Origin of the sequence: Streptomyces sp. NPDC047108, from assembly GCF_040643575.1 — a bacterium.
Classification (GTDB): Bacteria; Actinomycetota; Actinomycetes; order Streptomycetales; family Streptomycetaceae; genus Streptomyces.
Genome location: NZ_JBEYUP010000003.1, coordinates 400,407 through 458,077 on the forward strand (window position 1 = coordinate 400,407; position 57,671 = coordinate 458,077).

A 57,671-nucleotide genomic window follows, 5' to 3' on the forward strand; every position below is an offset into this window, starting at 1 on the left:
TTCGGGTAGTGATCACGAGGAGCATTTGTGACCGATTCCGGCAAAAACCTCCCCTCGACTGCGTCAGGGGCAACTCCGGTCGACTTCTGGTTCGATCCTCTGTGTCCGTGGGCGTGGCTGACGTCGCGCTGGATGCTCGAGGTCGAGAAGGTGCGACCGGTCGAGGTGCGCTGGCATGTGATGAGCCTGGCGGTCCTCAACGAGAACAAGACCGAGGAGCTGCCCGAGGCGTACCGCGAGATGATGGCCACCCACGCGTGGGGCCCGGTCCGCGTCGCCATCGCCGCCGAGCAGAAGTTCGGCAACGATGTGCTGGGCCCCCTCTACACCGCGCTCGGCACGCGTTTCCACAACCGGGGCGAGGGCCCCACCCCCGAGGCCGTCGCCGGAGCCCTGAAGGACGCGGGCCTCCCGGCCGAGCTGGCCGACTTCGCGACCTCGACGGAGTACGACACCGAGCTGCGCGCCTCCCACCGCGAGGGCATCGAGCTGGTCGGTGAGGACGTGGGCACGCCGGTCATCGCGCTCCCCGGCGCCGACGGCGAGCGGATCGCGTTCTTCGGGCCCGTGGTGACCCCGGCGCCGAAGGGCGAGGCGGCGGCGAAGCTCTGGGACGGCACCCTGATGGTCGCCTCCACGCCCGGCTTCTTCGAGATCAAGCGGACCAGGACGCTCGGCCCGGTCTTCGACTGAGCGGCCACCGCTCGTCACCGGGCCGCCGGGACAGGAGTGCCCCGGGGCAGGCCCGATGCGGAAGAGCCCCCGCGCGTCACGTCCGCGCGGGGGCTCTCCCTCTTTTCTCCGCCCGCAAGGTGAAAGGTGAGAAGACGATCACGCTCGCAGGAGGTCTCCGCGGGCCCGGTGCCAGGGTTCCGGGCCCGACCCGGACCTACGGCACGAGCAGCAGGCCGGTCGCCCGCTCCTTGGCCGCGGCGTAACGGGCCGCCACGTCCTGCCAGTTGACGACCTTCCACATGGCCTCGATGAAGTCCACCTTCTGGTTGCGGTACTGCAGGTAGAAGGCGTGCTCCCAGGCGTCGAAGACGAGGATCGGGATGCTGCCCTGGCCGACGTTCCCCTGGTGGTCGTAGACCTGCTCCACGATGAGGCGGCCGCTCAGCGGCTCGAAGGCGAGCACACCCCAGCCCGAGCCCTGCGTGGTGGCGGACGCCTTGGAGAGCTGGGCCTTGAAGCGGTCGAAGGAGCCGAAGCTCTCGGTGATGGCCTCGGCGAGCTCACCCACGCCGTCCTTGTCCAGAGGCTCGCCGCCGCCGTCGCCGCTCATGTTCTGCCAGTAGATGCTGTGCAGGATGTGGCCCGACAGATGGAACGCCAGGTTCTTCTCGAGCCCGTTGACGGACCCCCACTGGTCCTTGCTGCGCGCCTCCTCGAGCTGCTCCAGCGTGTCGTTGGCGCCCTTGACGTACGCGGCGTGGTGCTTGTCGTGATGCAGCTCGATGATCTCGCCGCTGATGACCGGGGCCAGCGCCGAGTAGTCGTACGGCAGCTCAGGAAGTGTGTAGGTGGCCATGCCCAACGCCCTTCGAACGCTAATTGCAATGCTCTTGCAACTGCACATTACCAACAGCAAGAGAGTTCGCGGCGGAGGGTCGTCGATGGGGGTGTGACGACGCGTCCGAGGCGGACCGACCGCCGAAGGGCAGGGCTGCGTCCGGCGGTTGCTCGTCGCCCGTTCGACCGATGCCGGGGGAATCTGCCGGAGCAGCGCGAAGGGGTGCTCGGTACCGAGCACCCCTTCGTCGTACAGAACCGCGAGCAACTCCGCCACTGGAAGGCGGAGGAACGAGTCAGCGTTCGGCCACCGCCGACGTACGCCGGCGCCCCCGCACATAGCCCACGATCGCCAGCACCACCGCCAGGCCGGTGGTGAAGTAGAGCTGCGTCCGGGTGTCGTCCTCGCGCAGCATCAGCAGCAGTACGGCCACCACGCCCGCCAGCGCCAGCCACGTCAGGTACGGGTACGCCCACATCCGGACCGTCAGCTTCTCGGGGGACTCGCGCTCCAGGCGGCGGCGCATACGGAGTTGTGCGACCGCGATGAAGCCCCAGACCACCAGGACCGCCGCGCCGACCATGTTGAGCAGCCACTTGAAGACCGTCTCCGGCCACCAGTAGCTCAGCAGCACCGCGAAGAAGCCGAAGGCCGAGGAGGCGAGGACCGCGCGGCGCGGGACGCCGCCGCTGACCTTGCCGAGGGCGCGGGGGCCCTCGCCGCGGGACACGAGGGAGTACGCCATGCGCGAGGCGCCGTAGATATTGGCGTTCATCGCGGAGAGCAGGGCGACGAGGACGACCACGTTCATGATCTGCCCGGCGGCGGGGATGTCCAGGAAGTCCAGGACCGCGACGTACGGGCCCTCTTCCACCACGGACTTGTCGTCCCAAGGGATCAGCGTGACGATCACGAGCATCGAGCCGACGTAGAAGAGTGCGATCCGCCACATCGCCGTGCGGACCGCCTTGGCGACGCCCTCGCGCGGGTGCTCGGACTCGGCGGCGGCGATGGTGACCGTCTCCAGGCCGCCGTAGGCGAAGACCGAGGCGAGGAGGCCGACGACGAGACCGTTCACGCCGTTGGGCAGGAAGCCGCCGTCACCGGTGAGGTTGGAGGTGCCGGGCGCCTCGGTGCCGGGGAGGATGCCGAGGATGGCCAGTGTGCCGAGGACGAGGAAGGCGGCGATCGCCGCGATCTTCAGCGCGGCGAACCAGAACTCGAACTCGCCGAAGTTGCTCACCGCGGCCAGGTTCGTACCGCAGAACAGGGCCATGAAGAGGGCGACCCACATCCATGACTCGGTGCCGGGCAGCCAGCTCGTCATGATCTGGGCGGCGCCGATCGCTTCGGCGGCGATGCCGACGCACAGCAGGACCCAGAACATCCAGCCGGCGGTGAAGCCCGCCCAGGGCCCGATGGACCGCTCGGCGTGCACGGAGAAGGAACCGGAGGCCGGGTTGGCCGCCGACATCTCGCCGAGCATCCGCATCACGAGCAGCACCAGCAGCCCGGACGCGGCGTAGGCGAGCACAATGGCGGGGCCGGCGGCGGCTATGCCGGCGCCCGACCCGATGAAGAGGCCCGCGCCGATGACTCCGCCGAGGGCGATCATGGACAGGTGGCGCTGCTTGAGGCCGTGCGAGAGCGGGGTGCCGCTCTGTGAGGACTCATCGGTCGTGCCCTGTGGGGGTGTGGGCCCGGCGGACGTGGGGGTCCGTTCCATTGGCGTGCCGTCCATTGGTTGAGGCGACAGAGAACCGCAACAGTCTGGTGGCGTGTACCGCTCAGTGACAAAAGGATCTCCGATAATGACCGCTATCCGGACACCTTCGTGACCATCCGCGGCGGCTCGACCCCGGTGCGCCAGGCCCGCTCAACCCCCCTGGGAACGGCGGAATTTGGTGGGATCCCACAGCCTCGCTTCGTCCGCGCGCTCCGGTGCCGCCATTCCTGTCCCTTCTCACCTGCGGAGCCCACGAGATGAGCACTGCCGCCGCCACCAGCCGCCCCGGTACGGTCCTCGCCGACCTGTTGCCGGCCACCACAGCCGCCCGCGCCCGCGTCCGTGACGCGGCGCTGGTCGTCGGCGGTGCCGCGCTCACCGGTCTCGCGGCCCAGATCTCCGTTCCCGTGCCCGGCTCCCCGGTGCCCGTCACGGGGCAGACGTTCGCCGCGCTGCTGGTGGGCGCCTCGCTCGGAGCGGGCCGCGGCTTCCTCTCCCTCGCGCTCTACACGCTCGCGGGAATGGCCGGAATGCCGTGGTTCGCGGGCGGCGCGGGGTCGGCGTCCTTCGGGTACGTCCTCGGGATGCTGCTGGCCGCCACCGTCGTGGGCGCGCTCGCGCGGCGCGGGGGCGACCGCGGCGTCCTGCGTACCGCCGGGACGATGGTGCTCGGCTCGGCGATCATCTACGCGGTCGGCGTGCCGTATCTGGCTCTCGCCGCGCACCTGTCGGCGAGCGAGGCGGTCGCCGCGGGCCTCGTCCCCTTCCTCATCGGTGACGCCGTCAAGGCGGCGCTCGCGATGGGCGCGCTGCCCGCAGTCTGGAAGCTCGCGGGACGCGACTGACCGTACGGCGACCTCGCACAGCAACGGGCCGGGGCCCGTACCCGACCGATCGGGTACGGGCCCCGGCCCGTTGTGGCAGGACTGCCCGTTGTCGCCGGGCTGCCCGTGGTGTCAGGACGAGGAGCGGGTGAGCGCCTCGGCGCCGGCGTCCGCGTCCTTACCCTTGCCCCTGCCGCCACCGCGGCGCTCGCGCACCAGCGCGATCGCCACGACGAGCGCCGCCACCAGCAGGGACAGCAGGACCTGCTGGCGCCCGGTGTCGTCGGTGAGCATGTAGACCAGCACGAACGAGATCATCGCGATCGTCGCCCAGGTCAGGTACGGGAAGAGCCACATCTTCACGGTCAGCTTGTCCGGCGTCTCGCGCAGGATGATGCCGCGCATCCGGAGCTGGGTCACGCAGATGACCAGCCAGACGAAGAGGGCCACCGCACCCGAGGAGTTGAGCAGGAACTCGAAGACGGTGTCCGGCCACCAGTAGTTGAAGGCGACCGCGACGAAGCCGAAGATCACCGAGCCGATGATCGCGGCCTGCGGAACGCCCCTGCCGTTCGTCCGCGCGAAGGACTTCGGCGCGTCACCGCGCTTGCCGAGCGAGAACGCCATACGGGAAGCGGTGTAGAGGCCCGAGTTCAGGCACGACAGCACGGCGGTCAGCACGATGAAGTTCATGACCTGGCCGGCGTGCGGGATGCCGATCGAGTCGAGCGCGGCGACGTACGAACCGTGGTCGGCGATGGCCTTGGAGTCCCACGGCAGCAGCGTCACGACGACGAAGATCGAGCCCAGGTAGAAGACCGCGATACGCCAGATCACGCTGTTGGTCGCCTTGGTCACCGCGCGGCGGGGGTCCGCGGACTCACCGGCGGCGAGGGTGACGATCTCGCTGCCCATGAAGGAGAAGACGACCAGCAGTACCCCGGTGAGGATCGCCCCGGGGCCGTTCGGCAGGAAGCCGCCGTGCGAGGTCAGATTGCCGAGCCCGGCCGACTCGTTCTCCGAGCCGGGCAGGACGCCGAAGACCGCGAGCCCGCCGATGAGGATGAACGCGGCGATCGCGACGACCTTGATCCCCGCGAACCAGAACTCGAACTCACCGTACGAGCTGACCGAGGCCAGGTTCGTCGCGGTGAGCACCGTCATCACGATGAGCGCCCACGCCCACTGCGGTACGGACGGGACCCACCCCTCCAGGATCACCGCGCCGGCGGTGGCCTCGACCGCCAGCACCACGACCCAGAAGAACCAGTACAGCCAGCCGATCGAGAATCCGGCCCAGCGGCCGAGCGCGCGGTCCGCGTACTCGGAGAACGACCCGGAGACCGGGTTGGCGGCGGCCATCTCGCCCAGCATGCGCATGACGAAGACGACCATCACGCCGACGAGGGCGTACGACAGGAGGATGCCGGGGCCCGCGGCGGCGATGCCGGAAGCCGAGCCGACGAACAGGCCGGCGCCGATGACGCCGCCGATCGCGATCATGGAGAGGTGTCGGTTCTTGAGGCCGGCCTTCAGACCGTCGGGGGAGTTGCCGCCCTCGGGGTTACCCGAGGCGGCCGACGTCTTCGTGGCCGTGGGTTGCGCGCTCATGTGCAACGATCCTTTGGCTCTGGGGTTACGAGCTCCGCCAGTGAAACGCAGGGGAAGCTGGGGGAAAACCTTTGAATCCAGAACGTTATCTTTGAGCTTCCCTTGAGATTCCTAGAAATGTGCCGCGGAACACCAGCGGGACACCCGAGCGCGCCTGCCCCGTTCCGCTCGTGCCACACTCGGATCATGCGCGTCTATCTCGGCTCCGATCACGCCGGTTACGAACTCAAGAACCACCTCGTCGAGTGGCTGAAGGCCCACGGCCACGACCCCGTCGACTGCGGCCCCCACATCTACGACGCCCAGGACGACTACCCGCCGTTCTGCCTCCGCGCGGCGGAGAGGACCGCCGCCGACCCCGGCAGCCTGGGCATCGTGATCGGCGGCTCCGGTAATGGCGAGCAGATCGCCGCCAACAAGGTCAAGGGCGTCCGCGCCGCACTGGCCTGGAGCGAGCAGACCGCCGCGCTCGGCCGCGAGCACAACGACGCCAACGTGATCAGCGTCGGCGGGCGCATGCACACCCAGGACGAGGCGACCCGGTTCGTCGAGATCTTCCTGAACACCCCGTACTCCGGCGAGGAGCGCCACACGCGGCGTATCGCCATGCTCACGGAGTACGAGACCACCGGCGAGCTGCCGCCCGTCCCCGCTCACCACCCGCAGCAGGGCTGAGCCCCGGATGCCGGAAGGGCACACGATCCACCGGCTGGCCGCCGACCACCTCGGGAGGTTCGGCGGCCGGTCCGTGCGGGCCACCAGTCCGCAGGGCAAGTTCGCGGACGGTGCCGCGCTCGTCGACGGTATGGAGCTGGCGGAGACCGACGCCCACGGGAAGCACCTGTTCCTGGGGTTCGGGCCGGTCGGCTGGATCCACGTGCACCTCGGCCTCTACGGCACCTTCCGCTTCGGCGACGGACCGGCGCCCGCTCCCGTCGGCGCCGTACGGCTGCGGCTGGCCACCGGGGACGCGTACGCGGACCTGCGCGGCCCCACCGCCTGCGAGCTGATCACGGACGGCGAGAAGCGGGCGATCCACGACCGGCTCGGGGACGACCCGCTGCGCGCGGCGGACGACGGAGCGCGTGCGTGGGCCCGGATCGCGCGCAGCCGTACGTCCGTCGCCGCGCTGCTCATGGACCAGAAGGTCGTCGCCGGCGTGGGCAACGTCTACCGCGCCGAGGTCCTCTTCCGGCACGGCATCGACCCGTACCGGGCGGGCCGCGATCTGAGTGCGCCGGAATGGGACGCGATCTGGTCGGACCTGGTCGCGCTCATGCGGGACGGCGTACGGAACAACCGCATCGACACGGTCCGTCCCGAGCACATGCCCGAAGTGATGGGCCGCCCGCCGCGCGTGGACGACCACGGCGGCGAGGTGTACGTCTACCGGCGCGCCCAGCAGCCCTGCCACATCTGTGGCGGCGAGGTCCGCACCGCCGACCTCGCCGCCCGCAACCTCTTCTGGTGCCCGGGATGCCAGCCGCCACGGACGTGAACCTCTCCCGCCCCGGGCAGGGTCAGGACGCCTGAACCGCCCCTGATCCGCCCGGGGTTCGGCAGCGGTTCAGAACCCGTGCGGCAGCCAGGGCGCGATGTCACTCGCGAACGCCACCGACGCCTCCCGCAGCGCGCCCTGCCGCAACTCCCGCACCCGCCCCGCCGCGGCCAGCTCGGACAGCGTGGTCCCACCGAGGTAGGCCGCGCCCAACTCCCGTACGGACAGGGCCAGATCGGCCGGTCCGTCGGTACGCCGGCAGACCGATCCGTCCTTCGCGTCCGCGGTGAGCCGCCAACGCCCCTCGTTCCAGGGGCAGAAGGAGTCCGTCACCTCCAGGACGACATCGGCCCGCGTCGCGTACGACCGCGCCTCGAGCGCCGCGCCGACGTCCACCAGCCGTACGTGCAGGGCGTCGCGGATCCCGATGCGGCAGCGGCGGATGTCGGACACCAGATGCAGCAACGGGTCGTCGACCGGAGCACTCCGGAGCTTCACGGTCGAGGTCAGATCGATCCCGAACAAGAACTGCCACAGCGCGGCGTACACGGCCGGGTCCGGAGCACACATGTCCCGCAGCACGACGGTGCCCTTGGGGCCGGCGGCGTCGAACTCCGGCTTGATCGCGTAGCGGGCGTACCCCACGACCTCGCCGCCGTCCTCCGCCACCACGCACTGCACCGGTGAGGCACCCCCGCGCTCCGACGACGGGTCCAGCAGGGTCAGCCGCCCCCAGCCGGGATTGCGCGCCACCATGCCGGGGCGCAGCGGCACCGCGGCCGCGTACACCGCCTCGCACGCCTCCAGCACCGCCGCGGGATCCGCCAGACGCAGCCGCAGGCTGTCCGTGCCGGGCGGGACCGTCAGCCGGATCCGGTCGGTGTCCACCTCGGCGGTCATCTGCCGGGTCGCGATCCCGTAGCCGAAGCGGCCGTAGATCTCCGGCTCCGAGGCGGTCAGCACGGCGAGCGGCTCTCCCCAGGCCCGTACGTCGTCCAACTGCCGCCGCATCATGGCGCGCAGCACCCCGCGGCGCCGGTGCGTGGGTGCGACGGAGACCATCGTGACGCCGGCCGCCGGGACGAGTGCACCGCCCGGCACCGTCACGCGGAAGCGGAACGCGCCGGCCGTGCCCACGCACGCCCCGCCGTCCCACGCGCCGACCGAGCGCTCGAACTCATTCAGCTCGCGCCACAGCGATCGCTCTTCGGAGGACTCGGCGACCCAGCCGAAGGCGCGGACCAGGACGTCGTACCACTCGTCCCACTCGGCGGATCGCAGCACGCGCAGCTCAGCTGTCACCTCTTTCGTCATACGCCATCCCTATCAGCGCATTCCTGGACGTGCGAACGCATTTTCCGTACCAATCCGGGTCACCCTGCGGACGACAGTGCACAGCGGGGTCGCAGGTGGATAAGGTCCCGGTGCAATGGCACGCGTCGCGGGATCAGAGACCCTGACGGCCCGGATGCGCATGAGGTGGCACCGGGTCCGGGTCGGCGTGCGCCGCGCGGGCGTCGACTACTTCCGCGGCGACGGATCCGACTGGATCGCCCTCGCCGCGCTCGCGCTCACCATCCCGGCGATCGTGGCCGGAACCATCGCCGTACCCGACTGGTGCCCGCCCGCGGCCCTCGTCCTCCCCGTCGTCCTCGGCGGGCTGCTGCTGCGGCCCGCGAGCCTGCTGCTGCTCTACAGCGGCTCGGCGGTGGGACTGATCATCGAGGCCGCGATCCTCGGTCCGTACAGCGAAGGGACCTCTCGCGTCACCCCGGGCACGATCCTGCTCGTCGGCGCCGTCGGATTCGTCGGGCTGATCATCGCCCAGTTCCGCAGCCGCGTCGGTGTGCCCTGGCGGCGCGGCGGCACGATGCTCTTCGACCTGCGCGAGCGCATCCGGGTGCAGAGCAAACTGCCGAAGCTGCCCAGCGGCTGGCACCGTGAGATGGCCCTGCGGCCCGCCGGCGGACAGTCCTTCTCCGGCGACTTCGTCGTCGCCGCCCGTACCAACGGCGGGCGGACCCTCGAAGTCGTCCTCACCGACGTCTCCGGCAAGGGCATGGACGCGGCTTCCCGTGCCCTGCTGCTCTCCGGGGCCTTCGGCGGTCTGCTCGGCTCGCTGCCGCCGCACCAGTTCCTGCGCGCGGCCAACGGTTATCTGCTGCGTCAGGACTGGCAGGAGGGCTTCGCCACCTCCATCCATCTCGTGCTGGACCTCGACAGCGGCGACTACGAACTCCTCTCCGCCGGCCACCTTCCCGCCCTCCAGCGCAGCGCCGGTACGGGCACGTGGGAGGAGAAGGCCGCCGAAGGGCCCCTGCTCGGGGTGTACGACGGTGCGCAGTTCGACCCGATCAAGGGGACGCTGCGCCCCGGTGATGTGCTCATGCTCTTCACCGACGGCCTCGTCGAGGCCGCCGACCGCGACCTGACGGAGGGCATGGACCGCCTGACGGGCGCCGCGGACCGCTACATCACGTCGGGCTTCCAGGGTGCGGCGTGGCACTTGATAGAGGCGGTGGCGAGGGACGTGAACGACGACCGGGCGCTGCTGCTGCTCTGCCGGGCGTAGCGCGGGCGTCGCGGGCACGGGAGCAAGGCGGCCGTGAGTTTCCTCGAGCAGTCGTCGAGCCTCGCATCATGAAGTGTCGAGCCGTGATGTCCCTCGGTGCTCTCCGAGCAGCGGAACGGCCCCGGAGCCGGGCTCCGGGGCCGTTCGTCGGACGTGTGCGGGGACAGGGCCTCAAGCCGCCGTGGTCGTCTTCGTACGGTCGCGTGCCAGCTCGGCGGCGTCCTTCTTGAAGGCCCACTCCATCCGGGGCTCCATCGCGAAACGGAACATCCTCTGGACGGGCCTGGTGCAGAGCACCGTGACCACCGCCGCGGCGATGAAGGTGACGGCTACGGCGCCGAGCGGCGTCTGCAGCCACTCGTACTCGTCGAACCAGCCCCAGAAGCGCGAGCCCTTGGCGAGGAAGCCGTGCAGCAGGTAGCCGTAGAGGGTCCCGGCGCCGAGCGCCGTGAACCACATCTTCCGCCGCGGGATCCAGGCGAAGAAGCAGGCGACGAGCACCATCGAGCAGCCGAACAGCGCGAGCGTCATCACCAGGCCGCTCCACCACGGCGCGGCCAGCTCCTGTGCGCTGTCGCGGTGGTAGAACCAGGCCGAGGACATGCGCGGGGCCGCCCAGTACGCGACGACGGTGGCGACGGCCATGACCGGCACGGAGAGGATCCTGACCTCACGACGCCGCATCATCTGGAAGTGCTCGGGCTTCATGAAGAGGCCGACCACGAAGAACGGCAGGAACTGCAGCACCCGCTGGAGGTCGAGGTCGTCGCCGATGTCCGGCGAGACCGAGGCCAGACCGGCGATGGCCAGCGCGAGCGCGACCGGCCAGCGCACCATCTTCCACAGCGGGGTCGTCAGCCGCCAGACGAAGAGGGCCGCCAGGAACCACGTCAGGTACCAGGGGTCCAGCAGGCTGATCGGCTGCGTCGGGTCGTCGTCCGCCCAGCGCTTGAAGAAGGTGTACGCGACCTCGAAGAGGATGTACGGCACGACGATCCCGGTCACCAGGCGCTTGAGCCGGTCCGGCCGCATGTCGAAACTGCGGGAGAAATAGCCGGAGATGATGATGAAGGCCGGCATGTGGAACCCGTAGACGACCATGTACAGGGCCTCGGCGGCGCGGCTGCCGTCGGTCAGCGGCTCCCAGGCGTGCCCGCAGGCCACCAGAACAATGGCCAGATACTTCGCGTTGTCGAAGAACGCGTCGCGCTGCCTCACGGCGCCGGACCGCTTCGAAGTGTCCGGCTTGTCGCGTGCGGGTGGAGATGTGGCGGTTTCCTGCTTGATGTCCGCCGGTTCCCTGGCCGGAGGGAGGGGCGTCCGCCGATAGCCGTGCGGGCTCAGTGAGTTGGTCACAGGCCCTCCCACCAAGAACTGGGGGAGACGATTCGCGACCTCACTGCACATGCGGGGGTCAGAGCAGCGTGGAACATCTGAGGCACGATAGCGCCGGGTGCGGAATCCGTAAAACCTTCCCGGCTATGCCGGTCAAGTGACCGTTCTATCACGGCTAGTCCTACTTAAAACGGTCAAATCCACCGACGTTCGGACGGCGTCACGAGGCGGGAACAGTTGGCCGACGAAGTGTCACCGGGGAGCATTACTGGCCGTGTTGATGGCACGATGGTGAAAACGGGGGGTGGCCGGGCATGCTCCCCGGGCCGGTATGACGATCCGGCCGAGCCGGTGTGGCGTTCCGACCAAGGGTGTGATCCGTTGTGGCCATTTCGCTGTCCGTGGTGGTGCTGTTGGCGATCGTCCTGGTGGTCATGATCCGCTCAGGTTCGATCAAGGCGGGGCCCGCCATCGTGGCGGCACTGTTCGGATTCTTCCTGGCGTCGACTGACATGGCCCCGTCGATCAACCGCTTCCTGAACTCCATATCGGAGACGATCAGCCAGATCAATCTCTGAACGTTCCGGCTGCTCTCCGGCCCCGCGCCCGACGCCGCGCACCATGGAATCCGTGTCCGAGGTGCGCGGCGGAACTGTCTGCGGCCGGCGCCGGTGCGGGGCGCGTACATGACGGATGGGCGTACGCCGCGTGAGCCTCGCGTACGCGGCGTGCACCGCGTGATCGTGCACCGCGCACCCCGGAGCGGACGTACGGAGGGGCCCGACGCAGAAAGACCTCCGGCCCGGTCCGGCGCGCTCCCTGAGGGAGTGGACGCCGGGCCGGGCCGGAGGTCGCTGAGCGGGCGACGGGAATCGAACCCGCGTAGCCAGTTTGGAAGACTGGGGCTCTACCATTGAGCTACGCCCGCGTGCGCCGGACGATCACCTCGAGTCGGCGGCACGGACTGCATGTTAGCGGGTCCCGAGGGTCCCGCGCACACTTCATCCCGCCCCTCGTAATGCGGCGGCCGCACCTTGGCTGGGCATGTACCCTACGTGTCGCACCAGCGGGGTGTGGCGCAGCTTGGTAGCGCGTCCGCTTTGGGAGCGGAAGGTCGTCGGTTCGAATCCGGCCACCCCGACCATCAAGATCACCTTGTGGGGCGCGTCCCGCTTGCGGTTACTATGCAAGCTACGTGCCCGTGTGTCTCTCTCCGGGTGCGATCCGTCGAACTCGGCCGTGCCGAGGCGGCAGAACCCCAGAAATCAGCCCCCAAGGAGACCGAACCGTGAAGAGCGCCGTGGAGACCCTGAACCCGACCCGGGTTCGGCTCACTGTCGAGGTGCCCTTCGAGGAGCTCAAGCCCAGCCTCGACGCGGCGTACAAGAAGATCAACCAGCAGGTCACGGTGCCCGGTTTCCGCAAGGGCAAGGTGCCCGCGCGCGTCATCGACCAGCGCTTCGGTCGCGGTGCGGTCCTCGAGGAGGCCGTCAACGACGCCCTTCCGAAGTTCTACACCGAGGCGGTCAACGAGGGTGAGCTGAACCCGCTGGGCCAGCCCGAGGTCGACATCACCGAGCTCAAGGACAACGAGCTCCTCGCCTTCACCGCCGAGGTCGACATCCGCCCGGCCATCGAGATCCCGGACTACTCCGGCATCGAGGTCGAGGTCGACGCCATCGAGGTCTCCGACGAGGAGATCGAGAAGTCCGTCGAGCAGCTCCGTGAGCGCTTCGCCTCCACCAGCCCGGTCGAGCGCGCCGCCGCCGAGGGCGACGTCGTGACGATCGACCTCGAGGCCAGTGTCGAGGGCGAGGTCCTGGAGGACGGCGTCGCGAAGGGCGTCACCTACACCATCGGTTCCGGCGAGCTCCTCGACGGCATCGACGAGGCCCTCACCGGCGTCGAGGCGGGCTCCACCGCCACCTTCACCTCCGAGCTCAAGGGCGGCTCCGCCGCGGGCAAGGAGGCCGAGGTCAAGGTCGAGGTCTCCACCGTCGCCGCACGCGAACTGCCCGAGCTGGACGACGAGTTCGCCCAGATGGCCAGCGAGTTCGACACCCTCGAGGAGCTGCGCGCGGACAGCCGCAAGCGCCTACAGCAGATGAAGAAGTACGACCAGGCCACCCAGGCCCAGGAGAAGGTCCTGGACGCCCTCATCCAGCTCGTCGAGGTGCCGATCCCCGAGAAGCTCCTCGAGGACGAGATCCGCACCCGCAAGCACAACCTGGAGCACCACCAGCTCGGTCAGATGGGCCTGGACCTCGAGGGATACCTCAAGATCCAGGAGAAGACCGCCGAGGAGTTCGACGCCGAGCTGAAGGAGCAGGCGGAGAAGGGCATCAAGACCCAGTTCGTCCTGGACGAGCTGGTCAACAAGGAGCAGCTCAACGTCGGCCAGGAGGAGCTCACCGAGCACCTCATGCGCCGCGCCCAGTCCTCCGGCATGAGCCCCGACCAGTTCGCGCAGGCGGTCGTCGAGGGCGGCCAGGTGCCGATGCTCGTCGGTGAGGTCGCCCGGGGCAAGGCCCTCGCGGTGGTCGTCGAGGCCGCCACGGTCAAGGACACCAACGGCGAGGTCGTGGACCTCGACGACGAGGACGAGACCGGCGAGACCGTCGAGGCCGCCGCCGAGGGCGAGAGCGGCGCCGCCGAGGCCGCGGAGGACAAGTCCGAGGCCTGAGCCTCGGTCGCCTGACCCGTCGACGGGCCCGGACGCGTACACCGCGTACCGGGCCCGTCCCGGCTCACCGCGCGCCGCGCGGGCCGTCCCGCCGACTTCCACGGCGCCGCGGGACGGGACGGCGGGGGTGCGGGCGCCCGCCCGGACCGGCCTGGACCCGCCCCGTCCGGGGGCCTGCGCTCACAGCGAACAGTTCCCTGTGCGGGATGGCCGCCGCCGACCAGCGCGTTAGGGTCCGTAGATATGAGGGCAGGGGAGTCCCCGCGCCCAGTAGAAGACGCTGACGGCGCGCTGCCGTCAACCAATCGAGCAGGTGGATACGTGACGAATCTGATGCCTTCCGCCGCCGGCGAGCCGACCATCGGTGGCCTCGGCGACCAGGTCTACAACCGACTGCTCAACGAGCGGATCATCTTCCTCGGCCAGCCCGTGGACGACGAGATCGCGAACAAGATCACGGCGCAGCTCCTCCTCCTTGCCGCTGACCCGGACAAGGACATTTACCTCTACATCAACTCCCCGGGCGGCTCGATCACGGCCGGCATGGCGATCTACGACACCATGCAGTACATCAAGAACGACGTGGTCACCATCGCCATGGGCCTCGCCGCCTCGATGGGCCAGTTCCTGCTGAGCGCGGGCACGCGCGGCAAGCGCTTCGCGCTGCCGAACGCCGAGATCCTCATCCACCAGCCGTCCGCGGGCCTGGCCGGCTCGGCATCGGACATCAAGATCCACGCCGAGCAGCTTCTGCGCACCAAGAAGAAGATGGCGGAGCTGACCTCGCTGCACACCGGCCAGAGCATCGAGCAGATCACCCACGACTCCGACCGCGACCGCTGGTTCTCCGCGGAGGAGGCCAAGGAGTACGGCCTGGTCGACGAGGTCATGGCCACGGCGACCGGCATTCCGGGCGGAGGCGGCACCGGCGCATGAGCGCCCGCCCCGTAACCCGCAGCCGACCCCAGCCCACTGATCGCCTCCAGGATGTGAACACCCAGATGAACAACTTCCCCGGTAGCGGCCTGTACCAAGGCCCGGTCGCCGAGTCCCGCTATGTCGTCCCGCGCTTCGTCGAGCGCACCTCCCAGGGCGTGCGCGAGTACGACCCGTACGCGAAGCTCTTCGAGGAGCGCGTGATCTTCCTGGGTGTGCAGATCGACGACGCCTCCGCCAACGACGTCATGGCGCAGCTGCTGTGCCTGGAGTCGATGGACCCCGACCGGGACATCTCCGTCTACATCAATTCGCCCGGCGGATCCTTCACCGCGCTCACGGCGATCTACGACACGATGCAGTTCGTGAAGCCCGACATCCAGACGGTCTGCATGGGCCAGGCGGCCTCCGCCGCGGCCGTGCTGCTCGCCGCGGGCACCCCCGGCAAGCGGATGGCGCTGCCCAACGCGCGCATCCTGATCCACCAGCCGTACAGCGAGACCGGTCGTGGCCAGGTGTCCGACCTGGAGATCGCGGCCAACGAGATCCTGCGGATGCGTTCGCAGCTCGAGGAGATGCTGGCGAAGCACTCCACGACGCCGATCGAGAAGATCCGCGACGACATCGAGCGCGACAAGATCCTCACGGCCGAGGAGTCGCTGGCGTACGGTCTGGTCGACCAGATCGTGTCCACCCGCAAGAGCTCGGTCGGGCTCGGCGGCTGACGTCGCACTGTCGACAAATCCCCTTGGGTCCGGTCACGGTCAAGTGAACCGGCCCAAGGGGGGCCCGCACGGGGGGCCCGGCAAGGTACCGTCGATAGGCAAGCACCCGGGTCTGCGTACGTGATGCAGATCCCAGGCGAAGGGGAAGCACCTCGTGGCACGCATCGGTGATGGCGGCGACCTGCTCAAGTGCTCGTTCTGCGGGAAGAGCCAGAAGCAGGTGAAGAAGCTCATCGCAGGGCCCGGTGTGTACATCTGCGACGAGTGCATCGACCTCTGCAACGAGATCATCGAGGAAGAGCTCGCCGAGACCTCCGAGGTCCGGTGGGAGGAACTCCCCAAGCCGCGGGAGATCTACGAGTTCCTCGAGGGGTACGTCGTCGGCCAGGAGGCCGCCAAGAAGGCGCTGTCGGTGGCCGTCTACAACCACTACAAGCGCGTACAGGCCGGTGAGAACGGCCAGAACGGCCGCGACGACGGCATCGAGCTGGCGAAGTCCAACATCCTGCTGCTCGGCCCCACCGGCTCCGGCAAGACGCTGCTCGCCCAGACGCTCGCCCGGATGCTCAACGTCCCCTTCGCGATCGCCGATGCGACGGCCCTGACGGAAGCGGGCTACGTCGGCGAGGACGTCGAGAACATTCTTCTCAAACTCATTCAGGCCGCCGACTATGACGTCAAAAAGGCCGAAACGGGCATCATTTACATCGACGAGATCGACAAGGTCGCCCGGAAGAGTGAGAACCCGTCGATCACACGCGACGTCTCCGGTGAGGGCGTCCAGCAGGCACTCCTGAAGATCCTCGAGGGCACGACGGCCTCGGTCCCGCCGCAGGGCGGCCGCAAGCACCCGCACCAGGAGTTCATCCAGATCGACACGACGAACGTGCTGTTCATCGTGGGCGGTGCCTTCGCCGGTCTGGAGAAGATCATCGAGTCGCGGGCCGGCGCGAAGGGCATCGGCTTCGGCGCAACCATCCGCTCCAAGCGCGAAGTCGACTCCTCGGACCACTTCCGCGAGGTCATGCCGGAGGACCTGGTGAAGTTCGGGATGATCCCGGAGTTCATCGGCCGCCTCCCGGTCATCACCTCCGTCCACAACCTCGACCGCGAAGCGCTCCTCCAGATCCTGGTCGAGCCGCGCAACGCGCTCGTCAAGCAGTACCAGCGCCTCTTCGAACTCGACGGCGTGGAGCTGGACTTCGACCGCCCGGCGCTGGAGGCCATCGCCGACCAGGCGATCCTGCGCGGCACGGGCGCGCGCGGCCTGCGCGCCATCATGGAAGAGGTCCTGATGTCGGTGATGTACGAGGTGCCGTCCCGCAAGGACGTGGCCCGCGTCGTCATCACCGAGGACGTCGTCCACTCCAACGTCAACCCGACGCTGGTCCCGCGCGAGCCGCGTGCGATCGGAAAGGGCGAGCGCCACGAGAAGAGCGCGTAGCGCGCACCGCAGACCCAACGTAAGGGGCGCCCGGCAACTGCCGGGCGCCCCTTACGCGTTGCGGACTCGGTGCGCTACTTCTTCACGCGCACGTCGTTGCGGAACTTCGCGGTGGTCTCCGCCCACTCCTCGGCCGAGGGCTTCTCACTGAGAACGCTCGGGTCGGTGGTGCCCGGCTTGGGGCCCCACACCGCGATGGCGACGGTGCTCTCGTCGCCCCAGACGCAGAACGGAACCTTCCCGAAGGTGGCCTCGCCGCACTTCATGATCTTGCCGTCGAAGCCGGACGGCTTCTGCTCCTTCGCCGACTCGGAGTTGGGCAGAGCCTTGAGCATGGCGGCCACGGCCTCGTCGGGGTCCGTGACATCGCCGTATGCGCCGCTGAACGACAGGACGGTCTTGCCGTCCTTGCCGGCGTACCCGGCATTGGCGGTCTTGCCGTTCTCGATGCCGTTGCCGCTACCGGACTGGGACTTGACCCCCTGCTGCTGCGTCAGTGCGGGGTCCTTCTTGTAGTCGCCGCCCAGCACCGTGTCCGGCGTGTCCAGCTTGTACTCGCCGCCACCGCCGCCCAGCAGCATGATGCCGCCGATGGCTATGACCGCGACGGCGACCGCACCGGCGACGATGCCGAGGATCTTGCCCTTGTTGCTGCCCGCGGGCGGCGGGGGCGGGGGAGTGCCCCAACCCCCCTGCGGCTGCTGCCCGTACGGGCCCGGCTGCTGCGGCTGGCCCTGCGGGTAGCCGTAGCCGCCCTGCTGCGGAGGCACGGCGCCGCCCTGCTGCGGGTAGCCGTACCCGGGCTGACCCTGCGGCTGCTGCGGCGGCTGGCCGTACGGGCCGGGCTGCTGGGGCGGCTGCCCGCCGTACGGGCCCTGCTGCGGGGGCTGACCGCCGTACGGTCCCGGCTGGTTGTGACTCATGGAGTTCCTCTCGGGTGCGTGGGTGTCGCTAGTTCTTGAGCGGGACGCGCGCGTCGTTACGGACCTTCGCGGTGGTCTCCGCGGCTTCGCCGATGTCGGCGTTGCCGGCGATCGCGGCCAGCGGGTCCATCAGGAAGGCCCCGCCGACGGTGCTGGAGTCGCCCCAGATGCACATGGGGAGCGTGGCGGACTTCACGCGGGCGCTGGGGTCGTCATTGGTGATCTTGAACTTCTGGCACTTCATCACGGCGCTGCCCAGACCCTCCGGCTCCACCTGCTCCGGGCTCCCGATGGGCTGGGCCTCACCGTCCTCGTCGGCGGACTTCGTCAGCACGACGAACATGGCGTCCACGACCTGCTCGGGGTTCTCGACCTTGCCCCAGAGACCGGTCAGCAGCATCTGCTTCCTGGAGTCCGTGGCGTACTCGGCCTGGACGGGGTGCGCGTCGACGATGCCCGGGATCTCCTTGAGGTCGTCCGCGTCGCTGGGACCGATGCCGGAGCCGTCCTTGCCGCTGCCCTGACGCTTGTACTCGGCCGCGACCGTGGCGGGCGTCGTCAGCTTGTGCGGCCCGTCGTCCTCGGCGTCGCCGCCGCCCGCGACGAAGAAGATCCCGAGGCCCACCGCCGCGACGGCCACGGCCGCGCCGACGACGATGCCGATCTTCTTGCCGTTGCCACCGCCCTGCGGAGGCACGGGCGGCATCGGGGCGTACGGCTGCTGCCCGTAGGGCCCCGGCTGCTGCCCGTAGGGGCCCGGCTGAGGGGGCTGACCGTACGGACCGGGCTGCTGCGGCTGACCGTAGGGGCCAGGCTGGCCCTGCCCGGGGTAGCCGTAACCCTGCTGGGGCGGGACCTGGCCCTGCCCGGGCTGGGGCGGATATCCGTAGCCGGGCTGCCCTGCCGCACCGCCCTGCCCGTAGGGATTCGGGGCGCCGCCCCCATAGGGCCCGGACTGTGGTGGCGGCTGGTGGTGACTCATTGCATCCCCTCGTTGACAAGACAGTTGGGCTCATCCTCCCGGACGCCTTATGCGGGCTTTACCTCGGGGCGGCAACAGGTTCGAAACTGTTGCGGACAGGTGCGGCGCGATGGGCGCATGTCGGGCGATGAGGGGCCCGGGAAGCGGTACGCGGGAGCCCGGGAAGCGGTTCGTAACCGCCCCGACCCGGCCCTTACACTGGCCGTCGTGACCGACAACACCCAGCGCCCCGAGCACGGGGCCAACAGCGCGCGCCCAGCAGACCTGCCGACTCAGTACGCACCGGCCGAGGTAGAGGGGCAGCTGTACGACCGCTGGGTAGAGCGCGGCTACTTCGAGGCGGACGCCAAGAGCGACAAAGAGCCGTACACGATCGTCATTCCGCCGCCCAACGTCACGGGCTCGCTCCACCTCGGCCACGCCTTCGAGCACACGCTGATCGACGCCCTCACCCGCCGCAAGCGGATGCAGGGTCACGAGACGCTGTGGCAGCCCGGCATGGACCACGCCGGCATCGCGACGCAGAACGTCGTGGAGCGCGAGCTGGCCAAGGAGGGCAAGTCCCGGCACGACCTGGGCCGTGAGGCGTTCGTCGAGCGCGTCTGGAAGTGGAAGGGCGAGTCCGGCGGCCAGATCTCCGGCCAGATGAAGCGCCTCGGCGACGGCGTCGCCTGGTCCCGCGAGCGTTTCACCATGGACGAGGGCCTCTCCCAGGCCGTCCAGACCATCTTCAAGCGGCTCTACGACGACGAGTTGATCTACCGTGCCGAGCGCATCATCAACTGGTGCCCGCGCTGCCTGACCGCCATCTCGGACATCGAGGTGGAGTACCAGGACGACGAGGGCGAGCTGGTCTCGATCCGCTACGGCGAGGGGGACTCCTCGATCGTCGTCGCAACGACCCGCGCCGAGACGATGCTCGGCGACACCGCCGTCGCGGTCCACCCCGACGACGAGCGCTACCGCCACCTCGTCGGCACCGAGATCGAACTGCCGCTCACCGGACGCCGTATCCCGGTCGTCGCCGACGAGCACGTGGACCCGGAGTTCGGCACCGGCGCCGTCAAGGTGACGCCCGCCCATGACCCGAACGACTTCGAGATCGGCCGACGTCACGACCTGCCGAACCTCGCGGTCATGGACGAGCACGCGGTCATCACCGCGCACGGCCCGTTCCAGGGGCTCGACCGCCTGGAGGCCCGGTCCACCATCGTGGCCGCGCTGCGTGCCGAGGGCCGGATCGTCGCCGAGAAGCGCCCGTACACGCACTCCGTCGGGCACTGCTCGCGCTGCAAGACCACCATCGAGCCGCGCCTCTCGATGCAGTGGTGGGTCAAGGTCGGCCCGCTCGCGAAGGCCGCGGGCGACGCCGTCCGCGACGGCCGCGTGGACATCCACCCCAAGGAGATGGAGTCCCGCTACTTCGGCTGGGTCGACAACCTTCACGACTGGTGCATCTCGCGCCAGCTCTGGTGGGGCCACCGCATCCCCGTCTGGTACGGGCCGGAGGGCGAGGTCGTCTGCGTCGGTCCGGACGAGGAGCCGCCGAGCGGCGACGGGTGGCGTCAGGACAGCGACGTGCTCGACACCTGGTTCTCGTCCGGCCTGTGGCCGTTCTCCACCCTCGGCTGGCCCGCGCGGACCGAGAGCCTCGAGAAGTTCTATCCGAACTCGGTCCTGGTGACCGGGTACGACATCCTCTTCTTCTGGGTCGCCCGGATGATGATGTTCGGGCTGTACGCGATGGACGGCACCCCGCCGTTCCGCACCATCGCCCTGCACGGCATGGTCCGCGACCAGTTCGGCAAGAAGATGTCCAAGTCCTTTGGCAACGCGGTCAATCCGCTGGACTGGATGGACAAGTACGGCTCGGACGCCGTCCGTTTCACCCTCGCCCGCGGCGCCAACCCGGGTGTCGACGTGCCGATCGGCGAGGACTGGGTCCAGGCGTCCCGCAACTTCGCCAACAAGATCTGGAACGCGACCCGCTTCGCGCTGATGAACGGCGCGACGATCGAAGGCGAACTCCCGGCCCCCGAGGAGCTGCGCGCCGAGGACCGCTGGATCCTGTCCCGGCTGTACAGCGTCGTCGCCGAGGTCGACGCGTACTACGACGACTACCAGTTCGCCAAGCTCAGCGACGTGCTGTTCCACTTCGCCTGGGACGAGGTCTTCGACTGGTACGTCGAGCTGTCCAAGACGACCTTCGCCAAGGGCGGCCCGGCGGCGGACGCCTCCCGGCGCGTTCTCGGCGAGGTCCTCGACGTCACGCTGCGATTGCTGCACCCGGTGGTCCCGTTCGTCACCGAGGCGCTGTGGACGACGCTCACCGGACAGGAGTCGGTCGTCATCGCCGACTGGCCGAAGGACGGCGGGTTCCGCGACCGGGCGGCCGAGCAGGAGATCGAGACCGTCCAGCAGGTCGTCACCGAGGTCCGCCGGTTCCGCGCCGACCAGGGCCTCCAGCCCGGCCAGAAGGTCCCGGCCCGCCTGGACCTGGCCGCGAGCCCGGCACTCGCCGCCCATGAGGACGCGATCCGGCAGCTGCTGCGTCTCCAGCCGGAGAGCGAGGGCTTCACGCCCACCGCCACCCTGCCGGTGGCCGGGGCCACGGTCGCCCTCGACCTGTCCGGCGCCATCGACGTCGAGGCCGAGCGGAAGCGGCTCGCCAAGGACCTCGCGGCGGCGGAGAAGGAACTCGCGCAGACGACGGCGAAGCTCGGCAACGAGGCGTTCCTCGCGAAGGCCCCGGACAACGTGGTCGAGAAGATCCGCGGGCGGCAGGCGACCGCCCAGGCCGACATCGAGCGGATCTCCGCCCAGCTCGCCGGTCTGCCGCAGACCTGATCCGTAGCCCGGCTCCCCGTCCGCCTGTCCTGAGGGCGGGCGGGGAGAGCGCGGAAAGGCATCCCGGCCCGGGGCCGCCCCTGCCGCCCGGAGCCCTCCTGCCCGCTCCGTAGACTGGGGGCGTGAGTGACTTCCCTCCGCACGACGATTCCGACGGCACCCCTGACCCTCTCGACCGGTTCGACGAGATCGTGGGTGAGGAGACCGACCGCGACCCCGATCTCGCCGTGATCGAAGCCGGCAGCCGGACCCTGCGGACGCAGGCCGGACCGCCGCAGGGCGACGCCGTCCCCGCCCGCCCCGCCGATCCCGAGGTGGACAAGGCGCTGCGCGAGGTCGAGGCGGAGCTCGCGGACCGCTGGGGGGAGACCAAGCTCGACCCGTCGGTGCAGCGGATCGAGGCCCTGATGGACGTCCTCGGGCAGCCGCAGCGCGCCTACCCGTCCATCCACATCACCGGCACCAACGGCAAGACCAGCACGGCCCGCATGATCGAGGCGCTGCTGGCCACCTTCGAACTCCGCACAGGCCGCTACACCAGCCCGCACGTCCAGTCCGTCACCGAGCGGATCAGCCTGGACGGTGCCCCGGTCTCCGCCGAGCGGTTCATCGAGACCTACCGCGACATCCGGCCGTACGTGGAGATGGTCGACTCCTCGCAGGACTACCGGCTCTCCTTCTTCGAGGTGCTGACCGGCATGGCGTACGCGGCCTTCGCCGACGCACCGGTCGACGTGGCGGTCGTCGAGGTCGGCATGGGCGGCACCTGGGACGCCACGAACGTCATCGACGCCCAGGTGGCCGTGGTGACCCCGATCTCGCTCGACCACACCGACCGCCTCGGCGAGACGCCCGGCGAGATCGCGGGGGAGAAGGCGGGCATCGTCAAGGACGAAGCGACCGTCGTGCTCGCGCAGCAGCCGGTCGACGCGGCGCAGGTCATGCTCAAGCGCGCGGTCGAGAAGAACGCCACCGTCGCCCGCGAGGGCATGGAGTTCGGCGTCACCTCCCGCGAGGTCGCGGTCGGCGGCCAGTTGCTGACCCTGCGCGGACTGGGCGGCGAGTACCCGGACATCTTCCTGCCGCTGCACGGCGCGCACATGGCGCACAACGCGGCGGTGGCGCTGGCCGCTGTCGAGGCGTTCTTCGGCATCGGCTCGGAACACGCCCGGACGCTCGACGTCGAGACCGTCCGTACGGCGTTCGCGTCGGTGGCCTCGCCGGGCCGCCTCGAGGTCGTACGGAAGAGCCCGACGGTCATTCTCGACGCCGCGCACAACCCGGGCGGCGCGCAGGCGGCGGTGACGGCGATCGGCGAGGCGTTCGGCTTCAGCAAGCTGGTCGGCGTGGTCGGCATGAGCGGCGACAAGGACGTGAAGGGCTTCCTGGAGGCCTTCGAGCCGCTGTTCGCCGAGGTCGTGGTGACGCGGAACTCCAGCCACCGTGCGATGGACGTGGACGAGCTGGCCGCGCTCGCGGTCGAGGTCTTCGGCGAGGATCGGGTGCAGGTCGAACCGCGGCTGGACGACGCCCTGGAGTCGGCGGTCACGCTCGCCGAGGAGGAGGACGAGTTCTCCGGAGCGGGCGTGCTGGTGACCGGTTCGGTGATCACGGTCGGCGAGGCCCGGCTGCTGCTCGGGAGGGCTTGAGATGCGAACCCTGTGCGCGTCCACGCTGATCGGTGAATTCTTCGTGATCGGCTTCGCGGGTCTGGTGGCCATGCAGACCACGGAGCTGTCCCCGGCGGTGGTCTGGGGCGTCAGCGGTACGGTGATGCTGGTCAGCCTGCTGCTGTGCGGCATGCTCTCCCGCCCCGGCGCCGTGCCCGTCGGATGGATGCTGCAGATCGGGCTGATCGCCGCCGGTTTCGTCGTACCCGTGATGTTCTTCCTCGGTGTGCTCTTCGGGGGCCTGTGGTGGGCCTCGGTCCATTTCGGGCGGAAGGTCGACGAGGCGAAGGCGCGCTTCGCGGCTCAGGCGGACGCTGCGGCGGCACCTGGGCCGGACACCGTGTGACGGCGCGTCGGTTCACCCATGTAGCCTCTTCGCACCCGCACATTGCCGCCATTCATCGGCGTACCCCGAAGGAGCTCGCACCGTGAGCCAGCGCACGCTCGTCCTGCTCAAGCCCGACGCCGTCCGACGCGGTCTGATCGGTGAGATCATCGGCCGTATCGAGAAGAAGGCCGATTGGCGGATCAGCGCTCTGGAGATGCGCCGGCTGGACCGTTCCCTGCTGGAGCAGCACTACGGCGAGCACGTCGGCAAGCCGTTCTACGAGCCGCTGGTGGAGTTCATGTCGTCCGGCCCGGTCGTGGCGCTGGTCGTCGAGGGTGAGCGGGTCATCGAGGGCCTGCGGACCCTGTCGGGCCCGACCGACCCGATCGCCGCAGCTCCCGGCAGCATTCGCGGCGATTTCGGCACCATCGTGCGGGAGAACCTCATCCACGCGTCCGACTCGGCCGAGTCGGCCGAGCGCGAGCTGAAGCTGTTTTTTCCCACGGTTGGCTGAAGGCGATATTTTCCCGATTTTACCCTGACGGATCGTCAGCAGTTTCCGCCTTGTGACCTGGGGCGACCGAATTTCCGCGGTCGCCCCTTGGCATATGCTGGGCATATCGGGGAACCTGTCACTCCGACACGACGTCACCAATACGGGGGTAGGGGCGCGTTCCCCCGACAATGGCGGAGTAGCCCTCGCAGCGCGTTCGATCCCGGCGTGACTACGATGGACTCACGCCACTTCAAGCGTTCACCTCGCCGACCTATACACACTCGCTCCAGCTGGGAAGGCCAGACGTATCCTCATGGGGAACAATATGTCGTTCATCGGCCGTGACATGGCTGTCGACCTCGGCACCGCCAACACGCTGGTGTACGTCAGGGGTCGCGGGATCGTCCTCAACGAGCCATCCGTCGTCGCCATCAACACGAACACCGGTGGCATCCTGGCGGTCGGCGCGGAAGCGAAGAAGATGATCGGCCGCACCCCCGGCAACATCGTCGCGGTCCGCCCTCTCAAGGACGGCGTCATCGCCGACTTCGAGATCACCGAGCGGATGCTCCGGTATTTCATCCTGAAGATCCATAAGCGCCGCTATCTCGCCCGCCCCCGCGTCGTGGTGTGCGTTCCCTCCGGAATCACCGGAGTCGAGCGCCGCGCCGTCATCGAGGCGTCCACGCAGGCCGGCGCGCGCCAGGTGCACATCATCGAGGAACCGATGGCGGCCGCGATCGGTTCCGGCCTCCCGGTCCACGAGGCCACCGGCAACATGGTGGTGGACATCGGCGGCGGCACCACCGAGGTGGCCGTCATCTCGCTCGGCGGCATCGTCACGGCCCAGTCGATCCGTGTCGCGGGCGACGAGCTGGACAACGCGATCATCCAGCACATCAAGAAGGAGTACAGCCTCCTGCTCGGTGAGCGGACCGCGGAGAGCATCAAGATCACGATCGGCTCGGCCTTCGACAGCGAAGAGGACGAGCACACCGAGATCCGCGGCCGCGACCTGGTCAGCGGGCTGCCGAAGACCGTGGTCATCTCCAGCGCCGAGATCCGCAAGGCCATGGAGGAGCCGCTCAACGCCATCGTCGACGCGGTGAAGACCACGCTCGACAAGTGCCCGCCGGAGCTCTCCGGCGACGTGATGGACCGCGGCATCGTGCTCACCGGCGGCGGTGCGCTGTTGCGCGGGCTGGACGAGCGGCTGCGCCGCGAGACCGGGATGCCCATCCACATCGCCGAGGACCCGCTGGACTCCGTGGCGCTCGGTTCCGGCAAGTGTGTGGAGGAGTTCGAGGCGCTCCAGCAGGTGCTGGACGCCCAGCCCCGCAGATGACGGACCGACGCCGTCCCCTTCCCACCTTCGGGTGAGGAAATGCCACGCGCGGGTGACGCCTTCCGCGGTGCGCCGTTCGCAGAGCAGAAGAACGCAGCGTCCATATCGCAGACATGTGCTGATGATTCCCGGACAATGCAGGACACCCGCTTCACCCGCATCCGACGAGGAAGGCACGGCCGCCGCACGTGAGGGACACACGAGAGAGCCGGTTGCTCCTGGTGCTGCTGATCGTCATCGCGTTCGCCCTGATCACGGTGGACATCCGCGGCGGCGAGAACTCCCCGCTCGACAGCGCGCGGCGAGCCGCGGCCTCGGCGTTCGGGCCTGTGGAGAACGGTGTGGCCTCGGCGGTGAACCCGATCGGCAACGCCATCGGAGCGGTCCGCGACTCCGGCGACCGGCACAGCAGGCTCGCCGAACTGGAGCGTGAGAACGCGGCGCTGAAGGCGAAGCTGGGCAGCGACGACCGGACCAAGGGCCGCGCCGCCGAGCTGGACAAGATGCTGAAGACCGCCGGCGCCGGCCGGTACGGCATCAAGGGCGCCGAGGTCATCGCCATAGGAGCCGCGCAGGGCTTCTCCTGGACCGTCACCATCGACGCGGGCACCGACGACGGCATCGCGCGCGACATGACCGTGCTCAACGGCGACGGTCTGGTCGGACGGGTCACCACCGTGTCCGCGTCCACCGCGACCGTCCTGCTCGCCAACGACCCGGACTTCACCGTCGGCACGCGCATGGAGAAGTCCGCCGAACTGGGCTTCGCCACCGGCCAGGGCGACCGGCCGCTGCGCGTCCAGCTCCTCAACGGCAAGGCCAAGGTGAAGAAGGGCGACCGTATGGTCACCTTCGGGTCGCGCGCCGACAGACCGTTCGTCCCCGGGGTGCCGGTGGGCGAGGTCATCCGCGTCGATCCCTCGAACGGCGACCTCACCCGCACGCTGCAGGTCCGCCCGTTCGTCGGCTTCACCAAGCTCGACATCGTCGGGATCGTCGTCCAGCCGCCGCGCAAGGACCCGCGTGACGCCGTGCTGCCGCCGCCGCCCAAATCCAAGCCGACGCCCACGGTGACCGTCACCGTCAGCCCGTCGGCCGGAGGATCCGCCGACCCCTCGGGCGCGGCGAGCCCCCCGGCGGACGACGCCGGTGCCACGCCCGCGGGTGGCGGAACCACGCCCGAGCCGAGCCCGACCAGGAGCTGATCATGCGCCTCAACAGGATCCTCCTCTCCACCTCGCTCGTGGTCGTCGCGCTCGTCGTGCAGGTGTCGGTCCTCGCCCGGCTGCACATCCCGGGCGCCGTCCCTGACCTGATGCTGCTCGTCGTACTGGCACTGGCCCTGGTCTACGGGCACACCGCCGGCTGCGTCATCGGCTTCGGCGCCGGACTGCTCTCCGACCTCGCGCCGCCCGCCGACCATGCCGTGGGCCGGTACGCGCTCGTGCTCTGCGTCACCGGCTATCTCGCCGGCCTCGCCAAGCCCGATACCGGGCGCGTCCGTTCGGCCACCGGCCCGCTGCTGGTCGTCGTCGGCGCCGCCATCGGGACCACGCTGATGTACGCGGGTGTGGGCGCGCTCGTCGGCGACACCGCAGCCCGCCAGGTCGGCGTCACCCAGCTGATCCTCACCGCTTCGCTCTACGACCTGCTGCTGGCCCCCTTCGTGGTGCCCGGCGTGATGTGGCTGGCCAGGAGAGCCGAGAACGATCCCATGGCCGAGTCGTCCACGAGCGGACCCGCCGGAGGAACCGACCACGCCCTGAGGGGCTTCGCGACCGCCGACAGCCTGCTCGGCACCCGTTCGGGCCGCGGCGGCCTGCTCGGAGGACTCGGGAAGCCCTACCGGTCGCGGCCGCGGACCGGGCGTATCAAGCCGGCGCGCATCAAGGGGGTCAAGCGGCTGTGAGTTCTGCCGTCACGACGGGGACGCCGGTGCGGCCGGACGGGACCGGCCCCGCCGCACCCCGAGCGGAGAAGCCGGAGGGGGCAAGGTGAGCAATATCCCGGAGACCGGACGTACGCAGCGCGTGACGATCCGGCTGATCGCCATCCAGATCCTGGTGTTCTCCCTGCTGTTCACCCTCGGCGGCCGGCTCTGGTACCTCCAGGTCCGCAACGGCGACGAATACGCGCAGGAAGCCAAGAGCAACCACGTCCAGCAGGTCGTCCAGCCCGCGGTCCGCGGCTCCATCCTCGACGCTCGCGGCGTCCCGCTCGCCGACAACGAGACCCGCCTGGTCGTCTCGGCGAACCGCACCGATCTGCTGAAGATGAAGGACGACGGCGAGGCCGTCCTCGGCAAGCTCGCCGACGTCCTCGACATGTCGCCCGAGGACGTCGCCCAGAAGGTCCGCCTCTGCGACTCCAAGACCCCGCAGCCCTGCTGGAACGGCTCTCCGTACCAGCCGATCCCCATCACCGATGAGGCCACCACGCAGCAGGCCCTGCAGATCCGCGAGCGCGCCGAGGACTTCCCCGGCATCAGCGCGGAGCCCATGGCCGTACGCCGCTACCCCTCGCCCGTGAAGGCCAACACCGCGCAGGTGCTCGGCTATCTCTCGCCCGTCACCGACGAGGAGATCGAGAAGGCCAAGGACACCGACTCGCCGTTCCTGCGCTCCGACCAGATCGGCCGTTCCGGGCTGGAGCGGGCCTACGACAAGTACCTCCGCGGCAACGCCGGCGTCACCCGCTACGAGGTCGACAACCTCGGTCGCGTCATCGGCACCACCAAGAGCGACAAGGGCAAGGCCGGTTCCAGCGTCGTCACCAGCATCGACGCCCGCGTGCAGTCGCTGGCGGAGAAGGAGCTGTACAAGGCGATGCTGGAGGCTCGCAAGCAGGTGGACCGCAACACCGGCCGCCCGTACGAGGCGGACGCGGGCGCCATGGTCGTCATGGAGGCCAAGACCGGGCGTGTGGTGGCGATGGCCTCCAACCCCGACTACGACCCCAACGCCTGGGTCGGCGGCATCGACGCCAAGGACTACAAGCGGCTCACCAGCAAGTCGTCCAACTACCCGCTGCTGAACCGCGCCATCCAGGGCCAGGCCGCCCCCGGATCGATCTTCAAGGTCGTCTCCACCGCCGCCTCCCTCAACGCGGGCTACGAGTTCAACGGCGGCTACCCCTGCACCAGCGCGTACAGCATCGGCGGTCAGGTCTTCAAGAACTTCGAGTCCCAGAGCCACGGCGCCATCAGCCTCGGCCGGGCGCTCGAGGTCTCCTGCGACACCGTCTTCTACCGGCTCGCCCACGAGCAGTGGAAGAAGGACGGCGGGATGAAGCCGAAGAAGAAGACCAGCGACTGGTTCTACAAGACCGCCCACCAGTTCGGCCTCGGCGCCGAGACCGGCATCGACCTCCCCAACGAGGTCAAGGGCCGCGTCCCGGACCGCCAGTGGAAGAAGGACTTCTGGAAGGCCAACAAGGACGGCTGGTGCGCGCAGGCCAAGAAGGGCAAGGACAAGAAGGACTTCGAGACCGTCTTCGCACGGGAGAGCTGCCTCGAGGGATTCAAGCTCCACGCGTACGACTCGATCAACTACTCGATCGGCCAGGGTGACACCCTCGTCACCCCGATCCAGATGGCGACCATCTACTCGGCCATCGCCAACGGCGGCACGCTCTACGACCCGACCGTCGGTAAGGCCGTCATCAGCCCCGACGGCAAGAACGTGGAGCACATCAAGCCCACGTCCCACGGCAAGCTGCCGGTGTCGAAGAAGAACATGGCGATGATGGACAACGCGCTCGCCGGCGTCGCCACCCGCGGTACGGCGGCCTGGCGGTTCGGAGGCTGGCCCCAGGACAAGATCGAGATGCACGCCAAGACCGGTACGGCCGAGGTCTACGGCAAGCAGACCACGTCCTGGTTCGCCACCTACACCAAGGACTACTCGATCGTGATGACGATCTCCCAGGGCGGCACCGGCTCGGGTGCCTCAGGTCCCGCCGTGCGCAACGTCTACAACGCGCTCTACGGGGTCGACGAGAAGGGCGGCATCGACAAGAAGCGCGCCCTGCTGCCCAAGCCCCAGGCGGGCCTGCCGAAGATCGAGAAGGACGGCACCATCGAGGCCAAGCCGGCCAAGCCGTACGCGCCCGCGAAGCCCTCGGAGTCGGCGTCCCCCGTCGAGCTGGCGGCCGCCCTCACCCGTCGGAGGGGCTAGTGACAGGCGCGAACGGAGGCTTCTGGGTCAGCCGCTACCGGCCCGACACCGGGCTGTGGGGCAAACTCACGGCGCGCGACTCCATGGTCCGGCGCATGGACTGGGCGATGTTCGCCTCCGCGTTGCTGCTCTCCGGACTCGGCTGCCTGCTGGTCTGGTCGGCGACACGCAACCGCACCGAGCTCAACCAGGGCGACCCGTACTACTTCCTGTTCCGGCATGTGCTGAACACCGGGATCGGGATCGCCCTGATGATCGGCACCATCTGGCTCGGCCACCGCACGCTGCGCGGCGCCGTGCCGGTGCTGTACGGCATCTCCGTCCTGCTCACCGCAGCCGTGCTCACCCCGCTCGGCTCGACCATCAACGGCTCGCACGCCTGGATCCAGATCGGCGGCGGCTTCTCGCTCCAGCCCTCCGAGTTCGCCAAGATCACGATCATCCTCGGGATGGCGATGCTGCTGGCGGCCCGCGTGGACGCGGGAGACCGCGCGCACCCCGATCACCGTACGGTCGTCCAGGCGCTCGCCCTGGCCGCGCTGCCGATCGGGATCATCATGCTGATGCCCGACCTCGGCTCGGTCATGGTCATCGTCGTGATGGTGCTCGGCATCCTGCTGGCCTCGGGCTCCTCCAACCGCTGGGTCATCGGCCTGGTGGCCATCGGCGCGAGCGGTGCGATCGCCGTCTGGCAGTTCGGGCTGCTCGACGAGTACCAGCTCAACCGCTTCGCCGCCTTCGCCAACCCCGAACTCGACCCGGCGGGCGTCGGCTACAACACCAACCAGGCGCGGATCGCGATCGGTTCGGGCGGCCTCACCGGCACGGGCCTGTTCAACGGCCACCAGACCACCGGCCAGTTCGTGCCCGAGCAGCAGACCGACTTCATCTTCACCGTCGCGGGGGAGGAGCTGGGCTTCCTCGGCGCGGGCCTGATCATCGTGCTCCTCGGCATCGTCCTCTGGCGCGCCTGCCGCATCGCCCGGGACACCACCGAGCTGTACGGCACGATCGTCGCGGCCGGGATCATCGCCTGGTTCGCGTTCCAGGCGTTCGAGAACATCGGTATGACGCTCGGCATCATGCCGGTCGCGGGTCTTCCCCTGCCCTTCGTCTCGTACGGCGGTACCTCGATGTTCGCCGTCTGGATCGCCATCGGGCTGCTCCAGTCGATCAAGATGCAGCGGCCCCTTTCGGCCTAGACCCCCTCGCCGAGGGGCCGCGGGCGGCGGGGACGTGCACCCGGGCGGCCTCTCGCGGGATGTCGCGCACCGCACCGGCGTGGGTAGATTCAGTTCATGGCGGATCAGTCACGCGAGATCGAGCGCAAATACGACGCCCCCGAGAGCGGACTGCCCGACCTGACCGCTGTCCCCGGGGTGGCAGCCGTAATCGACCAGGGCGTCACCAGCCTCGACGCGACCTACTACGACACCGAGGACGAGCGCCTCGCCGCGGCGGGCATCACCCTGCGCCGCCGTACCGGCGGGGGCGACGAGGGCTGGCACCTCAAACTGCCGGTCGAGACGGACGTCCGCGAAGAGATCCGCGCCCCGCTCTCCGCCCGCGTGCCGAAGGAACTCGCCGGGCTCGTACGCTCCCGGGTCAGGCACCACCCGCTCGTCCCCGTCGTCCGGCTGCTCTCGGAGCGCGATGTACGGCATCTCGCCGACGCCGAGGGGCGGCTGCTCGCGGAGGCGAGCATCGATGAGGTCACCGCGGAGCGGCTCGGCGGCGGCGAGGGAACGCCACCGCGGACGGCCGCGTGGGCCGAGGTCGAGGTCGAGCTGGCGGAGGGCGCCGACCGGAAGCTGCTCGACACGATCGAAGGCGTCCTCGCCCAGGCCGGCATGCGGCGCGCGAAGGGCCCATCGAAGCTCGCCCGTGCCCTGGCGGAGACGCGGGAGCCGGATGAGACGGGGGAGGGAGGCGGGGCGTCGGCACCGGAGACGACGGGCAAGGGCACGTCCAAGAAGGCCAAGAAGGCCAGGGACGGCAAGAAGGCCAAGGCCGCGACCGCCGACGCCGCCAAGGGAAAGGCCCCCGTCCCCGGGAACACGGCCGGTGACCACGTCCTCCACTACCTCCGTGCCCAGGTCGACACCATCGTCGAACTCGACCCCGCCGTACGCCGCGACCAGCCCGACTCCGTCCACCGCATGCGCGTCGCCACCCGCCGCCTCCGCAGCGCCTTCAAGTCCTTCCGCAAGGTCCTCGACCGCGACGTCACCGACCCCATCGGCGACGAGCTGAAGTGGCTCGCCGCCGAACTGGGCGTCGACCGGGACCGCGAGGTCCTCACCGCCCGCCTCTACCAGCGGCTGGACGAACTCCCGCGCCCCCTCGTCATCGGCCCCGTCCGCGGCCGCCTCCGCACCTGGTCCAACGCCCGCCGCCGCGGCTCGCGCCGCCATGTCATCGGCACCCTCGACAGCGCTCGCCACCTCGACCTCCTCGACACCCTCGACGCCCTGCTCGCCGACCCCCCGCTCCGCCGCGCCGCCCGACGCCCCGCGCGGGCCGTACTGCCCGGCGCCGTCCTGCGCGACTTCGACCGCCTCGCCCGGCGCGTGCAGGTCGCCCTGGCCGCGCCGCGCGGCCACGACCGCGACGTCGCCGTCCACGAGGCCCGCAAGGCGGCCAAACGTGCGCGCTACGCCGCGGAGGCCGCCCGCCCCGCCCTCGGCAAACCGGCGAAGCGTCTCGTCGCGCACATGAAGAACCTCCAGGACGCCCTCGGCGACCACCAGGACAGCGTGGTCGCCCGCACCGCACTCCGCGAGCTGGCCCTGGAGGCACAGAAGGCCCAGGAGAGTTCGTTCACCTTCGGCCTGCTGTACGGGCACGAGGAGGCGCAGGCGGACGCGCGCGAGGCCGAGCTGCCGCGGGCCTGGCGGGAGGCGTCCCGGAAGAAACTGCGCTCGGCCCTGCGGAGCTGAACGAAGCCGCCTCGCCGCCCCGTCGGAGGCCGTACGACGACCGCTCCCGCAGCCGATCATGCGCCCTCCGGGAGCACTCGTGGCGCACGGTACGCTGGATGGTCACCCCCGCCCGCTCACGAGAGACACAGTGATGCCTGTCGAGTCGGTCTTCCCACGCCTGGAAGCGCTTCTCCCGCACGTCCAGAAGCCCATCCAGTACGTCGGAGGAGAGCTCAACTCCACCGTCAAGGACTGGGACGCCTGCGATGTGCGCTGGGCGCTCATGTACCCCGACGCGTACGAGGTCGGGCTGCCCAACCAGGGCGTCATGATCCTCTACGAGGTGCTCAACGAGCGCGAGGGCGTCCTCGCCGAGCGGACCTACAGCGTGTGGCCGGACCTCGAGGAGCTCATGCGCGAGCACCGGGTCCCGCAGTTCACCGTGGACGCGCACCGCCCCGTCAGCGCCTTCGACGTCCTCGGTGTCTCCTTCTCGACCGAGCTGGGCTACACCAACCTCCTCACCGCCCTCGACCTCTCCGGCATCCCCATGGAGGCCAAGGACCGCACCGAGGAGCATCCGGTCGTGATGGCCGGCGGCCACGCCGCCTTCAACCCCGAGCCGATCGCGGACTTCATCGACTGCGCCGTCATCGGCGACGGCGAGCAGGCCGTCCTCGAGGTCACCGAGATCATCCGCGCCTGGAAGGCCGAGGGGCGTCCCGGCGGCCGCGACGAGCTGCTGTTCCGCCTCGCCCGCACCGGCAGCGTCTACGTCCCGAAGTTCTACGACGTGGAGTACCTCGCCGACGGCCGTATCTCCCGCGTCGTACCGAACCGCTCGGGCGTCCCGTGGCGCGTGTCCAAGCACACCGTCATGGACCTCGACGAGTGGCCGTACCCCAAGCAGCCCCTGGTCCCGCTCGCGGAGACCGTGCACGAGCGCATGTCCGTGGAGATCTTCCGCGGCTGCACCCGCGGCTGCCGCTTCTGCCAAGCGGGCATGATCACCCGCCCGGTGCGGGAGCGCAGCATCACGGGCATCGGCGAGATGGTCGACAAGGGCCTGAAGAACACCGGCTTCGAGGAGGTCGGCCTCCTCTCGCTCTCCTCCGCGGACCACACCGAGATCGGCGACATCGCCAAGGGCCTGGCCGACCGGTACGAGGAGGACAAGATCGGCCTGTCCCTCCCGTCGACCCGGGTGGACGCCTTCAACATCGACCTCGCCAACGAGCTGACCCGCAACGGCCGCAGGTCCGGCCTCACCTTCGCTCCCGAGGGCGGATCCGAGCGCATCCGCAAGGTCATCAACAAGATGGTCTCGGAGGAGGACCTGATCCGGACGGTCTCCACGGCGTACGGCAACGGCTGGCGCCAGGTGAAGCTGTACTTCATGTGCGGTCTGCCCACCGAGACCGACGAGGACGTGCTGCAGATCGCCGACATGGCCATCAAGGTCATCGCCAAGGGCCGCGAGGTCTCCGGCAAGAACGACATCCGCTGCACCGTCTCCATCGGCGGCTTCGTACCCAAGCCGCACACGCCGTTCCAGTGGGCGCCGCAGCTCTCCGCCGAGGGCACCGACGCGCGTCTGGAGAAGCTCCGCGACAAGATCCGCGGCGACAAGAAGTACGGCCGCTCCATCGGCTTCCGCTACCACGACGGCAAGCCCGGCATCGTCGAGGGCCTGCTCTCGCGCGGCGACCGCCGCGTCGGCGCCGTGATCCGCGCGGTGTACGAGGACGGCGGCCGCTTCGACGGCTGGCGCGAGCACTTCAGCTACGACCGCTGGATGGAGTGCGCCGGGAAGACGCTGCCGGACTTCGGCGTGGACGTCGACTGGTACACGACCCGCGAGCGCGCCTACGAGGAGGTCCTGCCCTGGGACCACCTGGACTCGGGCCTGGACAAGGACTGGCTTTGGGAGGACTGGCAGGACGCGCTCGACGAGACCGAGGTCGAGGACTGCCGCTGGACGCCGTGCTTCGACTGCGGGGTGTGTCCTCAGCTCGACACCGAGATCCAGATCGGTCCGACCGGTAAGAAGCTGCTGCCGCTGACGGTCGTGCGGTAGGACCCGCGCCGGCACCGAAGGACCCGACCGGCCCGGCCGCTCCCAGGGAGGCGGCCGGGCCGGTGTGCAACCGGCCGCCGTCACCATGCGTGTGCGTGAGTGACGGGACAACACGGGGAGCCGGGGGAGTGGCATGGACGAGCGGCCGGTGTCACTGGTCAAGCAGAGCGCGAACGCGGTCACCGAGCGGCCGCCGGAGCAGCTCCCCGACCGTGCCGCCCCCGCCGAGGGCTGCCTGACCGTCGCGATCCGGATGCCGGTGCGGATCATCGCCCTGATCGTCGTCGTCCCCGTACGGCTCGTGTGGGACGCACTCGTCGTGTGCGGCAAGGCCCTGGAACGCACCGTGCTGCGGCCGCTGGCCCGGGCCCTGGGGTGGCTGTGGCGCACCTTGGTCGTCGCTCCGTTCACCGCGCTCGGCCGGGGCCTCGCCTGGACCGGCCGGACCCTGGTGGTGACGCCGCTCGTCCGGCTGTGGCGGCAGGTGCTGGCCCCGGCCGGCCGCGGGCTGGGCGTCGGTCTTGTCTGGCTGGGCAGGGCGCTCCTCGTGGTGCCGTGGGTCGCCCTCCACCGGTACGTCCTCGCACCCGCCGGCCGCGCCATCGGCACCGCGCTCCTCTGGCTGGGCCGCCATCTCGTCGCGATCCCCGCCTCCGCGCTGTACGCCCACGTGCTCACGCCCCTCGGCCACGCCCTCCTGTGGCTCGGCCGCGCCCTGCTCGCGGGAGCGGCGGCCGTCGTGCGCGGCGTGGGCATCGCACTCACGGCGCTCGGCCGCTACGTGATGGTGGTGCCGGCCGTCGCGCTGTACCGGTATGTGCTGACCCCGCTCGGCCACGGCCTCCTATGGCTCGTCCGGATGGCGGTCGTCGTTCCGCTGGCCGCCCTCTGGCGCTGGGTCCTCAAGCCCGCGGGGCACGGCATCGGCATCGTCGGCCGGGAGATCGGCGAGGCGCTGCGGCACGCGTGGCGGGTGGCGGCGTACATCTCCCGTGCGGTGTGGCGCGGCGTGGCGACGCTCTTCCGGTGGATTGTCGTGAGGCCCGCCCGCTGGGCCTACCGCACGGTGATGACACCGGTGGGCCATGTCGTACGGGACCAGGTGTGGCGCCCGGCCGGGCGTGCAGTACGGGAGGCGGGACGCGGGGTCCGTCAGGCGCTGGCGGCCGCGCGGCAGACGGTGCGGCAGACCCGCGAGGAGGTCGGCCGGCTGCTGTTCGGCAAGCCCCGCCGGGAACCCCTGGGCGCCGGGACACGTACTCTAGGCAGCAGTACGACCGTTCCGACGAAGGACTGAACGACACTGGGCAAGCGACAGCCCGAAGGCCCTCCGCCCGCACCCGCGGTGCAGCGCATCCGACTGCGCTACACCAAGCGCGGCCGCCTCCGGTTCACCAGTCACCGCGACTTCCAGCGCGCTTTCGAGCGGGCCCTGCGCCGCGCCGAGGTCCCCATGGCCTATTCGGCGGGCTTCACCCCGCACCCCAAGGTGTCCTACGCCAATGCCGCACCCACCGGCACGGGCAGTGAAGGGGAGTACCTGGAGATCGCCCTCACCGAGGCGCGCGACCCGGAGAAGCTGCGTGCGCTGCTGGACGAGTCGCTGCCGGACGGCCTCGACGTCACCGATGCGGTCGAGGCGCGGACGTCCGGCCTGGCCGATCGCCTGGAGGCGTCGGTCTGGGAGCTGCGGCTCGACGGGGTCGGGTTCCCGGAGGCCCAGCGGGCCGTCGCGAGCTTCCTCGCCGCGGAGACCGTGGAGGTCGAGCGGCGGACCAAGAACGGAATGCGCACCTTCGACGCCCGTGCCGCGGTCGTCGCTCTCGAGGCCGTCGAAGGGGCGGCTGATAGGCCCGAGGAGGGGGCCTGTGCGATACTGCGGCTGGTTGTCCGGCATTCGACACCTGCCGTACGACCCGACGACGTCCTGTCCGGCCTCCGAGCCACGGCCGACCTGGCGCCGCCGGTCCCCGCTGCGGTGACCAGGCTGGCGCAGGGGCCGCTCGATGCGGAGTCCGGCACGGTGACCGACCCGCTCGCCCCCGACCGCGAGGCAGTCATGGCCGCCCCACCCACGGCCGCCGGGCTGACCGCCGCGACGGGAGCACCGCCCTCTCGCGAGGGAGCGCCGGAAGGTTCCGCGTAGGACCCGTCGACGCGCCGCCGATGCACCAGGGAGCCACCCGGGTCCGGCCGGCGCACCGAGACAGCAGACTTTCGCCGGTGCCGGCCACACGGCCCCGGCGAGTGAGACATAGCTCCCGTGTGGCGCCCGCGCCCCGGGCCGCGGCAGCGCGTTCATCGTGCGGCCGTGGACGGAACATGGTGCGGCGCCCGGGAGCGTGACGGGAGAACCGCCCGCATGCTCGAGCCGATGGAGCCCACGGAGGCGCTGAGCAGCGCCGCCGGGGCCAGCTCAGAGAACAACAGTCCCAGCGATCACCTGCCGCCGCGCCGCCGTCGTCGCGCCGCGTCCCGGCCGGCCGGCCCGCCCGGCGCCGCGACGACGGAAGACACCGCGTCGGCCATACCGGCCACGGGTCTCACGGATGAGACGCCGGAGGCGACGGCGGTGTCCGCCGCCGCGCCCGCTGAGGCGTCCGCACCGGTGGCCGGAGAGAGCGCCGCGCTCGCCGGTGTGACGGACCCGCTCGCCGAGGGCGAGGAGGAGACCGACGAGGAGACGGAGGCGGCGGCGCAGGCCGTGGCCGCCGATCCCGTGAGCGCGCCCGCGGAGGAGGCGAAGCCAGCCCGTACGCGTCGTCGTGCGACGCGCAAGGTCACGGCTCCGGCCGGTCCGCCGCAGGGCCAGGACGCCGGTGCGGCTGCTGCCGCGACCGCCGTCGTGACCACCGAACCCGTGGCCGCTTCGGCCGGGGACGGCGCGAGTGGCGAGATGCCGCAGGCCGCGGCCGGTGGCACTGGCGCGTCCGGTGGTGAGGACGCCGCGGAGGAGACGAAGCCGGCCCGTACGCGCCGCCGTGCGACGCGCAAGGCCACAGCGCCCGCGGGTGCGCCGCAGCCCCACGGGAACCCGGGGGACGGCGCCGCGCCCGGCGAGAGCACCCCGCCCGCCGAGTCCGCCGAGTCCGCCGAGTCCGCCGAGTCCGCCGCGCCCGCCGAGTCCGGCGAGGACGCCAAGCCCGCCGAGGACGCCAAGCCTGCGCGGACCCGCCGCCGCGCCACGCGTAAGTCCGCCGCGCCCGCCGAGCAGGAGGCCCCCGCGGCCGAGTCCGCCGGGCAGGCGGAAGCCGCTCCGGCCGAGGAGGACGAGGCCCCTCGCGGCCGTACGCGCCGCCGGTCCCGTAAGGCCGATGCCGAGGCAGAGCCGCAGACGGCCAACACCACCGACGCGTCCGCCGCCGCGGAATCCGCCGGGGCCCAGGAGCCCGCGGCCGCCGAGGAGAAGCCCGGGAAGTCCAGGAAGCGCTCGCGGCCCGCGCCCTCCGCCGTCTTCCAGGCGCCGGTCTTCACCGAGCCGATGTTCCAGACCCCGGAGCGCGCCGCTGCCGCCGCGGCCGAGGCATCCGAGGAGCGGGGCGGGGACGAGGCCGCCGAGGAGACGAAGCCCGCGGCCACCGGTTCGCGCAAGCGCCGCCGCCGTGGCGGGGCAGCCGAGGAGGAGCCCGCCGCCGAGACCACCGGGACCACCGGGACGGCCGAGTCCGCGGAGTCCTCCGACGACGAGGCCGAGGACCGGGCCGAGGGCGGTGAGTCCGCCGAGGAGTCGGGCGACCGCCCGGCCCGCCGCCGCCGTCGTGGTGGCCGTCGCCGCCGCCGGGGCGAGACGGCCGATGGCGCGTCCGCCGACTCCTCCGACGACGAGGGCGAGGGCGACGAGGCCGCGGACGAGCGGGAGTCCGAGGAGCGCGCCGAGGAGGCCGACGGCGCCTCCGGCTCCGGGAGCAGCAGCAGCCGTCGCCGGCGTCGCCGTCGCCGTCGCAGCGGTGACTCCTCCGAGTCGGGCGAGTCCTCCGGGGACGACCCGGAGCGCACGGTCGTCAAGATCCGTGAGCCGCGCCCGAAGTCCGAGCCGTCGGACGAGGTGCAGTCCATCAAGGGCTCCACTCGTCTGGAGGCGAAGAAGCAGCGCCGGCGCGAGGGCCGTGAGCAGGGCCGCCGCCGCGTGCCGATCATCACCGAGGCCGAGTTCCTGGCACGCCGTGAGGCCGTCGAGCGGGTCATGGTGGTGCGCCAGCAGGGCGACCGTACGCAGATCGGCGTGCTGGAGGACGACGTCCTCGTCGAGCACTTCGTCAACAAGGAGCAGTCGACCAGCTACGTCGGCAACGTCTACCTGGGCAAGGTGCAGAACGTCCTGCCGTCCATGGAGGCCGCGTTCGTCGACATCGGCAAGGGGCGGAACGCCGTCCTGTACGCCGGTGAGGTCAACTTCGAGGCGCTGGGCATGGCCAACGGCCCGCGCCGTATCGAGACCGCGCTGAAGTCCGGCCAGTCCGTCCTGGTCCAGGTCACCAAGGACCCGATCGGCCACAAGGGCGCCCGGCTCACCAGCCAGGTGTCCCTGCCCGGCCGCTATCTGGTCTACGTGCCCGAGGGCTCGATGACCGGGATCAGCCGCAAGCTCCCCGACACCGAGCGCGCCCGGCTGAAGCAGATCCTCAAGAAGGTCGTCCCCGAGGACGCGGGCGTCATCGTCCGTACCGCCGCGGAGGGCGCGAGCGAGGACGAGCTGCGGCGGGACGTCGAGCGTCTGCAGGCGCAGTGGGAGGAGATCCGGAAGAAGGCGAAGAACGGCAACGCGCCGACGCTTCTCTACGGCGAGCCGGACATGACCGTCCGGGTGGTCCGCGACATCTTCAACGAGGACTTCTCCAAGGTCGTCGTCAGCGGCGCCGAGGCGTGGGAGACCATCCACGGGTACGTCGCGCACGTCGCGCCCGACCTCACCGAGCGCCTCCAGAAGTGGACGTCGGACGTCGACGTCTTCGCCTCGAACCGGATCGACGAGCAGCTCATGAAGGCGCTCGACCGCAAGGTCTGGCTGCCGAGCGGCGGTTCGTTGGTGATCGACCGGACCGAGGCGATGGTCGTCATCGACGTCAACACCGGGAAGTTCACCGGTCAGGGCGGCAACCTCGAGGAGACGGTCACCAGGAACAACCTGGAGGCGGCCGAGGAGATCGTGCGCCAGCTCCGGCTGCGCGACCTCGGCGGCATCATCGTCATCGACTTCATCGACATGGTGCTGGAGTCCAACCGGGATCTGGTGCTGCGGCGTCTGCTGGAGTGCCTGGGCCGGGACCGTACGAAGCACCAGGTCGCCGAGGTCACCTCGCTCGGCCTGGTCCAGATGACCCGTAAGCGGGTGGGCCAGGGGCTGCTGGAGTCGTTCTCCGAGACCTGTGTGCACTGCAACGGGCGCGGTGTGATCGTCCATGTCGACCAGCCGACCTCGGCCGGCGGCGGTGGCGGTGGCGGTGGCAAGCGCAAGAAGAAGGGCAAGGGCGGTGGCCAGCCCGAGCCGACGCCCGCTCACGCGCACGTCCACGAGCCGGAGGTCATCGAGGCCGAGGCCGAGACGGCGCCGGAGGTCGTGGCGGACGCCCGCCCGGAGGTCCAGGAGCCGAAGGCGCTTGCCGAGCCGGCCTTCGAGCCGGACGAGGAGCTGTTCAGCAGCGCCGAGGAGGCGGAGGCCGCGGCGAGCCGTGGTCGCCGTCGCCGCCGCGCGACCCGCAAGGTGTCCGCCCCGGCCGGTCCGCCGAAGGCCGCCGAGGAGGCCGCGGTGGTCGTCACGCCGACGGCGCCGCACCGCGAGACGGGCGAGGACGAGGCGCGGACGCCCGAGCCCGTCGCCGAGGTGGCCGAGCCGGCGCCCCCGCGGGCCCGCCGCCGCGCGACCCGCAAGGCCACGTCCCCGGCCGGTTCGCCGAAGGCCGCCGAGGACGAGGGCCGGGCCGATGCGCCCGCCGGTGAGCCGGAGCAGCCCGCTCCCGCCGCCGCTGCGGAGGCCGAGGTGACGGACGCGGACTCCGGGGCACCGGCGAAGAAGGCGGCCCGTAAGGCGTCCGCCAAGAAGGCACCGGCCAAGAAGGCGGCCGCCAAGAAGACCGCGGTGAAGAAGACCACGGCCAAGAAGGCGGCGTCGAAGAAGACGACGACGAAGAAGGCCACGAAGAAGACGGTGGCGGCGGACCGGTCCGCACCGGCCGTCTCCGCCCCGGCCGACGAGTAGCAGCGAGCCCCGGGCCGCTCCCGCGCGGAGCGGCCCGGGGCCGGTTTGACCCCCTGGTCAAGGCCCCGTAACCTTGACCGTCGGCGTTTGTGCGCCAACCCCTGAGCAACTCCCTCCCGGTCCGCCGGGAGAGGCCGCTCGTCCTTCCGGATATCGCGGGCCTTCCGGGCCCGCGCGAGCGGCTGGCGTCATGGGTCCCGTTCAACGAGCAGAGAGTGAGTTCCGCGTGTACGCGATCGTGCGCAGCGGTGGCCGCCAGCACAAGGTTGCTGTCGGCGACATCGTCGAGGTTGACAAGATTTCCACCAGCAAGGTGGGCGACACGGTCGAGCTCTCGACCCTGCTCGTCGTCGACGGCGAGGCCGTGACCAGCGACCCGTGGGTGCTGGCCGGGATCAAGGTCCAGGCCGAGGTCGTGGACCACCACAAGGGTGCCAAGATCGACATCCTGCGCTACAAGAACAAGACCGGTTACCGCCGGCGCCAGGGCCACCGCCAGCAGTACACGGCCCTGAAGATCACCGGTATCCCCGCGGCTGCGAAGTAAGGGACTGAGGAGAGATGGCACACAAGAAGGGCGCATCGTCCACTCGGAACGGTCGCGACTCCAATGCCCAGCGGCTCGGCGTGAAGCGCTTCGGCGGCCAGGTCGTCAACGCTGGTGAGATCCTGGTCCGCCAGCGCGGCACCCACTTCCACCCGGGCTCCGGCGTGGGCCGTGGTGGCGACGACACGCTGTTCGCCCTCGCCGCCGGTGCGGTCGAGTTCGGCACCAGCCGTGGTCGCAAGGTCGTGAACATCGTCCCGGTCGCCGAGTAACTTCGGCTCCGGCACGACACAGAGCACCTTTCCGAGGGCGGACCGCTTTTCCCCAGCGCGGGGAAGCGGGTCCGCCCTCGGCGCGTTGACAGAGGTGCGGACCGCACACCGCGTCCGGCACCCGAGAACCCTGTACGACCGGCCGCACCGACCGGACCGGCGTACGCCATATCTCGTACGTCCCACGCGTACGTACGACGTCACTGGAGGCACACCGCATGACCACCTTCGTGGACCGCGTCGAGCTGCATGTCGCCGCGGGTAACGGGGGCCACGGCTGTGCCTCCGTGCACCGTGAGAAGTTCAAGCCGCTGGGCGGCCCCGACGGCGGCAACGGCGGCCGCGGCGGCGACGTGATCCTGGTCGTCGACCAGTCCGTCACCACGCTGCTCGACTACCACCACAGCCCGCACCGCAAGGCCACCAACGGCAAGCCCGGCGAGGGCGGCAACCGCTCCGGCAAGGACGGCACGGACCTCGTCCTGCCCGTCCCGGACGGCACCGTCGTCCTCGACAAGAAGGGCGACGTCCTCGCCGACCTCGTCGGCCAGGGCACGCGTTTCGTCGCCGCCCAGGGCGGCCGCGGCGGCCTCGGCAACGCCGCGCTGGCCTCCGCCCGCCGCAAGGCGCCCGGCTTCGCGCTGCTGGGCGAGCCCGGCCACGCCGGTGACATCGTCCTGGAGCTGAAGACGGTCGCCGACGTGGCGCTCGTCGGCTACCCGAGCGCGGGCAAGTCCTCGCTGATCTCGGTGCTCTCGGCGGCCAAGCCGAAGATCGCGGACTACCCTTTCACCACGCTCGTCCCCAACCTCGGTGTGGTGACGGCCGGTTCGACCGTCTACACCATCGCGGACGTCCCCGGCCTGATCCCGGGCGCCAGCCAGGGCAAGGGCCTGGGCCTTGAGTTCCTGCGCCATGTCGAGCGCTGTTCGGTGCTGGTGCACGTGCTGGACTGCGCGGCGCTGGAGTCCGAGCGCGACCCGGTCACCGACCTCGACGTGATCGAGGCCGAGCTGGCGGAGTACGGCGGCCTGGACGACCGGCCCCGGATCGTCGCGCTCAACAAGACCGACATCCCCGACGGCAAGGACCTCGCCGACATCATCCGCCCCGACCTCGAGGCGCGCGGCTTCCAGGTCTACGACGTGTCCGCGGTCTCCCACGCCGGTCTGAAGGAGCTGTCCTTCGCCCTCGCCGGCATCATCGGGGAGGCGCGGGCGGCCAAGCCGGTGGACGAGGCGACCCGGATCGTCATCCGGCCCAAGGCCGTGGACGACGCGGGCTTCACCGTCCGCGAGGAGAACGGCTTCTTCCGCGTGCTCGGCGAGAAGCCCGAACGCTGGGTCCGCCAGACCGACTTCTCCAACGACGAGGCCGTGGGCTACCTCGCCGACCGGCTCAACCGCCTCGGTGTCGAGGAGGAGTTGATGAAGGCCGGCGCCCGTCCCGGCGACGAGGTCGTCATCGGCGGCGAGGACGACGCGGTCGTCTTCGACTGGGAGCCGACCATGGCGACCGGTGCGGCGATGCTCGGCCGCCGCGGCGAGGACCACCGCATGGAGTCCCCGCGCCCGGCCGCGCAGCGCCGCCGCGACCGCCAGGCGGAGCGCGACGACGCGCAGGAGGAGTACGAGGGCTTCGACCCCTTCGCGTAGACGCACCGGGCTCCCTGAGCGCCACAGGGAGCCCGCGCAGCACGGAGGCCCGGGAACGACATCCGTCGTTCCCGGGCCTCGGGCGTTCCGGGCCGGCCGGTGGCCGGTGCGTGCGGGCCGGTGACCGGTCCGGGGCCTTGCCGGGACGGGGAAAACCCGTCCGCGGCTGCCCCGTTGGGTCCGTGCGGGCGACGCTACGCGGTGACCGAGTCCTCCGCGCCGGTCGCCTCGACCTCGGCGTCCTCCTCGATGCCCTCGACCTCACGCTGCGCCGGCAGCTCGGTCGCCAGCCGCGACGCCATCCGCGCCCTGCGCTCGTCCGCCTTGACGGCCAGCGCCTGCGCCGCTCCGTCGAAGCGGGCCAGCGACGGCGGGTCGGAGGGGCCCAGCAGGTGCTCCTTCAGTTCGGCGCGGGCGGCGACGAGCGTGTCCTTCTCCGCGTCGCGTACGGCCTCCAGCAGCGCCGGGATGCCCTTCGCCTTCGGCTCCAGGATCGTGGCGGCCCGTACGGTCGGGAAGCCGGCCTTGAAGTCCTCCTCGCGGAGCCCGCTGGTGTTGGCCACCGCGTACGGCTTCTCGCTGGTGAGGTAGTCGGAGACCACGCTGGAGACATCGCTGATCAGCAGGTCGGCCTGGTTGAAGCAGGTGTAGATCGCGGGGCGGGCCGCGGTGATGATCTGGTGCTCCCACTCGGGGAAGGAGGCCCAGTAGGCGCTCTCCCAGGCCGCGGTGGCCTCGGCGACGGCGGCGGCACGGCCGGTGTCGGGGGAGCCCTGGAGCTTCATCCGCTCGATCTCGTCGGCCGAGGACCGGAAGGCGGTGCTGGTGAGCCGGTCCAACTCGGTCGTGCGGCGGGCCAGTTCGGCCGCGGCCTCGGGGCCGGGACGCGGCCCGGAGCGGCGCGCGTTCGCCTCGGTGATCATCGCCTGGATGCGCTCGTTGGCGCGGCCCGCACGCGGGTCGACGGAGCCGGTCATCGGGTGCGGCTTGTAGAGCAGCCGCACCTTCGGGTCGGCGAGCAGCTCGCGGACGATGTTCTCGCCGGCCAGGATGACCGAGGTGTTGCCCGGGTCGTTGGTCCAGCCCTCCCAGGTGGGGGCGTAGAGGACGGTGGTGTACGGCGAGGTCGGCGCGCCCGCGTACGGCCGGATCGGGGCGAGTTGCGGACGACCGACCTCCACGACGTCCTTGTCCTCGACGCCGATGTCGGCGAGCTGGTAGCGCTCGCGCGCCGCGGGGCCCGCGACCCACACCTCGTCGTAGGCCTTCGCGTACGGGTTGCAGCTGGACAGCTTGTCGCTCTCCCCGTGGTTGATGAAGGCGTGCTTGATCGAGGGGATGCGCAGGACCTGCGAGGTCTTGCCGGAGTTCGCCGGGTGCAGCAGCAGCTTGAGCGTGGAGTGCTCCAGGCCCATCAGATGCGCGACCTTCGGGATGCAGACGATCGGAACGTCGGTCGCGTCGATCTTCTGCACCATGAAGCGCTCGCGCAACACGATGAGCGGGCGGCCCTCCAGCGACGCGAGCGTCGAGAGCCACATGTTGGCCTGGTACGCGGAGGTGGTGCCGCCGGAGAAGTACATGCCGACGGTGGGCCGGTACTCGGCGAGCCACGCGTCCAGCCAGTCCAGGACCGCCCGCTCGTTGGCGGTGCGCTTGCCCGGCAGCAGCCAGGTGCCCAGGTACACGGTGCCGAGGAAGCTCAGCGCCAGGGCGAGGCCGAGCCCGATGCCGCCGTAGAGCGCGTCCTTGGTGGCGGCGGTCACCATGAGGCCCGCCGTCGCCGGGACGGAGAAGGTCAGCAGCCGGTGGCCGGGACGGCGCGCCAGAAGGCGCGGCGGCGCGGTGGTCAGGCGCAGGGCGGAGGTGTCGATGTTCCGCGTGACGATCGGCATGGTGCGGCTGCGGCGGACCAGCACGGCGACCGCCTGGCAGGCGAAGTGCACCAGGTAGAAGGCCAGCAGGGCGATCGTGAGCGGCGACTGCTCGTGCAGCGGGTTGATGCCGTCGATGCGCAGCAGCCCCACGAGGATCAGCATGTCGCGCAGGAGCTGCCGTACGGTGACGTCGAACCGGATTCTGCCCAGCAGCGACAGCAGGCCGGGCTGCTTGTGCTGCAGATAGAGGTCGAGGCCGAGACCCACCGCGGAGGCGGCAACGAAGGTCGGCACATTGGGCAGCAGGGCCCCCGCGAGTTGAGCCGTGAAGGCCGCGAACATCGTGAACAGCGCGACGAGCTGCACGATGCGGCGGGGGGCGAGTCCGGCAGATGGCACTGGCTGGGCTCCTGGTGGAGGCGATCGGATGGGGGAGGGCCGGCAGGCGGCCGCCTCACGCCGGTGCCGCACGAAAGGCGGCGGCGGTGAGAATGACCCCTGACCGTATTGCGTACGCGTCCCGCATGACAATCTGCCGTGACCGCATTCACCGTGAATGGGATCAAAGCCACTGAACCAAATGGCCGATTGTGGCCTCCGCCACTTCTGTACCGGCGAGTTCTTCGCGCCACGCCCTGGCCCTCCCCTTCGCACGTGCCTGCCCACCGGTGTCCGCCCGCGCCCCGGCCGTCCGCCGATCGGGACGGAGCGCCGCCGCCGTCGCCCGCTGACGTAGATTGCGAGACGGAGAGCACGATCGATCAGTGGGGATGCAGGGGTGTCTGGGGCAGCAGGGTCAGCAGGGGTGCGGGACGGGGTCGCGGGCGCGCGCAGGGTCGTGGTCAAGGTCGGCTCGTCGTCCCTGACGACCGCGGCGGGCGGCCTCGACGCCGACCGGGTCGACGCGCTCGTCGACGTCCTGTCCACCGCGCGCGGCGGCGGTGAGCGCGAGATCGTCCTCGTCTCCTCCGGTGCCATCGCGGCCGGGCTCGCCCCGCTCGGCCTGCGCCGCAGGCCCCGCGACCTGGCCCGGCAGCAGGCCGCGGCCAGCGTCGGCCAGGGCCTGCTGGTGGCGCGCTACACCGCCTCCTTCGCCCGCTACGGCGTCCGCGTCGGCCAGGTGCTGCTGACCACCGACGACACCAGCCGCCGGGCCCACTACCGCAACGCCTACCGGACGCTGGACAAGCTCCTCGCCATGGGCGCCGTGCCCGTCGTCAACGAGAACGACACCGTAGCCACGGACGAGATCCGGTTCGGCGACAACGACCGGCTCGCCGCGCTCGTCGCCCACCTCGTCCGCGCCGACCTGCTCGTGCTGCTGTCCGACATCGACGGCCTCTACGACGGCGACCCCACGAGTCCGGGTACGACCCGCATCCCCGAGGTCGCCGGCCCCCGGGATCTCGACGGCGTCTCGATCGGCAGCGCGGGCAAGGCGGGGGTGGGAACCGGCGGCATGGTGACCAAGGTCGAGGCGGCCCGTATCGCCGCCGCGGCCGGGATCCCGGTCGTCCTCACCTCCGCCACACACGCGGCCGACGCGCTCGCGGGCCGGACCACCGGCACGTACTTCCACCCCACCGGCCGCCGCTCGGCCGACCGGCTGCTGTGGCTCGCCCATGCCTCGACGCCCCGCGGCGCGCTGACCCTGGACGACGGCGCCGTGCGCGCCGTGACCGAGCGGCGCACCTCCCTGCTCCCAGCCGGAATCGCCGCCGTGGAAGGGGACTTCACCGCCGGCGACCCGGTCGAGCTGCGGGACGCCGAGGGACGGGCGGTCGCGCGCGGACTCGTCAACTTCGACGCAAAAGAGATCCCCCTCCTCCTCGGCCGGTCGACCCGCGATCTGGCCCGTGAGCTGGGCCCGGCGTACGAACGCGAGGTCGTGCACCGTGACGATCTGGTCGTCCTCAAGCACTGATGAACACCATCGGCGGAGGTTCGGTGAAAAGTCCGGCCATTCCACGGTGACCTTCCGGAAAACCGCCCGAAGCCACGCACAGGGCTGGTCAACTTTGATGCACGGACAGTGCATCGCGCCGCGCTCGCCCGCGGACGACGGCATCAGACTGGCTCCGCCCGCTGACGAGCGGAGCGCCGAGCAAGGCAGGAGGCGGCCCGTGGGACGAGGGCGCCCAGAAGCGTTGCCCCGAGCCGGGGGTGTTCCCGCGGCCGCGAGCCGGGGCGCCCGTACGCATGCCCGCAGGGCTGCGGGGGAGGGGCGGGCACTCACCAGCGTCGGCGGGGAGGAGCGCGCCGAGCGGACCGGCGGCACCGCACCCGGGCGGGAGAAGGACGGGCAGGGGCGCGAGGCCTCCCGCCTGTGGCACGTCACCCTCAGCGTCTCGGGCGACGAGGCGCCCCTGAGGGAGGTCAGGCGGGCCCTGGAGCAGCTCGCCCATGACCACCCCTTCCTGCTCACCAGCCGCTACGCGGGCGACCACGCCGAGATCCGCTACTGGGAGGAGGCGCGCGACCTGCACGACGCGGCGGCCGTCGCCCTCCGCCTCTGGGGCGAGCACCGTTCCACGGCGGGCCTGCCGCCCTGGGAGATCGTCGGTCTCGAGGTCATCGACCGCGAGACGTACCACCAGCGCGTGGCGGAGGGCTACGGGCCGCCTCCGGCCGCTCAGGTGGGGGTCCATCCGTACTGACGTCCGCCCGACGTCCGCGATCCGTGCCGACCGGCCGCTCCCGCGGGCGGCGCCCCCGCTCAGCAGGGCATTCCCCTGCCCCGAGCGGCCCCGCGCCGTCTCGCAGTGCGGGACATCCGGAGGCCTCCGTCGTCCGGCTCAGTACGCTGCTAGGCATGAGCAGCAGCGATTTCCCCTCGCCCCTGGCCGACCCCACGCCGAAGTCTCCCGTCATCCACGCCGCCTACCGGGCCCGTGACGCGGCGCAGACGCTGGCGACCCTTCCGCGGGCGGTCAAGGACGACGCACTGCTGGCGATGGCCGACGCCCTCGAGGTGCGGACGAAGGAGATCGTCGAGGCCAACGCCGAGGATGTCGAGCGCGCCCGCGCCGCCGGCACCGGCGAGTCGATCGTCGACCGGCTGACCCTGACCCCCGAGCGGGTCCGGGCCATCGCCGCGGACGTGCGGGACGTGGTGGCGCTTCCCGACCCGGTCGGCGAGGTGGTCCGCGGCTCCACGCTCCCCAACGGCATCGACCTGCGCCAGGTCCGCGTGCCGCTCGGCGTCGTCGGGATCATCTACGAGGCCCGGCCCAACGTCACCGTCGACGCCGCCGCGCTGTGCCTGAAGTCGGGCAACGCGGTGCTGCTCCGCGGCTCGTCCTCCGCGTACGCCTCCAACAAGGCCCTGATCACCGTCCTGCGTGACGCCGTGGGTGGGGCCGGGCTGCCCGCGGACGCCGTCCAGCTCGTCCCGGGCGAGAGCCGCGACTCCGTGCGCGAGCTGATGCGCGCCCGCGGGATGGTCGACGTGCTGATCCCGCGCGGCGGGGCGGCGCTCATCCAGACCGTCGTCGAGGAGTCCATCGTCCCGGTCATCGAGACCGGCACCGGCAACTGCCACGTCTACGTCGACGCCCAGGCCGACCTGTCCATGGCCGTGGACATCCTCATCAACTCCAAGGCGCAGCGCCCCAGCGTCTGCAACGCCGCCGAGACGCTCCTCGTCCACCAGGACATCGCGGCCGAGTTCCTGCCGCGGGCCCTCGACGCGCTGGCGGAAGCGGGCGTGACCGTGCACGGCGACGAGCGCGTACTGGAGGCGGCCGAGAAGTCCGGCACACGGGCAACCGTCGTCCCGGCGACCCTCGAGGACTGGGAGACCGAGTACCTCTCGTACGACATCGCCGCGGCCGTCGTGGACGACCTGGAGGGTGCGGTCGCGCACATCCGGCTGTGGAGCTCGGGCCACACGGAGGCGATCGTCACCACGTCCCAGTCCGCGGCCCGCCGGTTCACCCAGTTGGTCGATTCGACCACGGTCGCCGTCAACGCCTCGACGCGCTTCACCGACGGCGGTCAGTTCGGCTTCGGCGCCGAGATCGGTATCTCGACGCAGAAGCTGCACGCCCGGGGCCCGATGGGCCTGCCGGAGCTGACCTCGACCAAATACGTGGTGACGGGCGACGGTCACACCCGGTGACCTAGGGGTCCGCCTGGATTTCCGTCTCGGCCTGCCCAAAAGGCCCACGCGGCCGTACTCTGGACGGGTGCCGGACGACGTGGGGGGCAGGCCGTTCCCGGACGGCGACGAGCCCGACAGCCACAGCCACGGGGCAGCGGACGAAGAGTTCGCGTCCGTGGTGTTCGACGAGGACTTCGTCAGGTCGGCACGCATCCATGAGCCCACCGCTGTCGAGCGGATGCTGGCCGCTGCCCAGGCACGCGCCGAGGCCGAGGCCATGCGAGCGCGGTCGGGCACGGGCGCCGCTGACGACGAGTTCTACGACGACGGGTACGACCCCGACGACCCCGACGCGGAGTTCGACCGGCTCGACCCCGAGGCGTTCGACCACGACCCCGACGGGGACGGCTACGGCCCGTACGGCCGCTACGGCGGCGCCTTCGGCCCGTACCGCAGCCATGCCCGCTGGCACCGCCCCGTGGCCTGGGTGCTGGCCGTCCTCATGGGCATAGGCATGGTCGCGCTCGCCTTCGCCGCCGTTTACCGTGGGACTGCGGGTGGCCGGCAGGAGCCGGCACCCCCACCCGCCACCAGCGGGGTCGACGGTCCGCAGACGGGGCAGCTCACCGGGCAGCCGGGCAATCTCCCCGAGACGGAAGCGGAATCCGCCGCACCGACCGCGTCGGTCGTGCCGCGCGCCCAATGACCTCGTTTCGGGCCGCCTGCCACTGAGCCTTCGTCAGAAGTTGTCCTACCGGCCCGCGTTTACCGGAATGCCTTCCGACCTACTCTGAAGGTATGGCCGGGCCTGGAGAGCCACCTGAGGGGACACCCGAGGGCGTTCCGGGAGGTGGAGAGGACGAGTACCGATCCGTCGTCTTCGACGAGTCGTTCGTCCGCGCTGCCCGTCTGCAGGAGTTCTCCGCCCAGGAGCGTCTCGACGACCACGCCCCCGCCGTGCGCAGCCGCCGCCCCTGGAAACGGGCCCGAGGATCGCGGCAGGCGCTGGTCCTGGTCATCCTCATCGCCCTCGCCTTCGCCACGGCGATCTACATGGGCGTGCGCCATCCGTACCAGCAGCAGGCCCTGCGCTCGGCCGAGCCCCTGCGCACCACCGTGATACCGCTCGCGCCGCGCGGCACCGTGCCCGGCGGAGCACCGGCGGACCTCTTCCGCCGCAGCCCGGCCGCCACGTACCGGTCCGGGGCCGAGGGCATCACCCTTCCGGCCGCACGGGCGAGCAGAAGCTTCTCGGAGAGCCAGGTGCTGGCCGCCCTCGACGTCGCCAAGGAGTACGTGGTGCGGTCCGCGCTCGACCCGGACGTGCTGACCGGCGGCGCGGTGCGGTCCGTACGGGTGCTCATCGACCCCGAGCAGCTCGCCCAGTTCGACCGCAGCGTCGAGCGTCCGGCGGCCGACGGGCGGCATGCCGCCACCGGCTGGCTGATCCGCCTGGACGCCGCCAAGGTGGCCCTGGCCGACCCGGGGATCAGGGTCCACGGCACCCTGAGCGTCAACGAGAGGAGCCCGGACGAGCTCGAGGTCATCGGTGACCACACCCTCGTCTACGCGGTGCGCGCCGCGAAGACCGACGGCGAGCGGGCCACCGGGGATGCCTCGTTGTTCACCGTGCGCCGCGAGGTACGGCTGCGGTTCGACCGCGCCGACCTCCGTGACCACCGTGTCGAGGTCGTGCAGAGCTACCTCCAGGCGGGCCCGCTGGCCTGCTCCTCCGACACCGCGGGGCGGCTGAGCCCGCTGCTGGCCGGGGAGAGCGCGAAGGCGGACAGCCCGGCGGACACGGACCCGTACGCGCCAGGCCGTCCGACGGCAGCGGTGTGCGGTGTGCTGACGCCGAAGTGACGGCGGCCGTACGGGGCGGGCGCGGTACGTGGCCCTGGAGCCGTACGGGTCGGCCGCTCCCGGTGGCGAGGCGAGCCGTGCCGGGAAAGCGATGTTCCCCCCGTCCCGCCGGGGTAGGGCGGATCGGGGGGAACGAGGAACGCTCAACCGGCGTGCGCTCGCCGGGCGTTCACCGGCACGGGGAGCCGAATGCTAGGACCGGTCCGTGCCGGAGGAGCCGTCGCCGGAACCGCCGGACCCGGAATCGCCCGACCCCGACCCTCCGGACCCCGGCCCTCCGGAACCGCCCGGCGGGCGGCCGCCGGTGAAGGCGTCCCGCAGCTTCCCGCCCAGGTCGCCCGCACCGCCCGCGATGTCCCGTACGAGCCCCATCAGCGGGTCCTTGCTGTTCCGCACATGGTCCGCGTAGTGGTTCGCGTGGTCCTTGAAGGAGTCCGAGACCGAGGCTTCCTGGTCGGTGTCCCGGCGCGGGTAGTGGCCGTCCATGATCCGCTGGTAGTCGCGGCCGGCCGCCCACTTCCGCAGCTCCGCGGCGCGCACGGTGGTGAACGGGTGGCTGCGCGGCAGCACGTTCATGATCTTCAGCACGGAGTCCCGCAGATCGCCGCCCGCCTCGTACTCCTCGGCCTGCTTCAGGAACGCGTCCACGTTCATCTCGTGCAGATGGTGGCCGCCCGCGAGCTTCATCAGGCCGCGCATCGACGCCTGGAGGTCCTGGCCGACCAGGAGACCGGCACGGTCGGCCGACAGCTCCGACTTCCGGAACCACTCGCGCAGCGCCGTCACGATCGCCATGACCGCTATGTTGCCGAGCGGGATCCAGGCGACCTTCAGGGCGAAGTTGGTCAGGAACAGCAGAATCGTGCGGTAGACGGAGTGTCCCGACAGGGCGTGGCCCACCTCGTGGCCGACGACCGCCCGCATCTCCTCCTCGTCCAGCAGCTCCACGAGACCGGTGGTGACCACGATGATCGGCTCGTCCAGGCCGATGCACATGGCGTTGGGCTTGGGGTCCTGGGTCACGTACATCGGCGGGACCTTCTCCAGGTCCAGGATGTAGCAGGCGTCCCGCAGCATCGTGTTGAGGTGGGTGAACTGCTGGTCCCCGACCCGCACCGAGTCCGACAGGTACAGCAGGCGCAGGCTGCGCTCCGGCAGCAGTCCGCTGAGCGCCTTGAAGACGGTGTCGAAGCCGCTCAGCTTGCGCAGCGCGACCAGTGCGGACCGGTCCGCGGGGTGCTCGTAGGCGCGGGAGGAGATTCCCGGAAAGCGCCTGCGATTGCGACCCGGTACGCGCTCCTGGCTGTGTTCGGTCATGCGTGGCCCCCTTGTCGGCCTTCGTCGTGGCCCGTCCCCCAGTAGACCCCACCCTAGGCCCAAAGCTGCCGATCGCCCGCTTACGATGAGGGCGCTACGTACGCGCTCGCGCGTTCCGTGTCCGCCGACGAACTGGATAGGCCTGCCGACGATGAGTCTTCTTCAGCCCGCCCACGCCCTGGTCACGCTCGCCTCCGAGGGCGGCGAGCACGGCGGGAACCACGAGAGCCTCAACCCGTACCTCACGGGGGGCGGCGCGCTGTTCTTCCTGCTGCTCCTGCTGTGGATCACCACCCGCTTCAACCGGGACCGCTGAGTCGTAGGCTCTGCGCATGGGCGACCAGGGAGGGGCGGCGGTGAGCGGTCCGGTCAAACGGCGACTGGGTGTGATGGGTGGCACGTTCGATCCCATCCACCACGGCCACCTGGTCGCCGCCAGCGAGGTGGCCGCGCGGTTCCACCTCGACGAGGTGGTCTTCGTGCCCACAGGCCAGCCCTGGCAGAAGAGTCATCAGGTGGTGTCCCCCGCCGAGGACCGCTATCTGATGACGGTGATCGCGACGGCGTCCAACCCCCAGTTCTCCGTCAGCCGCATCGACATCGACCGGGCCGGCAAGACGTACACCATCGACACCCTGCGCGAGCTGCACGAGATGAACCCGGACACCGATCTCTTCTTCATCACCGGTGCCGACGCGCTCGCCCAGATCCTCACCTGGCGGGACGCCGACGAGCTGTTCTCGCTGGCGCACTTCATCGGTGCGACCAGGCCCGGCCACGCGCTCAACGACCCCGGTCTCCCGGACGGCGGGGTGTCCCTGGTGGAAGTGCCGGCCCTCGCCATCTCGTCCACGGACTGCCGGGCGAGGGTGGCGGGCGGAGACCCCATCTGGTATCTGGTGCCGGACGGGGTGGTGCGCTACATCAACAAGCGCGGGCTGTACCGGGACGCCGGATAGCCGGACACGGCGGACGGCCCGAGCACGGGAAGGGGCACTGGTGAACGACGCACACTCCGGGCGGCAGTACGCCGAGGGTGAGCCCGAACACGGCCAGGACCCCTACGGTCAGCAGTACTACGACCCCTACGCAGGGCAGCAGCCTCAGCAGCAGACGGATCAGGGCTACGCCTACGATCCGTACACACAGCAGTACTACGACCCGTATGCGCAGCAACAGCCGCAGCAGCCCCAGCAGGGATACGGCTATCCCTACGCGCAGCAGCAGCAACCGCCGCAGCCGATGCCCCAGCAGTCGGCGCAGCAGGTCGACGAGCAGCAGTGGATCCCGCAGCAGCACCAGCCGTACGACGCCTACGGCCGGCCGCAGGGCCCGCCGCCGCAGCAGGCCCCGGCGCCGCCCCCGCCCCGGGCACCGGAACCGCCGCACACCGGACAGCAGCCGCGTGTCCCGGGCCAGTCGCGTGTCCCGGGCCAGGCGCGGCCTGGCGGCCGCGGACCGGGTGAGCCCGGCGGCTACCACACGGAGCAGTTCTCGTTCATCGAGGAGGAGGACGAGGACTCCGAGGACGTCATCGACTGGCTGAAGTTCGCCGAGACCCGCTCCGAGCGGCGCGACGAACGCAAGCGCAAGGGCCGCAACCGAGTCGTCGCCCTGGTCGTGGTCACCCTCATCGCCCTGACCGGCGGCGTCGGCTACCTCTGGTACGCGGGCAAGCTGCCCGCCCTGCCCGGGTCCGACCCCGGAGCCCGGACCGCGAGCGGGCCGCAGAAGCGCGACGTGATCGTCGTCCATCTGCGGAACACCAAGGGCGGCGGCAGCTCCACGGCGCTGCTCGTGGACAACGAGACCACGGGGAAGGGCACCACGGTCCTGATGCCGAACTCCATGGCGCTCGCCACCGACGACGGCGGCAGCACCACGCTCGGCAAGTCCGTGGTGGACGAGGGCACCACGCCCACCCGGGACGCCCTCGACTCCCTCCTCGGCTCGGACATCAAGGGAAGCTGGCGGCTCGACACCCCGTACCTGGAGATCCTGGTCGAGTCGATCGGCGGCATCGAGGTCGACACCGACACGACCGTGCCCGCCGCCAAGAAGGGCGAGACCCCTCTCGTCAAACGCGGGCAGGACCAGACGCTGTCGGGGCAGGCGGCCGTCGCCTACGCCACGCACCTGGGCCGCGGCGAGCAGCAGGCGCAGCAACTCCAGCGGTTCGGCCAGGTCATGCAGGCGGTGCTCCGCAAGTTCCCGAGCAGCGAGGACGCCGCGACCTCCACCGTCCAGTCGCTCAACCAGATCCCGGACCCCTCACTCACCGAGAGCCAGCTCGGCGCCTCCCTGGCTCAGCTCGCTGAGCAGGCGAAGGGCGGCAAGTACGCGACGGAGCTGCTGCCGGTCCAGGCCGACGGGACGCTGAGTGAGAAGGTCTCGCAGAGCGTGGTCAAGGACGTCCTGGGCGGGACGGTCAAGAACGCCGACCCGGACGCGGCCCCGCGGGTCAGCGTGCGGAACGCCAGCGGTGACGCACAGGCCGCGAGCAGCGCACAGGTCGCCCTGGTCAACGGCGGCTACACCTTCGTCGACGGCGGGCGCGATGGCGCGGCCCGGTCGGCCTCGCAGGTGACCTACGCGGACGCGGCGCAGGCGGCGAAGGCCAAGGAGGTCGCCAAGACCCTCGGCCTGCCGGGCAGCGCGGTCAAGAAGGGCAAGGGCGCCTCCAACGCCGACGTGACCGTCGTCCTCGGCCGCGACTACGACGGCTAGGCACCGGGCGGAGGCCGGGCGCGCACGCGCCGTGGCGAGGGCCGTGAGGCCCGGTCTCCGCAAGGGCGGCCGGGGGCAAGCCGGTCGGGGGCTGCCGGCGGGGCGTGAGACCCTGGAGGGGTACCCGACCTCGACCGGAAAGCTGCCTCGTGACCGCCACTGACCGCTCCATCGAGCTGATCAACGTCGCCGCCCAAGCGGCCGCGGACAAGCTCGCGCACGACATCATCGCGTACGACGTCAGCGACGTGCTGTCGATCACCGACGCCTTCCTGCTGGCCTCGGCGCCCAGCGACCGCCAGGTCAAGTCGATCGTCGACGAGGTCGAGGAGCGGCTGCAGAAGGAGCTGGGAGCCAAGCCGGTGCGCCGCGAGGGCGACCGCGAGGCCCGCTGGGTCCTCCTCGACTACGTGGACATCGTGGTGCACGTGCAGCACAGCGAGGAGCGGGTGTTCTACGCGCTGGAGCGGCTGTGGAAGGACTGCCCGCAGCTGGAGCTGCCCCAGGACGCCACGGACACCCTGGGCCGGGCCGACGAGTACGCCAAGCGGCAGGCCGCCGACGACCTGAACGGAGACTTCCGCTGAACGGCCCCAAGGGCCGTGGCCGTCGCGTGGTGCTGTGGCGGCACGGCCAGACGGCCTGGAACCTGGAGCGCAGGTTCCAGGGGTCCACGGACATCGAACTCACCGAGACCGGTGTCGCCCAGGCGCGCCGCGCCGCCCGTCTGCTGGCCGGCCTGAAGCCGGACGCGATCGTCTCCTCCGACCTGAAGCGGGCGGCCGCCACGGCCTCGGAGCTGGCCTCGATCACGCGCCTTGACGTCCTGCACCACGAGGGGCTGCGCGAGACCTACGCCGGCAACTGGCAGGGCCTCACGCACGAGGAGATCGTCGAGAAGTACGGCGAGCAGTACGCGGCCTGGAAGCGCGGCGAGCCGGTGCGTCGCGGCGGCGGCGAGCTGGAGACCGAGGTCGCCGAGCGCGCGGCCCCGGTCGTCGAGAACCACGTCAACGAGCTGCCCGACGGCGGCACGCTGGTCGTCGTCAGCCACGGCGGCACGATCCGTACCACCATCGGAAAGCTGCTCGGCCTGGAGCCGCGGAGCTGGGAGGCGCTCGGCGGCCTGTCCAACTGCTCCTGGTCCGTGCTGGGTGAAGGAGCGCGCGGCTGGCGGCTGATGGAGCACAACGCGGGGTCGCTGCCCGAGCCCGTGCTCGGCGACGACGACTGAGGCCGCGTCCGGCTTTCCGCCCTTGGAGGCCGGTGGCGCTGCTCCGACCGGCGGCCCCGGCGCGGGGGAGACGGCGCCGGCGGGCCCGGAGGGCCGGCGAGGAACGGATTTCCTTTTCCGGCCGGTCACCGGTTAAGCTTCTTCTCGTCTCCGGCGCTCCGGCGCCGAGAAGTCCGGGGCTATAGCTCAGTTGGTAGAGCGCTTGCATGGCATGCAAGAGGTCAGGAGTTCAATTCTCCTTAGCTCCACAGTCATCAGGATCCCGTCCCTGTCAGGGGCGGGATCTTCTTGCGTCCGTGCCCCTTCCGCGTTCACTCGTGGACTCACCGCCCATATCGGCGAGTTGACGGCTTCAGGCCCGTCTTGGGCCGGATGCGCGCCTTCGACCTGCTGTGACGATGCTCCACCCCCGGTGCGGGGGAGGCGAAGTGCCGCGCCGAGATGAGCCGGGCCGCTGACCCGGGCGCCGTCCCCGTGGCAGAATCAAACGGCCGGAAGGGGAGGAGCACGCATGCCGACGAGCATTCTCGAGGAGGTCGACGATCTTCTCGATATTGCGGCGGCGACCCTTCTCGAGTGTCCGTCCTGCGGCTCGGCCCATGTCGCGCAGGTTCTCGGTGACAACGGCGGTATTTCGTACGTCTGCACGGCCTGCGGCCACAGCTGGAGCTGACTGATGGGGTCACACAGGCGGAAGTGCGACTGGTGCGGCAAGGGGACGCCCATCGTCCGTGACATGGAGCCCCTCAACCCCGACTACCAGTACTGGTGCGAGGAGTGCGCGCGGGCGCTGATCATAAAAGGCGACCCCATCGAGACGTACCGCGAGCTCGAGGGCGAGCCCATCTACGGGCGCCTGCTCGACGAGCACTGCACGCTCAAGCGCTTCTACTCCTTCGTCACGGCCTGACCGACCCGGCCGGACACGTCACCACGGCGCCCTCAGGGCCCGTCTGTGCCGCCCGCGCTGCCGTTGCGCGGGCCAGGCGCCCCCTGGCCCCTGGACGGTGCCCTGTGCCGCCTCCCACGCCCTCCCCCGATCGTCCTGCGCTGCCCGGGCCGGTACGGATTTGGCGGAAGGCCGGGGGAGCCGTGTAAAGTTGGCGGAGCCGCACGGGGAACCGAGCGGAGCAGGCCCGGGGCTATAGCTCAGTTGGTAGAGCGCTTGCATGGCATGCAAGAGGTCAGGAGTTCAATTCTCCTTAGCTCCACAGGAACGAGAGCGGGCCGTCCGATCGGACGGCCCGCTT

General features: G+C 70.6%; 48 protein-coding genes and 4 tRNA genes. 42 read left to right on the forward strand and 10 right to left on the reverse strand.

The features are described 5' to 3' along the window. The first annotated feature begins 27 nt into the window (after window positions 1-27). The gene (locus ABZ822_RS09965) at window positions 28-693 is read left to right on the forward strand and encodes a DsbA family protein (protein WP_360849745.1); all 666 of its coding nucleotides are present in this window, start codon (window positions 28-30) and stop codon (window positions 691-693) included. Window positions 694-889: 196 nt separating this feature from the next. Here the strand turns inward: ABZ822_RS09965 and ABZ822_RS09970 are convergent, their stop codons facing one another. Together ABZ822_RS09970 and ABZ822_RS09975 are read right to left on the reverse strand one after the other, a co-directional pair. Then, window positions 890-1,531 carry a superoxide dismutase gene (locus tag ABZ822_RS09970; RefSeq protein ID WP_360849748.1) on the reverse strand — a complete coding sequence of 214 codons (642 nt, stop codon included), beginning with the start codon at window positions 1,529-1,531 and terminating at the stop codon, window positions 890-892. A 277-nt stretch (window positions 1,532-1,808) separates the two neighbouring features. Beyond that, window positions 1,809-3,239: an amino acid permease gene (locus tag ABZ822_RS09975; protein ID WP_360849754.1), complete on the reverse strand. Its 1,431-nt coding sequence runs from the start codon at window positions 3,237-3,239 to the stop codon at window positions 1,809-1,811. A 257-nt stretch (window positions 3,240-3,496) separates the two neighbouring features. On the opposite strand from ABZ822_RS09975, the gene ABZ822_RS09980 reads away from it, so the two are divergent. Further along, window positions 3,497-4,084: a biotin transporter BioY gene (locus ABZ822_RS09980; protein ID WP_360849757.1), complete on the forward strand. Its 588-nt coding sequence runs from the start codon at window positions 3,497-3,499 to the stop codon at window positions 4,082-4,084. Between the two features lie 111 nt (window positions 4,085-4,195). Here ABZ822_RS09980 and ABZ822_RS09985 read toward each other — a convergent pair whose 3' ends face one another. Beyond that, window positions 4,196-5,674 carry an amino acid permease gene (locus ABZ822_RS09985; RefSeq protein ID WP_360849760.1) on the reverse strand — a complete coding sequence of 493 codons (1,479 nt, stop codon included), beginning with the start codon at window positions 5,672-5,674 and terminating at the stop codon, window positions 4,196-4,198. A 186-nt stretch (window positions 5,675-5,860) separates the two neighbouring features. Between ABZ822_RS09985 and ABZ822_RS09990 the strand changes: the two genes are divergently transcribed. Continuing rightward, entirely contained in the window at window positions 5,861-6,349 is a 489-nt protein-coding gene (locus tag ABZ822_RS09990; RefSeq protein ID WP_360849762.1) for a ribose-5-phosphate isomerase, read from the forward strand. A 7-nt stretch (window positions 6,350-6,356) separates the two neighbouring features. Next, window positions 6,357-7,172, forward strand: a complete 816-nt coding sequence (locus ABZ822_RS09995; RefSeq protein WP_360849765.1) for a DNA-formamidopyrimidine glycosylase family protein — start codon at window positions 6,357-6,359, stop codon at window positions 7,170-7,172. A gap of 69 nt (window positions 7,173-7,241) precedes the next feature. Here ABZ822_RS09995 and ABZ822_RS10000 read toward each other — a convergent pair whose 3' ends face one another. Then, the gene (locus ABZ822_RS10000; protein ID WP_360849768.1) at window positions 7,242-8,486 is read right to left on the reverse strand and encodes a GNAT family N-acetyltransferase; all 1,245 of its coding nucleotides are present in this window, start codon (window positions 8,484-8,486) and stop codon (window positions 7,242-7,244) included. 115 nt (window positions 8,487-8,601) lie between these two features. Here ABZ822_RS10000 and ABZ822_RS10005 point away from each other — a divergent pair, with 115 nt between their 5' ends. Next, entirely contained in the window at window positions 8,602-9,744 is a 1,143-nt protein-coding gene (locus tag ABZ822_RS10005; protein WP_360849770.1) for a PP2C family protein-serine/threonine phosphatase, read from the forward strand. Window positions 9,745-9,915: 171 nt separating this feature from the next. On the opposite strand, the gene ABZ822_RS10010 is transcribed toward ABZ822_RS10005, so the two are convergent. After that, on the reverse strand, window positions 9,916-11,100 hold the full coding sequence (locus ABZ822_RS10010; protein WP_360849773.1) for an acyltransferase family protein: 1,185 nt from the start codon (window positions 11,098-11,100) through the stop codon (window positions 9,916-9,918). Window positions 11,101-11,462: 362 nt separating this feature from the next. Between ABZ822_RS10010 and ABZ822_RS10015 the strand changes: the two genes are divergently transcribed. Next, window positions 11,463-11,657, forward strand: a complete 195-nt coding sequence (locus ABZ822_RS10015; RefSeq protein ID WP_360849776.1) for a hypothetical protein — start codon at window positions 11,463-11,465, stop codon at window positions 11,655-11,657. Window positions 11,658-11,936: 279 nt separating this feature from the next. On the opposite strand, the gene ABZ822_RS10020 is transcribed toward ABZ822_RS10015, so the two are convergent. After that, window positions 11,937-12,007, reverse strand: a tRNA-Gly gene (locus ABZ822_RS10020). 139 nt (window positions 12,008-12,146) lie between these two features. On the opposite strand from ABZ822_RS10020, the gene ABZ822_RS10025 reads away from it, so the two are divergent. The 5 genes from ABZ822_RS10025 (at window position 12,147) to clpX (ending at window position 16,867) form a co-directional block, all read left to right on the forward strand. Next, a tRNA-Pro gene (locus ABZ822_RS10025) sits at window positions 12,147-12,223 on the forward strand. Between the two features lie 144 nt (window positions 12,224-12,367). After that, window positions 12,368-13,762 (forward strand): trigger factor, encoded by a 1,395-nt coding sequence (gene tig / locus ABZ822_RS10030; protein WP_360849779.1) that lies wholly within the window; start codon window positions 12,368-12,370, stop codon window positions 13,760-13,762. A 333-nt stretch (window positions 13,763-14,095) separates the two neighbouring features. Next, complete coding sequence (locus ABZ822_RS10035) at window positions 14,096-14,698, forward strand: ATP-dependent Clp protease proteolytic subunit (RefSeq protein WP_360850464.1); 603 nt, start codon at window positions 14,096-14,098, stop codon at window positions 14,696-14,698. Between the two features lie 65 nt (window positions 14,699-14,763). Beyond that, a complete protein-coding gene (locus tag ABZ822_RS10040) occupies window positions 14,764-15,423 on the forward strand; it encodes an ATP-dependent Clp protease proteolytic subunit (protein WP_360850467.1) in 660 nt (219 codons plus the stop codon). Between the two features lie 154 nt (window positions 15,424-15,577). Continuing rightward, entirely contained in the window at window positions 15,578-16,867 is a 1,290-nt protein-coding gene (clpX, locus tag ABZ822_RS10045) for an ATP-dependent Clp protease ATP-binding subunit ClpX (protein ID WP_360849782.1), read from the forward strand. 74 nt (window positions 16,868-16,941) lie between these two features. On the opposite strand, the gene ABZ822_RS10050 is transcribed toward clpX, so the two are convergent. After that, complete coding sequence (locus ABZ822_RS10050) at window positions 16,942-17,790, reverse strand: hypothetical protein (RefSeq protein ID WP_360849785.1); 849 nt, start codon at window positions 17,788-17,790, stop codon at window positions 16,942-16,944. 28 nt (window positions 17,791-17,818) lie between these two features. Continuing rightward, window positions 17,819-18,772: a hypothetical protein gene (locus tag ABZ822_RS10055; RefSeq protein WP_360849788.1), complete on the reverse strand. Its 954-nt coding sequence runs from the start codon at window positions 18,770-18,772 to the stop codon at window positions 17,819-17,821. 207 nt (window positions 18,773-18,979) lie between these two features. On the opposite strand from ABZ822_RS10055, the gene ABZ822_RS10060 reads away from it, so the two are divergent. The 17 genes from ABZ822_RS10060 (at window position 18,980) to obgE (ending at window position 43,301) form a co-directional block, all read left to right on the forward strand. Next, on the forward strand, window positions 18,980-21,619 hold the full coding sequence (locus ABZ822_RS10060; protein ID WP_360849791.1) for a valine--tRNA ligase: 2,640 nt from the start codon (window positions 18,980-18,982) through the stop codon (window positions 21,617-21,619). Window positions 21,620-21,741: 122 nt separating this feature from the next. Further along, window positions 21,742-23,268, forward strand: a complete 1,527-nt coding sequence (locus ABZ822_RS10065; RefSeq protein ID WP_360849794.1) for a folylpolyglutamate synthase/dihydrofolate synthase family protein — start codon at window positions 21,742-21,744, stop codon at window positions 23,266-23,268. Window position 23,269: 1 nt separating this feature from the next. Next, window positions 23,270-23,635 (forward strand): DUF4233 domain-containing protein, encoded by a 366-nt coding sequence (locus ABZ822_RS10070; RefSeq protein ID WP_360849797.1) that lies wholly within the window; start codon window positions 23,270-23,272, stop codon window positions 23,633-23,635. 82 nt (window positions 23,636-23,717) lie between these two features. Beyond that, window positions 23,718-24,131, forward strand: coding sequence for a nucleoside-diphosphate kinase (ndk, locus tag ABZ822_RS10075; RefSeq protein WP_360849800.1), 414 nt, complete (start codon window positions 23,718-23,720; stop codon window positions 24,129-24,131). 307 nt (window positions 24,132-24,438) lie between these two features. Continuing rightward, complete coding sequence (locus tag ABZ822_RS10080; RefSeq protein ID WP_360850470.1) at window positions 24,439-25,458, forward strand: rod shape-determining protein; 1,020 nt, start codon at window positions 24,439-24,441, stop codon at window positions 25,456-25,458. Window positions 25,459-25,646: 188 nt separating this feature from the next. Further along, a complete protein-coding gene (gene mreC / locus ABZ822_RS10085) occupies window positions 25,647-26,663 on the forward strand; it encodes a rod shape-determining protein MreC (RefSeq protein WP_360849803.1) in 1,017 nt (338 codons plus the stop codon). Window positions 26,664-26,665: 2 nt separating this feature from the next. Further along, complete coding sequence (gene mreD, locus ABZ822_RS10090; RefSeq protein WP_360849806.1) at window positions 26,666-27,367, forward strand: rod shape-determining protein MreD; 702 nt, start codon at window positions 26,666-26,668, stop codon at window positions 27,365-27,367. 85 nt (window positions 27,368-27,452) lie between these two features. After that, window positions 27,453-29,633 (forward strand): penicillin-binding protein 2, encoded by a 2,181-nt coding sequence (mrdA, locus tag ABZ822_RS10095; RefSeq protein WP_360849809.1) that lies wholly within the window; start codon window positions 27,453-27,455, stop codon window positions 29,631-29,633. Continuing rightward, on the forward strand, window positions 29,633-30,835 hold the full coding sequence (gene rodA / locus ABZ822_RS10100; RefSeq protein ID WP_360849812.1) for a rod shape-determining protein RodA: 1,203 nt from the start codon (window positions 29,633-29,635) through the stop codon (window positions 30,833-30,835). The genes mrdA and rodA overlap by 1 nt, the downstream gene beginning before the upstream one ends. Window positions 30,836-30,931: 96 nt before the next feature. Then, a complete protein-coding gene (locus ABZ822_RS10105; RefSeq protein ID WP_360849815.1) occupies window positions 30,932-32,572 on the forward strand; it encodes a CYTH and CHAD domain-containing protein in 1,641 nt (546 codons plus the stop codon). A gap of 133 nt (window positions 32,573-32,705) precedes the next feature. Further along, window positions 32,706-34,631 carry a TIGR03960 family B12-binding radical SAM protein gene (locus tag ABZ822_RS10110; protein WP_360849818.1) on the forward strand — a complete coding sequence of 642 codons (1,926 nt, stop codon included), beginning with the start codon at window positions 32,706-32,708 and terminating at the stop codon, window positions 34,629-34,631. Between the two features lie 133 nt (window positions 34,632-34,764). Then, on the forward strand, window positions 34,765-35,928 hold the full coding sequence (locus tag ABZ822_RS10115) for a hypothetical protein (protein ID WP_360849821.1): 1,164 nt from the start codon (window positions 34,765-34,767) through the stop codon (window positions 35,926-35,928). A 48-nt stretch (window positions 35,929-35,976) separates the two neighbouring features. Further along, window positions 35,977-36,777: a TIGR03936 family radical SAM-associated protein gene (locus tag ABZ822_RS10120; protein WP_360849824.1), complete on the forward strand. Its 801-nt coding sequence runs from the start codon at window positions 35,977-35,979 to the stop codon at window positions 36,775-36,777. 216 nt (window positions 36,778-36,993) lie between these two features. Continuing rightward, window positions 36,994-40,827: an Rne/Rng family ribonuclease gene (locus ABZ822_RS10125; protein ID WP_360849827.1), complete on the forward strand. Its 3,834-nt coding sequence runs from the start codon at window positions 36,994-36,996 to the stop codon at window positions 40,825-40,827. A 226-nt stretch (window positions 40,828-41,053) separates the two neighbouring features. Further along, window positions 41,054-41,374, forward strand: a complete 321-nt coding sequence (gene rplU, locus ABZ822_RS10130) for a 50S ribosomal protein L21 (RefSeq protein WP_360849830.1) — start codon at window positions 41,054-41,056, stop codon at window positions 41,372-41,374. 14 nt (window positions 41,375-41,388) lie between these two features. Next, window positions 41,389-41,646: a 50S ribosomal protein L27 gene (rpmA, locus tag ABZ822_RS10135; RefSeq protein WP_356194448.1), complete on the forward strand. Its 258-nt coding sequence runs from the start codon at window positions 41,389-41,391 to the stop codon at window positions 41,644-41,646. Between the two features lie 218 nt (window positions 41,647-41,864). Next, window positions 41,865-43,301 carry a GTPase ObgE gene (gene obgE / locus ABZ822_RS10140; protein WP_360849834.1) on the forward strand — a complete coding sequence of 479 codons (1,437 nt, stop codon included), beginning with the start codon at window positions 41,865-41,867 and terminating at the stop codon, window positions 43,299-43,301. A gap of 194 nt (window positions 43,302-43,495) precedes the next feature. On the opposite strand, the gene ABZ822_RS10145 is transcribed toward obgE, so the two are convergent. Then, window positions 43,496-45,577, reverse strand: coding sequence for a hypothetical protein (locus ABZ822_RS10145; RefSeq protein ID WP_360849837.1), 2,082 nt, complete (start codon window positions 45,575-45,577; stop codon window positions 43,496-43,498). Between the two features lie 379 nt (window positions 45,578-45,956). Between ABZ822_RS10145 and proB the strand changes: the two genes are divergently transcribed. The 5 genes from proB (at window position 45,957) to ABZ822_RS10170 (ending at window position 51,143) form a co-directional block, all read left to right on the forward strand. Further along, window positions 45,957-47,102, forward strand: a complete 1,146-nt coding sequence (gene proB, locus ABZ822_RS10150; RefSeq protein WP_360849840.1) for a glutamate 5-kinase — start codon at window positions 45,957-45,959, stop codon at window positions 47,100-47,102. A gap of 199 nt (window positions 47,103-47,301) precedes the next feature. Next, window positions 47,302-47,835 (forward strand): hypothetical protein, encoded by a 534-nt coding sequence (locus ABZ822_RS10155; protein WP_360849843.1) that lies wholly within the window; start codon window positions 47,302-47,304, stop codon window positions 47,833-47,835. A gap of 155 nt (window positions 47,836-47,990) precedes the next feature. After that, the gene (locus ABZ822_RS10160; RefSeq protein WP_360849846.1) at window positions 47,991-49,298 is read left to right on the forward strand and encodes a glutamate-5-semialdehyde dehydrogenase; all 1,308 of its coding nucleotides are present in this window, start codon (window positions 47,991-47,993) and stop codon (window positions 49,296-49,298) included. Between the two features lie 67 nt (window positions 49,299-49,365). Further along, complete coding sequence (locus tag ABZ822_RS10165; RefSeq protein WP_360849849.1) at window positions 49,366-49,986, forward strand: hypothetical protein; 621 nt, start codon at window positions 49,366-49,368, stop codon at window positions 49,984-49,986. 92 nt (window positions 49,987-50,078) lie between these two features. Further along, window positions 50,079-51,143, forward strand: a complete 1,065-nt coding sequence (locus ABZ822_RS10170) for a hypothetical protein (protein WP_360849852.1) — start codon at window positions 50,079-50,081, stop codon at window positions 51,141-51,143. Between the two features lie 192 nt (window positions 51,144-51,335). On the opposite strand, the gene ABZ822_RS10175 is transcribed toward ABZ822_RS10170, so the two are convergent. Next, entirely contained in the window at window positions 51,336-52,460 is a 1,125-nt protein-coding gene (locus ABZ822_RS10175; RefSeq protein WP_360849855.1) for a M48 family metallopeptidase, read from the reverse strand. A 151-nt stretch (window positions 52,461-52,611) separates the two neighbouring features. Here ABZ822_RS10175 and ABZ822_RS10180 point away from each other — a divergent pair, with 151 nt between their 5' ends. The 9 genes from ABZ822_RS10180 to ABZ822_RS10220 all read left to right on the forward strand — a co-directional run bounded on the left by ABZ822_RS10180 (window position 52,612) and on the right by ABZ822_RS10220 (window position 57,632). Further along, window positions 52,612-52,776: a hypothetical protein gene (locus ABZ822_RS10180; RefSeq protein ID WP_360849858.1), complete on the forward strand. Its 165-nt coding sequence runs from the start codon at window positions 52,612-52,614 to the stop codon at window positions 52,774-52,776. 16 nt (window positions 52,777-52,792) lie between these two features. Beyond that, complete coding sequence (gene nadD / locus ABZ822_RS10185; protein ID WP_360849861.1) at window positions 52,793-53,419, forward strand: nicotinate-nucleotide adenylyltransferase; 627 nt, start codon at window positions 52,793-52,795, stop codon at window positions 53,417-53,419. Window positions 53,420-53,459: 40 nt separating this feature from the next. Continuing rightward, window positions 53,460-55,187 (forward strand): LCP family protein, encoded by a 1,728-nt coding sequence (locus ABZ822_RS10190; RefSeq protein WP_360849864.1) that lies wholly within the window; start codon window positions 53,460-53,462, stop codon window positions 55,185-55,187. A gap of 149 nt (window positions 55,188-55,336) precedes the next feature. Further along, window positions 55,337-55,774 (forward strand): ribosome silencing factor, encoded by a 438-nt coding sequence (gene rsfS, locus ABZ822_RS10195; RefSeq protein WP_360849867.1) that lies wholly within the window; start codon window positions 55,337-55,339, stop codon window positions 55,772-55,774. Then, a complete protein-coding gene (locus tag ABZ822_RS10200) occupies window positions 55,771-56,421 on the forward strand; it encodes a histidine phosphatase family protein (protein ID WP_360850473.1) in 651 nt (216 codons plus the stop codon). Before rsfS ends, ABZ822_RS10200 begins: the two co-directional genes overlap by 4 nt. 175 nt (window positions 56,422-56,596) lie before the next feature. Then, a tRNA-Ala gene (locus tag ABZ822_RS10205) sits at window positions 56,597-56,669 on the forward strand. 263 nt (window positions 56,670-56,932) lie between these two features. Then, on the forward strand, window positions 56,933-57,094 hold the full coding sequence (locus ABZ822_RS10210) for a hypothetical protein (RefSeq protein ID WP_360849870.1): 162 nt from the start codon (window positions 56,933-56,935) through the stop codon (window positions 57,092-57,094). A 3-nt stretch (window positions 57,095-57,097) separates the two neighbouring features. Continuing rightward, a complete protein-coding gene (locus tag ABZ822_RS10215; RefSeq protein WP_360849873.1) occupies window positions 57,098-57,331 on the forward strand; it encodes a hypothetical protein in 234 nt (77 codons plus the stop codon). Window positions 57,332-57,559: 228 nt separating this feature from the next. Then, window positions 57,560-57,632: transfer RNA gene (locus tag ABZ822_RS10220), tRNA-Ala, on the forward strand. The last annotated feature ends 39 nt before the right edge of the window (window positions 57,633-57,671 follow it).

Excerpts from the sequence above, each read along its gene's own strand:
- ABZ822_RS09970 (WP_360849748.1), bottom strand. The coding sequence starts at position 1,531 with ATGGCCACCTACACACTTCCTGAGCTGCCGTACGACTACTCGGCGCTG.
- ABZ822_RS09975 (WP_360849754.1), bottom strand. The coding sequence starts at position 3,239 with ATGGAACGGACCCCCACGTCCGCCGGGCCCACACCCCCACAGGGCACG.
- ABZ822_RS09980 (WP_360849757.1), top strand. The coding sequence starts at position 3,497 with ATGAGCACTGCCGCCGCCACCAGCCGCCCCGGTACGGTCCTCGCCGAC.
- ABZ822_RS09985 (WP_360849760.1), bottom strand. The coding sequence starts at position 5,674 with ATGAGCGCGCAACCCACGGCCACGAAGACGTCGGCCGCCTCGGGTAAC.
- ABZ822_RS09990 (WP_360849762.1), top strand. The coding sequence starts at position 5,861 with ATGCGCGTCTATCTCGGCTCCGATCACGCCGGTTACGAACTCAAGAAC.
- ABZ822_RS09995 (WP_360849765.1), top strand. The coding sequence starts at position 6,357 with ATGCCGGAAGGGCACACGATCCACCGGCTGGCCGCCGACCACCTCGGG.
- ABZ822_RS10000 (WP_360849768.1), bottom strand. The coding sequence starts at position 8,486 with ATGACGAAAGAGGTGACAGCTGAGCTGCGCGTGCTGCGATCCGCCGAG.
- ABZ822_RS10005 (WP_360849770.1), top strand. The coding sequence starts at position 8,602 with ATGGCACGCGTCGCGGGATCAGAGACCCTGACGGCCCGGATGCGCATG.
- ABZ822_RS10035 (WP_360850464.1), top strand. The coding sequence starts at position 14,096 with ATGCCTTCCGCCGCCGGCGAGCCGACCATCGGTGGCCTCGGCGACCAG.
- ABZ822_RS10040 (WP_360850467.1), top strand. The coding sequence starts at position 14,764 with ATGAACAACTTCCCCGGTAGCGGCCTGTACCAAGGCCCGGTCGCCGAG.
- ABZ822_RS10050 (WP_360849785.1), bottom strand. The coding sequence starts at position 17,790 with ATGAGTCACAACCAGCCGGGACCGTACGGCGGTCAGCCCCCGCAGCAG.
- ABZ822_RS10055 (WP_360849788.1), bottom strand. The coding sequence starts at position 18,772 with ATGAGTCACCACCAGCCGCCACCACAGTCCGGGCCCTATGGGGGCGGC.
- ABZ822_RS10070 (WP_360849797.1), top strand. The coding sequence starts at position 23,270 with ATGCGAACCCTGTGCGCGTCCACGCTGATCGGTGAATTCTTCGTGATC.
- ABZ822_RS10080 (WP_360850470.1), top strand. The coding sequence starts at position 24,439 with ATGTCGTTCATCGGCCGTGACATGGCTGTCGACCTCGGCACCGCCAAC.
- mreD (WP_360849806.1), top strand. The coding sequence starts at position 26,666 with ATGCGCCTCAACAGGATCCTCCTCTCCACCTCGCTCGTGGTCGTCGCG.
- ABZ822_RS10105 (WP_360849815.1), top strand. The coding sequence starts at position 30,932 with ATGGCGGATCAGTCACGCGAGATCGAGCGCAAATACGACGCCCCCGAG.
- ABZ822_RS10110 (WP_360849818.1), top strand. The coding sequence starts at position 32,706 with ATGCCTGTCGAGTCGGTCTTCCCACGCCTGGAAGCGCTTCTCCCGCAC.
- ABZ822_RS10115 (WP_360849821.1), top strand. The coding sequence starts at position 34,765 with ATGGACGAGCGGCCGGTGTCACTGGTCAAGCAGAGCGCGAACGCGGTC.
- ABZ822_RS10125 (WP_360849827.1), top strand. The coding sequence starts at position 36,994 with ATGCTCGAGCCGATGGAGCCCACGGAGGCGCTGAGCAGCGCCGCCGGG.
- rpmA (WP_356194448.1), top strand. The coding sequence starts at position 41,389 with ATGGCACACAAGAAGGGCGCATCGTCCACTCGGAACGGTCGCGACTCC.
- obgE (WP_360849834.1), top strand. The coding sequence starts at position 41,865 with ATGACCACCTTCGTGGACCGCGTCGAGCTGCATGTCGCCGCGGGTAAC.
- ABZ822_RS10160 (WP_360849846.1), top strand. The coding sequence starts at position 47,991 with ATGAGCAGCAGCGATTTCCCCTCGCCCCTGGCCGACCCCACGCCGAAG.
- ABZ822_RS10170 (WP_360849852.1), top strand. The coding sequence starts at position 50,079 with ATGGCCGGGCCTGGAGAGCCACCTGAGGGGACACCCGAGGGCGTTCCG.
- ABZ822_RS10175 (WP_360849855.1), bottom strand. The coding sequence starts at position 52,460 with ATGACCGAACACAGCCAGGAGCGCGTACCGGGTCGCAATCGCAGGCGC.
- ABZ822_RS10180 (WP_360849858.1), top strand. The coding sequence starts at position 52,612 with ATGAGTCTTCTTCAGCCCGCCCACGCCCTGGTCACGCTCGCCTCCGAG.
- nadD (WP_360849861.1), top strand. The coding sequence starts at position 52,793 with ATGGGCGACCAGGGAGGGGCGGCGGTGAGCGGTCCGGTCAAACGGCGA.
- ABZ822_RS10210 (WP_360849870.1), top strand. The coding sequence starts at position 56,933 with ATGCCGACGAGCATTCTCGAGGAGGTCGACGATCTTCTCGATATTGCG.
- ABZ822_RS10215 (WP_360849873.1), top strand. The coding sequence starts at position 57,098 with ATGGGGTCACACAGGCGGAAGTGCGACTGGTGCGGCAAGGGGACGCCC.